Raw genomic sequence first — 56,598 nt, forward strand, 5'->3', positions numbered from 1 at the left:
GCTGAAGACTCAGCCTCTCCGGCGTTCGAGAACGGGGGGCCGGGGGGCGGAGCCCCCCGGGAACGATGGGGGTCCCCCTGCTCGAGCGAAGCCGAGAGCTTGGGGAGGGCAGGGGCGGAGGGGGGCGAAGAAGGCCCCTCAGAAGCCCGCCGGCTCCGTATACACCCCCCACTCGTCCCGGAGGGCGTCACAGATCTCGCCGAGCGTGGCCTCGGCCCGTACCGCGTCCAGCATGGGCACGATCATGTTGGACCCGTCCCGCGCGGCCGCCAGCATGGCGTCGAGGGCACCCCGCACCGCTCCCTCGTCCCGCGCGGCCTTGCGGCCACCGAGCACCCGTACCTGCTCACGCTCCACCTCATGACTGACCCGGAGAATCTCCAGATCCCCGGTCACGGACCCGTGGTGCACATTGACCCCCACGACCCGCTTGTCGCCCTTCTCGAGCGCCCGCTGGTACTGGAACGCCGACTCCGCGATCTCGCCGGTGAACCACCCGTCCTCGATCCCCCGCAGGATGCCGGAGGTGACCGGCCCGATCGGGTGCCGCCCGTCGGGATGCGCCCGCAGCCCCCGCTCCTTGATCTGCTCGAAGATCTTCTCCGCGTCGGCCTCGATCCGGTCGGTCAGCTGCTCGACGTACCAGGATCCGCCCAGCGGGTCGGCGACGTTGGCGACGCCGGTCTCCTCCATGAGTACCTGTTGCGTCCGCAACGCGATCTCCGCCGCCTGCTCACTCGGCAACGCCAGCGTCTCGTCCAGCGCGTTCGTGTGCAGCGAGTTCGTCCCGCCCAGCACCGCCGCCAGCGCCTCCACCGCCGTACGGACGACGTTGTTGTAGGGCTGCTGGGCGGTCAGCGAGACGCCCGCGGTCTGCGTGTGGAAGCGCAGCCACTGCGCCTTCTCGGACGACGCGCCGTACACGTCCCGCATCCAGCGCGCCCAGATCCGCCGCGCCGCGCGGAACTTGGCGATCTCCTCGAAGAAGTCGACGTGCGCGTCGAAGAAGAAGCTCAGGCCGGGCGCGAAGACATCCACGTCCAGCCCGCGCGACAGACCGAGCTCCACATACCCGAAGCCGTCCGCCAGTGTGTACGCCAGCTCCTGCGCCGCCGTGGCCCCCGCCTCGCGGATGTGATAGCCGGAGACGGACAGCGGCTTGTACGCGGGGATCTTCGCGGCGCAGTGCTCCATCAGGTCGCCGATGAGGCGCAGGTGCGGCTCGGGCTGGAAGAGCCACTCCTTCTGCGCGATGTACTCCTTGAAGATGTCGGTCTGGAGCGTGCCGTTCAGCACGGCGGGATCGACGCCCTGCCGCTCGGCCGCGACCAGGTACATGCAGAAGACCGGCACGGCCGGCCCGCTGATGGTCATCGACGTCGTGACCTCACCCAGCGGGATGTCCTTGAAGAGGACCTCCATGTCGGCCGCCGAGTCGATGGCGACCCCGCAGTGCCCGACCTCGCCCAGTGAGCGGGGGTCGTCGGAGTCGCGCCCCATGAGGGTCGGCATGTCGAAGGCCACGGACAGACCCCCGCCGCCGTTGGCGAGGATCATCTTGTAGCGCTCGTTGGTCTGCTCGGCGTTGCCGAACCCGGCGAACTGCCGGATGGTCCACGTACGCCCTCGGTAGCCGGTCGGATAGAGGCCGCGGGTGAAGGGGTACTCGCCCGGCCAGCCGATCCGCTCGAAGCCCTCGTATTCGTCACCGGGCCGCGGCCCGTACACGGGCTCCACGGGGTCGCCGGAGAGCGTCGTGAAATCGGCCTCGCGCTTGCGCGAAGCGTCGTACCGGGCCTGCCAGCGTCGGCGGCCCTCCTCGATGGCGTCAGCGTCCATACCATCGAATTTACTAGGACGTCCTAGTAAATGTCGATGGCTGACCGCCGTACGTTGTCCGTACGGCGGTAGCGGTTACGCCTTGGCGACCGCGGGAGCGTCGTCCGCGACCCTGGACTCCAGCTCGCGGGAGACCTTGCGCTCCACGAAGAAGGCGGCCGTGGGGATCGTCCCGGCGAGCAGCACCCACAGCTGCTTGCCGACCGGCCACTTCGCCTTGGAGCCCAGGTCGAAGGCGAAGACCAGGTAGACGACGTACAGCCAGCCGTGTGCGATACCGACGACGCGCGTGAAGTCCGCGGCGCCGTTCATGTCGAACACGTACTTGGCGATCACACCGAGGGTCAGCAGGACCAGCAGTACACCCGTGACGTAGGCCATCACGCGGTACCTGGTCAGCACGCTCTTCTTCATGGCTACGAGCGTAACGACCCCTTTCGCACGATCTTCGCGCGCCCCCGGTTGTCGCCGAAGCCCGGCTCTCGCGTCGTCGAAGCCTGGCTCTACTCCTCGTCGAAGCCGGCTCTACTCCTCGTCGAGCCCGGCTCTACTCGTCGTCGAAGTCGTGCGCCGCGATCCGCAGGGGCCGCAGCATCGCGAAGATCTCCGCGCACTCCTCGGCGTCGTACGCCCCGAGTCCGAAGTCCATCGCCATCAGGTCGCGGGTGGCCGCGTCGCAGACCTCGCGGCCCTTCTCGGTGATGGAGGCGAGCGTGCCGCGCCCGTCGTTGGGGTTGGGCCGCTTGTCGACGAGCCCGGACCTCACCAGGCGGTCCACGGTGTTGGTGACCGACGTCGGGTGCACCATGAGCCGCTCGCCGATCTTGGACATCGGCAGCTCGCCCGCCTTGGAGAAGGTGAGCAGCACCAGTGCCTCGTACCGCGCGAAGGTCAGTCCGTACGGCCTGACGACCGCGTCCACCTCGGCGAGCAGGATCTGATGCGCGCGCATGATCGAGGTGATCGCGGCCATGGACGGCACCGATCCCCAGCGCTGCTGCCAGTGTTCGTCGGCGCGGGCGATGGGATCGAAGGCAAGGCTGAGCGGCTTCGGCACGCCAAAGACCTTACCGGCCGGTCACATCGTGGTCAGCCCCGTCTCGCCTTTCGGTCCGGGGCCCCGGTCCGGGGGGCGAGCGATGGTGTTTTCGCCCCCGCCCGGACCCCGTTCGCGCAGTTCACGAAAAACCCCGGCCCAGGGGACCGGGGTCTTCCGACGTTCTTTCCGCGGGCCGGACGAGGCCTACGCGGACAGGTGGCGCTCCACCGTGTCCACCTTGGAGGTCAGACCGTCCGTCACACCGGGGCGAATGTCGGCCTTCAGGACGACGGACACACGGGGCGCGCGCTCCTCGACGACGGCGACGGCGCGCTTGACGACCGCCATCACCTCGTCCCACTCGCCCTCGATCGAGGTGAACATGGCGTCGGTGCGGTTCGGCAGTCCCGACTCGCGGACCACGCGGACGGCGTCGGCGACGTACTCCCCCACGTCCTCGCCGACGCCGAGTGGCGTCACTGAGAAGGCGACGATCATGCGTTCACGATCCCTTCCTTGCGGGCGCGGGACGCGATGACCGCGTTCTCGGCCTCGCGCTTGAGCTTGCGCTCGGCGAAGAAGCCGCCGGTGGGCAGCACGGAGAGGACGAAGTAGAAGAGCCCGGTCTTCGCGCTCCACCTGGTGCGGTTCCAGGCGTCCGCCCAGAAGATCACGTACAGGATGAAGAGGACACCGTGGATGGAGCCCATGACGGGCACCGCGTTGAAGTCCGTGGTCCGCTTCAGCACCGAGCAGACAAGCAGCAGCAGGAAGGAGACGGCCTCGGGGGCCGAGACCAGGCGGAGGCGGCGGAGGGCGGTGGCGGTCTTTATGTCCACGGGTCACCTTCGGTGGGAGATTCGCTGTCGGCGGGAGCACGCTTTGTGAACGCAAGCACAAGCGATGTCCCATTGTGGCACTCACGGCCGGACCGCCCCGGCGCGGGGTCTCGGGGTGTCGGAAGGCAGGTGCCCGGGTTCGTCGGGGTCGGCGCCCCGGGGTGTCGTCAGGGTCGGGATCAGGGTTCGGATCCACCCGTAGGCCCTGTTGGGAGCCCCGCCCGGCGGCTACCTTCACCACGTGGCGATGTTTCGACTCCAGGGCAGCAAGGTGCTGGCCGTCGACATGACCGGGGACGCCGTGAAGGCGAAGAACGGCTCGATGGTCGCGTACGACGGTCAGATGGCCTTCAAGAAGCTGAGCGGTGGCGGTGAGGGCATACGGGGGATGGTGACCCGGCGCCTCACCGGTGAGCAGATGACGGTGATGGAGGTGAAGGGGCACGGGACCTGCTGGTTCGCGGACCGGGCCTCCGAGATCAACCTCGTCGATCTTCGGGGGGACAAGCTGTATGTGGAGTCGAGCAACCTGCTCGCGACGGACGCCGGACTGCGCACCGGCACGTCCTTCACGGGCCTGAGAGGCGCCTCGCAGGGCAACGGACTGTTCACGACCACCGTCGAGGGACACGGACAGGCCGCGATCATGTCCGACGGTCCGGCGGTGGTGCTGCGGGTGAGCTCGCAGTACCCGCTGACCGTGGACCCCGGCGCGTACATCGCGCACCAGGGCAATGTGCGGCAGTCCTTCCAGTCCGGTGTGACGTTCCGCACACTGCTCGGCGAGGGTGGCGGCGAGGCCTTCCAGATCCGCTTCGAGGGCGACGGACTGGTCTACGTACAGCCCAGTGAGCGCAACACGATCGCGGGAGATGTGTGACATGCCCTTTCGCGAAGTGAACTCGAAGATGGTCGAGGCCACGGTGCTGCCGGGCCAACGGATGTTCAGCCAGCGCGGCGCGATGCTCGCCTACAAGGGCGAGGTGTCCTTCACGCCCAACATCCAGGGCGGCCAGGGCGGTGTGATGTCGATGATCGGCCGCCGCCTGGCGAACGAGGCCACTCCCCTGATGTCCGTGGAGGGCTCCGGCACCGTGCTCTTCGGGCACGGCGGCCACCACGTCCACGTGATCAACCTGACCGGCGACACCTTGTACGTCGAGGCGGACCGGCTGCTCGCCTTCGACGGCACGCTCCAGCAGGGCACGATGTTCCTCGGCTCCCAGGGCGGAGTCATGGGCATGGTGCGGGGCCAGGTGACCGGTCAGGGGCTCTTCACGACCACCCTCAAGGGACACGGCGCGGTCGCCGTCATGGCGCACGGGGGCGTCTTCGAGCTCCCGATCACCCCCCAGCGCCCGGTCCACGTCGACCCTCAGGCGTACGTCGCGCACCACGGCGACGTACGCAACAAGCTGTCCACGGCGCTGGGCTGGCGCGACATGGTGGGGCGCGGCTCCGGTGAGGCGTTCCAGCTGGAGCTGAGCGGCAGTGGCGCGGTGTACGTCCAGGCCTCGGAGGAGAAGCTGTGAGCGCGTACGGAACTCCGGGCGGTCCGGTCGTCCACGACCCGATGACACTGCCGGTCGACGGCAACGTGAACAACTACACCTTCTGCGTGGAGCTCAAGGGGAGCCAGTGGTTCCTGCAGAAGGGCAAGATGATCGCCTACTACGGGTCGATGGAGTTCAACGGCATCGGACACGGCCGGCTCGACCGCCTCGTCCGTACGTCGTTCCATTCGCCTCTGCACGCGAGCGACTGGGTCGTGGCGGAGGGCTCGGGCAAGATGCTCCTCGCCGACCGGGCCTTCGACGTGAATTCGTATGACTTGGACGATGGCAATCTGACCATTCGCTCGGGCAACCTGCTCGCTTTTCAGCCAAGTCTTGCCCTCAAGCAGTCGATCGTGCCGGGCTTTCTGACCCTGATCGGAACCGGCAAGTTCGTGGCCGCGTCCAACGGGCCGGTGGTGTTCATGGAACCCCCGATCCGGGTGGACCCGCAGGCCCTTGTCGGCTGGGCCGACTGCCCCTCCCCGTGCCACCACTACGACCACGGGTACCTGACAGGCGTGATGGGCGGTCTACGTGCGATGACGGGCCTTGGCGGGGCCTCCGGAGAGGAGCATCAGTTCGAGTTCGTGGGGGCCGGCACGGTGCTGCTCCAGTCCACCGAAACCCTCATGGCCGAGCAGGCCACGGGGGCGGTCCCGCAGCAGGCCGGAGTACCCGGCGCGGGCGGGGTGCCCGGTCAGCACGGAGGGCAAGCCGGCGCACCGCGCCTTCCCGGACAGCTGGGGGACCTCCAGCGTCGCTTCGGGCTGTGAGCGGTAGTCTGCGGAGTGTGACATCGAACGCGTGCGCACCGTCACACCACCCTCACTAGTTCGCCTTTCAACATTTTAGGTAGACTTCATTCATGGAGACCGAGACGGCCACGCGCTGGCTGACCGATGCGGAGCAGTGCGCCTGGCGCACCCACCTGGAGGTCAACAGGCTGTTGACGTACCAGCTCGAAAGGGATCTTCAGCCGTTCGGGCTGACGATGAACGACTACGAGATCCTGGTGAATCTCTCCGAGTCGGAGGGTGTACGCATGCGGATGAGCGATCTCGCGTCCGCCACCCTCCAGTCGAAGAGCCGCCTCTCGCACCAGATCACCCGCATGGAGAACGCGGATCTGGTGCGCCGCGAGAACTGCGAGTCGGACCGCCGGGGCCTGTTCGCCGTCCTCACCGAGCACGGCATGGAGACGATGAAGAAGGTCGCGCCGCACCATGTGGCGTCGGTGCGACGGCACTTCATCGATCTGCTGTCGCCGGAGGCGCTGGAGGACCTGCACAAGTCGCTGCGGCCGATCGCTGAGCATCTGCGGGGTCAGCGGGGCAAGCCGTAAGGGCCCACTCCCGCGGCCCCGCCCGAATTCCCGGCGTTCACTCCCGGTCCCTGGGGGCTGCGTCCCCAGACCCCCGCCAAAAGACTGCGCAGTTCCCCGCGCCCCTGGACAGGGGCGCGGGGAACTGCGCGAGCGAGGTCTGGGGCGGAGCCTCGGGTCGGGACGGGAAGGGGCGGCGGGGGCGGAACAGACCGCAGGCCTGGCGCCCCGCCCCCTCAGCCCTCCGTCAAGCCCTCCACCAGGGAGTCGGCGGCCTGGTACGGGTCGAGTTCGCCGGCCACGATCCGCTCCGCGAGCGCGCTGAGGCGCCGGTCACCATGGAGGTCACCGATCCGCTGCCGCAGCGCGGTGACGGCGATCGTCTCGACCTCCTGGGACGCACGGGCGAGCCGCCGCTCGTTCAGCACCCCGTGCTCCTCCATCCACGCCCGGTGCTTCTCCAGCGCCTCGACGACCTCGTCGATGCCCTCGCCCCGGGCGGCGACCGTCTTGACGATGGGCGGCCGCCAGTCGCCGGGACCCCGGGATTCACCCAGCCCCAGCATGTGGTTCAGCTCGCGGGCCGTCGCGTCGGCCCCGTCCCGGTCGGCCTTGTTGACGACGTACACGTCCCCGATCTCCAGGATTCCGGCCTTCGCCGCCTGGATGCCGTCGCCCATGCCGGGGGCGAGGAGGACGACCGAGGTGTCGGCCTGGGACGCGATCTCGACCTCGGACTGTCCGACACCGACCGTCTCGACGAGGATCACGTCGCAGCCCGCCGCGTCCAGGACGCGGATCGCCTGGGGGGCCGCCCAGGCGAGTCCGCCGAGATGGCCGCGCGTGGCCATCGAGCGGATGTAGACGCCGGGGTCCGACGCGTGCTCGGACATGCGGACACGGTCGCCGAGCAGCGCACCGCCGGAGAACGGCGAGGAGGGATCGACGGCCAGCACCCCGACGCGCTTGCCCTGCCGCCGGTACGCCGTCACCAGCGCCGAGGTCGAGGTCGACTTGCCCACGCCCGGCGACCCCGTCAGGCCCACCACATACGCGTTGCCCGCCAGCGGCGCCAGCGCCGCCATGACCTCACGGAGCTGCGGTGCCGCCCCCTCCACCAGGGAGATCAGCCGGGCCACGGCCCGCGGCCGTCCTTCCCTGGCCTGGGCCACCAGCGAGGAGACGTCCTGCATCACAGCTCCGTTCACGAGAGGTCGTAGAAAATGGTGTGTCAGGCCTTGGCTACCCGCACGATCAGCGCGTCACCCTGGCCGCCGCCACCGCACAGCGCCGCCGCGCCCACACCGCCGCCGCGCCGCTTCAGCTCGAGGGCGAGGTGCAGGACGAGCCGGGCACCGGACATCCCGATCGGGTGACCGAGGGCGATGGCGCCGCCGTTGACGTTCACCTTTTCCGTGGACACGCCGAGGTCCTTCATTGACTGCACGGCGACCGCCGCGAAGGCCTCGTTGATCTCGATGAGGTCGAGGTCCGCGACGTCCAGACCCTCCTTCTTGAGCGCGTGGAGGATGGCGTTGGACGGCTGCGACTGCAGAGAATTGTCCGGCCCGGCCACGTTCCCGTGCGCGCCGATCTCGGCGATCCACTCCAGGCCCAGCTCCTGCGCCTTGGTCTTGCTCATCACGACCACGGCCGCCGCGCCGTCCGAGATCTGGGAGGCGGAACCGGCGGTGATCGTGCCGTCCTTCGTGAAGGCCGGGCGCAGCTTGCCCAGCGACTCGGCCGTGGTCTCGGCGCGGATGCCCTCGTCCTTGCTGAAGACGACGGGCTCGCCCTTGCGCTGCGGGATCTCGATCGGCGTGATCTCCGCCTCGAAGATGCCGTTCTTCTGGGCGGCGGCCGCCCGCTGGTGCGAGAGGGCCGCGATCTCGTCCTGCTCGGGTCGGGCGATGCCGAGGCGCGTGTTGTGCTTCTCCGTCGACTCGCCCATGGCGATGTTCTCGAAGGCGTCCGTCAGGCCGTCGTACGCCATGGCGTCGAGCATCTCGATCGCCCCGTACTTGTAGCCCTCACGGGACTTGGGGAGGAGGTGCGGCGCGTTCGTCATCGACTCCTGGCCGCCCGCGACCACGATGTCGAACTCACCGGCGCGGATCAGCTGGTCCGCGAGCGCGATGGCGTCGAGCCCCGACAGGCACACCTTGTTGATGGTGAGCGCCGGGACGCTCATCGGGATGCCCGCCTTGACCGCGGCCTGGCGTGCCGGGATCTGCCCTGCCCCGGCCTGGAGCACCTGGCCCATGATCACGTACTGCACCTGGTCGCCGCCGATCCCCGCACGGTCGAGGGCGGCCTTGATCGCGAATCCTCCGAGATCGGCTCCGGAGAAGGTCTTCAGCGAGCCGAGCAACCGTCCCATCGGGGTGCGGGCACCCGCGACGATCACGGAAGTCGGGCTGTTCGTTCCAGACATGAGGTGCGATCCCCTTCCAGCTTGGCAGCTGAGGAGTGAACGAGGGTTTACTTGAATGTACTGAGCGGTAGGCCACCCGTCATCCGGCGCGCAGTGTGATCGCGCGCACGTTGCGTAACCACCGAAGGAGCGCTGCACTGACTCCATGCTGACGCGAATCGACCACATCGGGATCGCCTGTTTCGACCTCGACAAGACCGTCGAGTTCTACCGTGCGACGTACGGCTTCGAAGTCTTCCACTCCGAGGTCAACGAGGAGCAGGGTGTACGGGAGGCCATGCTCAAGATCAACGAGACGTCCGACGGCGGCGCCTCGTACCTCCAACTGCTGGAGCCCACCCGCGACGACTCCACGGTGGCGAAGTGGCTCGCCAAGAACGGCGAGGGCGTCCACCACATCGCTTTCGGTACGGCGGATGTCGACGCCGACGCCGACGACATCAAGGACAAGGGCGTACGCGTGCTGTACGACGAGCCCCGGCGCGGGTCGATGGGCTCGCGGATCACCTTCCTGCACCCGAAGGATTGCCACGGAGTACTGACAGAACTGGTCACTTCGGCGCCTGTTGAGTCACCTGAGCACTGACCCTCGTACTGCATGTCCCGGGGGACATCTCGGGAGACGAACCCCTGGCCCCCAGCAGAAAAAGCAGTCGCCCAGGCCGAGCGGAAGACGGAGGCCGGTAGGGTTGGGGCGGCCGCTCAACTCTGTTGGGGGGCTGAGGGCCGGGGTCCAGGTTTCGGGGGACGAGCGTCGGGGCAGCAGCCCGTGCTGCGCCGTTGATCTGACACCATTCCCCGGGGGCCCCGTTCGGCGGATGGACGGAGCTCGTTTGGAGAGACTTGCGACCAGGGGACGGATGGGACCGCGCAGTGCGGGGCTACGAACGCCAGGAGCGAGAGCCGGCGGCTGACGTCGACCACCTCTCTCGGTTCGAGGCCGAGATGGAACGGCTGAAGACCGAGCGGGAGAAGGCCGTCCAGCACGCCGAGGACCTCGGCTATCAGGTCGAGGTGCTGCGCGCCAAGCTGCACGAGGCGCGGCGCAGTCTGGCGACCCGTCCTGCCTACGACGGCGGGGACATCGGGTACCAGGCCGAGCAGCTGCTCCGCAATGCCCAGATCCAGGCCGACCAGCTGCGGGCCGACGCCGAGCGCGAGCTGAGCCAGGCCCGCGCGCAGACGCAGCGGATCCTCCAGGAGCATGCCGAGCAGGCCGCGCGTCTCCAGGCGGAGCTGCACCAGGAGGCGGTCGCCCGCCGCCAGCAGCTCGACCAGGAGCTCGCCGAGCGCCGGCAGACCGTCGAGTCGCACGTCAACGAGAACGTGGCGTGGGCGGAGCAGCTGCGCGCCCGCACCGAGTCGCAGGCCCGCCGTCTCCTGGAGGAGTCGCGCGCCGAGGCCGACCAGGCCTTGTCCGCCGCCCGCGCGGAGGCCGAGCGGATCGCCGCCGAGGCCCGCCAGCGGCTCACGAACGACGCCGAGGCGGCCCGCGCGGAGGCGGAGCAGCTGCTGCGCCGGGCCCGCACGGACGCCGAGCGGCTGCTGAACGCCGCGTCCACCCAGGCCCAGGAGGCCACCGACCACGCCGAGCAGCTGCGCAGCTCCACGGCGACGGAGTCGGACACCGCCCGCCGCCTGGCCACCGAGCTGAGCCGGGCCGCCGAGCAGCGCATGACCGAGGCCGAGGCGGCGCTGCGCGAGGCGCGGGCCGAGGCGGACAAGGTCGTCGCCGAGGCGAAGGAGGCCGCCAGCAAGGCGCTCTCCAGCGCGGAGTCGGCCAACGAGCAGCGCACGCGTACGGCGAAGGAGCAGGTCGCCCGGCTGGTCAGCGAGGCCACCAAGGAGGCCGAGTCCACCAAGTCCGAGGCCGAGCAGGTCGTCGCGGAGGCCCAGGCCAAGGCCGAGAAGATCATCGCGGAGGCCGAGGAGAACGCCCGCAGCCTCACCGCCGAGGAGACCGCCTCCCAGCTCGCCAAGGCGGCCCGTACGGCCGAGGACGTACTCAACAAGGCGTCCGAGGAAGCGAAGCGGACCACCAAGGCCGCCTCCGAGGAGGCCGAGCGGATCCGCACCGAGGCGGAGACCGAGGCGGACCGGCTGCGCGCCGAGGCGCACGACATCGCCGAGCAGCTCAAGGGCACGGCGAAGGACGACACCAAGGAGTACCGCGCCAAGACGGTCGAACTGCAGGAGGAGGCGCGCCGGCTGCGCGGCGAGGCCGAGCAGCTGCGCGCCGACGCGGTCTCCGAGGGCGAGCGCATCCGCTCCGAGGCCCGGCGCGACGCCGTCCAGCAGATCGAGGAGGCGGCCAAGACCGCCGAGGAGCTGCTCGCCAAGGCGAAGGCCGACGCGGACGAGCTGCGCACGACGGCCACCACGGACAGCGAGAAGGTCCGCACCGAGGCCATCGAGCGCGCCACGACGCTGCGCCGGCAGGCCGAGGACACTCTGGAGCGCACCCGCGCCGAGGCCGAGCGGCATCGCGCGGAGGCCGTCGAGCAGTCCGAGACGATCAAGGCGGAGGCCGAGCGGGCCGCCGAGCAGCTGCGCGAGGAGACCGAGCGCGCCATAGCGGCTCGTCAGGCCGAGGCGGCCGAGGGGCTGACCCGCCTGCACACGGAGGCCGAGGAGCGTCTCGCCGCCGCCGAGCAGGCGCTGACGGACGCGCGCGCGGAGGCCGAGCGGATCCGCCGCGAGGCCGCCGAGGAGACGGACCGGCTGCGTTCGGAGGCCGCCGAGCGGATCCGTACGCTCCAGGCGCAGGCCGAGGCCGAGGCCGAGCGGCTGCGCAACGAGGCCGCGGCGGACGCGTCCGTCTCCCGCGCCGAGGGCGAGGCCATCGCCGTACGGCTGCGGTCGGAGGCGGCGGCGGAGGCCGAGCGGCTGAAGTCGGAGGCCCAGGACAGCGCCGACCGGGTACGGGCGGAGGCGCAGGCCGCTGCCGAGCGGCTGGCCACCGAGGGCGCCGAGACGCTGGCCGCCGCGCAGGAGGAGGCCGCCCGGCGCCGCCGCGAGGCCGAGGAACTCCTCGGCTCCGCGCGTCAGGAGGCCGACCAGGAGCGCGAGCGGGCCCGCGAGCAGAGCGAGGAGCTCCTCGCCTCCGCGCGCAACCGGGTCGAAGAGGCGCAGGCCGAGGCCGTACGGCTGGTCGAGGAGGCCGACCGGCGCGCGACCGAGATGGTCTCGAACGCCGAGCAGACCGCACAGCAGGTGCGCGACTCCGTGGCGGGCCTGCACGAGCAGGCGCAGGAGGAGATCGCGGGCCTGCGCAGCGCCGCCGAGCACGTGGCGGACCGTACCCGCACCGAGGCGCAGGAGGAGGCGGACCGGGTCCGCGCCGACGCGTACGCGGAGCGGGAGCGGGCGGCCGAGGACGCGGCACGCCTCCGGCGCGAGTCGGCCGAGGAGTCGGAGGCCGCCAAGTCGCTCGCGGAGCGCACGGTGTCGGAGGCGATCGCCGAGGCCGAGCGGCTGCGCTCGGACGCCGGCGCGCACGCGCAGCGGGTCCGCACCGAGGCGTCGGAGGTCATCGCGGGCGCCGAGCAGGACGCCTCGCGCACTCGTGCGGACGCCCGGGAGGACGCCAACCGGATCCGTTCGGACGCGGCCACGCAGGCGGACACGCTCATCACGGAGGCGACCGCCGAGGCCGAGCGGCTCGCGGCGGAGACGAACGCCGAGGCCGAGCGCGTACGGTCCGAATCCGTGGCCAAGGCCGAGCGGCTCATCTCGGACGCGTCCGGGGACGCGGAGCGCCTGCGGGCCGAGGCCTCCGAGACGGTGGGCTCCGCGCAGCAGCACGCCGAGCGGATCCGCGCCGAGGCGGAGCGGGTGAAGGCCGAGGCGGCGGCGGAGGCCGAGCGGCTCACGTCGTCGGCGCGCGAAGAGGCGGAGCGCACCCTGGATGAGGCGCGCCAGGAGGCCAACAAGCGGCGCTCCGAGGCGGCCGAGCAGGTCGACACGCTCATCTCGGAGACGGCCGCCGAGGCCGACAAGCTTCTCGCCGAGTCGCAGCAGAGCGCGCAGAAGACCACCGCGGACGCCGAGGCGCAGGCCGACACGATGGTGGGCGCGGCGCGGAACGAGGCCGAGCGGCTGGTCTCCGAGGCGACTGTGCAGGGCAACTCCCTGGTGGAGCGGGCCCGTACGGACGCCGACGAGCTGCTGGTCGGCGCGCGCCGGGACGCGACCGCCATCCGGGAGCGTGCGGAGGAGCTGCGCGACCGCATCACCACGGAGATCGAGGAGCTGCACGAGCGGGCCCGCCGCGAGTCGGCCGAGGCCATGAAGACGGCCGGCGAGCGCTGCGACGCACTCGTGAAGGCCGCCGAGGAGCAGCTCGCCGAGGCCGAGGCGAAGGCGAAGGACCTGGTCGCGGAGGCCAACTCCGAGGCGAGCAAGGTGCGTATCGCCGCCGTCAAGAAGGCCGAGGGTCTCCTCAAGGAGGCCGAGCAGAAGAAGACGTCGGTCATCGCCGAGGCCGAGAAGATCAGGTCCGAGGCGATCCAGGAGGCGAAGGCCGCGGTCGAGGAGGGCAAGCGCGACCTGGAGGTTCTGGTGCGCCGCCGCGAGGACATCAATGCGGAGATCTCCCGTGTCCAGGATGTCCTGGAGGCGTTGGAGTCCTTTGAGGCCCCGTCCAACGGCAAGGACGGTGGGATCAAGGCGGGCGCTGCCGCGGGCGCGACCCGTTCGGGTGGCAAGGCGTCAGAGGGCTAGCCAGAAGGACCGATTCCATGCTTTGCAGGGACCTTTGACACAGGCTCTGGCAAGCCCTCCGGCAGGTAGCCACCCAAAAGGAGTGTCATTCTCCAGATCAAACACGTATCCGCTCGATGACACACCGCTTTGACCCCTAGGATTCCCCTATCACCTCACCGGTCTCATTCGACAGGAACCCCATGAGCGACACTTCCCCCTACGGCTTCGAGCTTGTGCGGCGTGGGTACGACCGCGCTCAGGTGGACGAACGCATTTCGAAGCTCGTCTCCGACCGTGACAGCGCTCTGGCCCGTATCACTGCTCTCGAAAAGCGCATCGAGGAGCTCCACCTCGAGACGCAGAACGCTCAGGCCCAGGTCAGCGACGCCGAGCCGTCGTACGCCGGTCTCGGCGCGCGTGTCGAGAAGATCCTCCGCCTCGCCGAGGAGGAGGCGAAGGACCTGCGCGAGGAGGCCCGTCGCGCTTCCGAGCAGCACCGTGAGCTCGCGGAGTCGGCGGCCCAGCAGGTCCGCAACGACGCAGAATCGTTCGCTGCGGACCGCAAGTCCAAGGCGGAGGACGAGGGCGTCCGGATCGTCGAGAAGGCCAAGAGCGACGCCTCGCAGCTGCGCCAGGAAGCGCAGAAGGACGCGCAGTCCAAGCGCGAGGAGGCGGACGCCCTCTTCGAGGAGACCCGCGCCAAGGCCGCCCAGGCCGCCGCCGACTTCGAGACGAACCTCGCCAAGCGCCGCGAGCAGTCGGAGCGCGACCTCGCGTCCCGCCAGGCCAAGGCCGAGAAGCGGCTCGCGGAGATCGAGCACCGCGCGGAGCAGCTCCGCCTGGAGGCCGAGAAGCTGCGCACGGACGCCGAGCGCCGCGCCCGCCAGACGGTGGAGACGGCTCAGCGCCAGGCCGAGGACATCGTGGCCGACGCGAACGCCAAGGCCGACCGCATCCGTTCGGAATCCGAGCGCGAGCTCGCGGCCCTCACCAACCGCCGCGACTCGATCAACGCCCAGCTCACGAACGTCCGCGAGATGCTCGCGACGCTCACGGGCGCCGCGGTGGCCGCCGCCGGCACCCCTGCCGAGGACGAGCCGGTCTCCCGCGGCGTCCCGGCCCAGCAGTCCCGGTAACCACCCGGACGGCCGGCGACACCAAAGCCCGCACCCTCCACCAGGGGTGCGGGCTTGTGTTCGTGGGCGGGAAGAGCGGCCCTTGTTTACGGGGAGGGAGGCTGGGGGGGAGGCTCCACCCCGTCAGGAGCGCGGGGAACCGCGCGGTCGGCCACGGCGGCGCGGCGGTCGGCCACGGCGGCCAAGTAGCAGCAGCACCCCCTGTTCAAGTGGCACCGCCAATCCCCCCGTCTTAGCGTTGCCGCATGATCGAGCTCGAGGGGCTGACCAAGCGCTACGGCGAGAAGGTGGCGGTCAACAATCTGACCTTCGCCGTCAGACCCGGCATCGTGACAGGCTTCCTCGGTCCCAACGGCGCCGGCAAGTCCACGACGATGCGGATGATGCTCGGGCTCGACCGGCCCACCGCGGGCGACGTACGGATCGACGGACGGCACTACGACCACCTCCGGGATCCCCTGAAGTACATCGGCGCCCTGCTGGACGCGAAGGCGATGCACGGCGGGCGCAGCGCCTTCAACCACCTCCTGTGCCTCTCGCAGAGCAACGGCATCCCGAAGGCGCGGGTGCACGAGGTACTCGACACCGTCGGTCTGACCGCGGTCGCGAAGAAGAAGGCCAAGGGGTTCTCGCTCGGCATGGGCCAGCGGCTCGGCATCGCGGGCGCGCTGCTCGGCGACCCGCGGATCCTGATGTTCGACGAGCCGGTCAACGGCCTCGACCCCGAGGGCATCCACTGGATCCGCAACCTCATGAAGTCACTGGCGGCGCAGGGCCGTACGGTCTTCGTCTCCTCGCACCTGATGAGCGAGATGGCGCTGACCGCCGACCACCTCGTCGTCATCGGCCAGGGACGGCTCCTCGCCGACACCTCCATGGCTGACTTCATCCAGCACAACTCCCGGTCGTACGTCCGGATCCGCACCCCCCAGCGCGAGCGGCTCCTGGACGTGCTGCGCGGCGCGGGGATCACGGTCGTCGAGACGGGCGGCGGCACGCTCGAAGTGGACGGCGGCAAGCCGGAGCACATCGGTGAGCTGGCCGCGCAGCATCAGATCGTGCTGCACGAGCTCAGCCCCCAGCAGGCCTCTCTGGAGGAGGCGTTCATGCAGCTGACCGCGGAGTCGGTGGAGTACCACGCGCACGCCGACACCCCCCACCGGCAGGCTCCCGCCCAGGAGTGGGGCGGCGCCTGGAACAAGGGAGGCTGACCATGGCGGCCACCCAGGTCCTCAAGTCCGAGTGGACCAAGATCCGGTCGGTCTCGTCCACCGTGTGGACGCTCAGTCTCGCCGCGGTCGTCACGATCGCGCTCGGCATCCTGATCTCGCTGCTGTCGAAGAACGAGTTCGACAAGATGCCCGTGCGGGAGCGGCTCTCCTTCGACCCGACGTTCATCAGCTTCGCGGGCATGACCCTCGGCCAGCTCGCGATGATCGTGTTCGGGGTGCTCGTCGTGGGCAACGAGTACAGCACCGGCATGATCCGCACCTCGCTCGCCGCGGTCCCGCAGCGCGGCACGTTCCTCTTCAGCAAGGTCGCGGTCGCGGCGGCCCTCGCCCTGATCGTCGGAATGATCACCAGCTTCGTCGCCTTCTTCCTCGGCCAGGCGATGCTCGGCCCGCACAAGGCGTCGATCGGTGACGCCGGCGTGCTGCGCGCGGTGATCGGCGGCGGCCTCTACATGACCCTGATCGCCGTCTTCTCGATGGGCGTCGCGGCGATGCTGCGCAGCCCGATGCTCTCGCTCGGCATCCTGATGCCCTTCTTCTTCCTGATCTCCAACATCCTGGGTGCCGTCTCCGCGACCAAGAAGCTCGGCCGCTACCTCCCCGACCAGGCCGGCAGCAAGATCATGCGGGTCGTGACCCCGATCGGCGACGACACTCCGTACGGCCCCTGGGGCGGCCTCGCGATCATGGTCCTGTGGGTGGTCGCGGCCCTCATCGGGGGGTACGCGCTGCTGAAGAGGCGCGACGCGTAGGACGTGCAGCGGCGCGCCCGAGCCGTCCGGATTTCGCGCGCGAGGGATTCGGCCGAGCCTCGAGGCCTCCGGAGGCCGCGCACGAGGCATCCGGCCGGCGCCTCCGGGCGGCCGGATTTCGTCCATACGGCTTCCGGCTCTCGCCGCCGAGGCGGCCGGAATTCGCGTGCGGGGACTTCGCTTCCCGAACGGAAGGGTTCCGTTTCGGTGCTGACCAGGCAGGACGCGTACCTGACAAGGCACGGGTTTGACCTGCGTAGTTTTACTTTCTCTTGAGTGGAACCGTCAGCGCCCCGATATCCTCCTAACCCTTACGGGGGCGTGCGCCCCGACGTCCTGAACCTTTCGATGGGTGCGCAGCATGATCGAGGCAGTCGGCCTGACGAAGCGCTATGGCGCCAAGACGGCCGTGTACAACCTTTCCTTCCAGGTGCGGCCGGGCGCCGTCACCGGCTTCCTCGGGCCCAACGGCTCGGGCAAGTCGACCACGATGCGGATGATCCTCGGCCTGGACAACCCCACCTCGGGGCAGGTGACGATCGGCGGCTTCCCGTACCGCAAGCTCCCGAACGCCCCCCGCCAGGTCGGCGCCCTCCTCGACGCCAAGGCCGTGCACGGCGGCCGGCACGCCCGCAACCACCTCCTCTGCCTCGCCCAGCTGTCGGGCATCCCGGCCCGCCGGGTGGACGAGGTGCTCGGCGTCGTCGGGCTCCAGGACGTGGCCAAGAAGCGCTCCAAGGGCTTCTCGCTCGGCATGGGCCAGCGCCTCGGCATCGCCGCCGCGCTCCTCGGCGACCCGCAGGTGCTGCTCTTCGACGAGCCGGTCAACGGCCTCGACCCCGAGGGCATCCTCTGGGTGCGCAACCTGATGAAGTCCCTCGCGGCGGAGGGCCGTACGGTCTTCGTCTCCTCGCACCTGATGAGCGAGATGGCGCTGACCGCCGACCACCTCATCGTGATCGGCCGCGGCCAGCTGCTCGCCGACATGAGCATCAAGGACTTCATCTCGCACAACTCGGCCGACTTCGCCCGGGTCCGCACTCCGGACGGCGAGCCGCAGCAGCGCGAGAAGCTCACGGCCACGCTGACCGAGGCGGGCGGCCAGGTGCTGCCCGAGCAGGACGGCGCGCTGCGCGTGATGGGCCTCGCACTGCCCCGCATCAGCGACCTCGCGCACTCCGCCGACGTACGGCTGTGGGAGCTGTCGCCGCACCAGGCCTCGCTGGAGGAGGCGTACATGCGGATGACGCAGGGCGCCGTCGACTACCGCTCGACCATCGATCAGAAGGCCGGGCTGCAGCAGGAGCTGCCGCCGGGCGCCATGCCGGCGCAGCATCTGCCGGTGGCGGGCCAGGGACAGCCGGGCTGGTACGCACCGCCGCCGCCCCAGCAGGGCGGCCGGCCGTTCGCCATGCCCCAGACGGGCCCGTACGGTGCTCCGGGCGCGCCCGGTGCCTCCGGCGCCGCTCCGGACGCGGGTCAGCCGCCCCAGACGGGCCCGTACGGCGCCCCGGCCGCTCCGGGTGCCACGAACGTCAATCCGTACGCCCAGGCCGCGCCCCAGGCCCCGGCGCAGCCCGCCGCCCAGGCCCCCGCGCCCGCCGCCGCCCCCGACCTGACCAAGCCCGAGGACGCCCGATGAGCACGCCCCAGCCCCCGATGCCGCAGCAGGCCGCCGCTGCCCCCGACTGGCAGACGGCGCCCGGCACTTCGTACACCTCGCCGATCCCGGTCACCCCCACCCACCTCGGTCACGCGCTCAACTCCGAGTGGACGAAGATCAAGTCGGTGCGCTCCACCATGTGGACGCTCGGCACCTTCCTGCTCCTGGTGATCGGCATCGGCTTCCTGGTCGCCGCGCAGACCACGAACGCCGACTTCAGCGACGTCCCGTACACGATCCCGGCGTTCTTCGGGCTGATGCTGGGGCAGATCTGCCTGATCACGCTGGGCGTCCTGGTGGTCTCCTCCGAGTACGGCACGGGCATGATCCGCACGACGTTCACGGCCTCGCCGCAGCGCCACCGGGTGCTGGCCGCGAAGCTGATCATCTTCTTCGCGGTGGCGTTCGTCGTGTCGGCCTTCGCGATCGGTCTGGTCGGCCTGATGACCTCGGGGATGCACGGCGGCTCCTCGACCGTGTCGTGGGGCGGCACGGTGATCATGGGATCGCTGTACGTCTCGCTGCTCGGCGCGCTCGCGCTCGCGGTGGGCTCGATGCTGCGTCACTCGGCCGGCGCGATCACCACGATGCTCGGCGTCGTGCTGGTGCCCGCGATCATGCCCGCGTTCCTGATGATGTCCGAGAGCATGCGCACCATCGGCGAGAAGATGCAGGAGTACAACGCTCCCAACGCCCTCGCCAGGATCTTCCGCCTCGACAGCGAGAGCGGGCACGGCGGCGCGCAGCTCGGTCTGCTCGCCGGACTGACGGCGGCGGCGATCGTCGGCGCGTTCGTGCTGCTGGAGCGCCGGGACGTCTGACGTCTCCGCTCGCCGGGACGACCGACCCGGCTCGAAGGAACGGCTCTGGAAGAGGAACGGCCCTAGAAGCGGGGCGCGTTACGGGACCGCTGCACCCGCGAGGTGCGGCGGTCCTTCGCGTTCCAGCAGGACTTGTGCCAGTGCCGTCGGTCGTCGACGCCCGAGTGCTCCGGCCAGGCCACCACGTGCGGGACGCCGGAGGGGATCATCTGGTCGCAGCCGGGGCAGCGGTAGGTCTTGCCGTCCGCGCTCGCGCCCGCCACATGGCGCACGCTCCACTCCTCGCCCTGCCAGCTCTCGGTCGACTGCCAGCCGCCGTAACGGCCGGACCGCTCCTCGTCCGCGCTACTGCCGGACGCGCCGGCGGCCTTCGGACGATTGCGACGCGGGGACACAGGACACCTCACGGAGCTATACAGGGAGCAGGAGCCATCTCCAGCCTACGCGGCGCGCACAGGGGTACGCGTACTCCACCAACCCGTCCGGATCCCCCACCGCGCGGCCCATTCCGCAGACAATCCGCAAATCTCTCCGCCAAGCCGTGACTTCGGCACGTGTCATGCGGTTATGCCGGGTGGGGGAGCTCCGTGTCGGAGCCGAGGAAGCAGGAAGTGCGATGCACGTAGGAAGTTTTGTACTGGCGGCCCAGTTCCCGGGCCAGGGTCAGGGAGAGGCCCTGCACCGCGCCGTGCGGTCCGCCGAAGTCGCCGAGGAGGCCGGGCTCGACGCGGTATGGCTGGCCGAGCACCACTTCGTGCCGTACGGGACGTGCCCGTCCGCCGTCACACTCGCCGGGTACCTGCTCGGGCGCACCAGCCGGATCCGGGTCGGCACGGCGGTCAGCGTGCTGCCCACCGTGCACCCCGTGGCGCTCGGCGAGCAGGCCGCGCTGCTGCATCTGACGTCCGGCGGACGGTTCTCGCTGGGCGTCGGGCGCGGCGGCCCCTGGGTCGACCTGGAGGTCTTCGGTTCGGGCCTCGAGGCGTACAAGACGGGCTTCCCCGAATCACTCGATCTCCTGGTGCGCTGGCTGCGCGAGCCGTCCGTGCAGGGCACCTCGGAGCGGTTCAGCTTCCGTGAGGTTCCCGTCGTCCCCCGGCCGTCGGAGGCGCTGAGCGGCGCCCCGGGGCCCGAGGTCGTCGTCGCCTGCACCTCACCGTCGAGCGTGCGGCTCGCGGCCGAGCGCGGACTGCCGATGCTCCTCGGGATGCATGTCGGGGACGAGGAGAAGGCCGAAATGGTCGCGCTCTGGCGGCAGTACGCGCGCGCGGCCGGGCGTCCGGCGGACGAGATCTTCGCCGCGGCCCATGTGTCCGCCGGCGTCTGCCAGATCGCGGACCGCCGCACGGAGGCCGTCGAGACGCTCCTCAAGGCGATGCCAGGCTGGCTGAAGCAGGGGCTGGACGCCCATGTGACGGTCGACGGCCGCGCCCGCGCGATGCGGGACCCGCTGGCGTACACCGAACTGCTCTGCGGGCTGCACCCGGTGGGGACCCCCCGGCTGTGCGCCGACCGGCTGGCGGCGACCTCGGAGCGGACGGGCATCTCACGCTTCGCCCTGCTCGTCGAGGGTTCGGGAGACCTGGCGGCGACGGAGGAGAACGTACGACGCCTCGGAGGCGAGGTACTGCCCCACCTCAAGTGACGGACCGCGGGGAGCTTGCCGCCCCAGTACTAATGCACCTCCCGCGTACGGAGCGGCAAGCAGTGCGGCATCACCGCGTCAGCAGTCCCGGAACTCCGGGGACTGGTTCAGCAGCTGACTGCGGACCGAGGTGAAGCGTGCCAGCGTGTCGTCCACTGAGGCGTCCAGCGGGAACACCGCCACCCGGTGGCAGTTCTGGAAGGCCAGCCGCACTCCGAAGTGCCGCTGCAGCGCGCCGCGTATCGCGTCACTCGCGAGCGCACGCAGCAGCTGGCCACGTGCCTGCTCGTCCGGCGGAGGCGTCTGGTTGTCGGCGAAGTTGCCGCCGTCCACCTTCAGCTGGGCCACCAGGGAGCTGATCATCTCCCACGCGTAGGGCAGGGAGGTCCGGACGCAGTCGACGAAGTCAGCTTCGTCGACCTCGCCTCGCTCGGCCTGTTCGAGTAGGGCCGGTGAGACGTCGAGCGACATGGGTACTCCTCTCGCACCCCCAGACCTCGGGGGTTGCCGGACAGGGATAGGGAGTTCGCGATATCGAACACGCTGAGTACACGCATCGCGACCTCCCGTTTCTACGGTAAGCAACGGACGGTGACGGCACCAGGAGAATGCGCACATAGCGAACTCCCAGTAGGCACACAATCAGCCACGACCGAACAGGCGTCTTCCAGGGCGAATCGCGTGCACCACTGCCCGTCGAGTAGCGTTGCCGACCATGCGCCTCGTCATTGCCCGCTGTTCCGTGGACTACGCGGGCCGGCTCACCGCCCACCTCCCGTCGGCCCCCCGCCTCATCCTCGTGAAGGCGGACGGCAGCGTCTCGATCCACGCGGACGACCGCGCCTACAAGCCCCTCAACTGGATGTCTCCGCCCTGCACGCTGAAAGAGGGTTCGGGGGACGAGGAAGGCGTCTGGACCGTCATCAACAAGGCGGGCGAGAAACTCATCATCACGATGGAGGAAGTCCTCCACGATTCCTCGCACGAATTGGGCGTGGACCCGGGCCTGATCAAGGACGGCGTGGAAGCACACCTTCAAGAGCTCCTCGCGGACCGCATCGAGACTCTCGGCGAGGGCTACACGCTCATCCGCCGCGAGTACATGACGGCCATCGGCCCGGTCGACATCCTGTGCCGGGACGCCGAGGGCCGGACCGTCGCCATCGAGATCAAGCGGCGCGGTGAGATCGACGGCGTGGAGCAACTCACGCGCTATCTGGAGCTGTTGAACCGCGACCCGCACCTCGCGCCGGTCCGCGGCGTCTTCGCCGCCCAGGAGATCAAGCCGCAGGCCCGCGTCCTCGCCACCGACCGGGGCATCGGCTGCACGGTGCTGGACTACGACGCGCTGCGCGGCATCGAGGACGACAAACTGCGGCTGTTCTGACCCGTCACACCGACAGCTGAGGGCCGGGTCCGCCGATGCGGACCCGGCCCTCGCACGTGCTGCTTCAGATCACCGCGCCGCCGGGCGACGTGGCGGCGCCGGTGCTCGCCGAGGCGCTGGAGGCGCTGCTCTCCGGCGCGCCGGCGGTGGTGCTCGCCGGGGCGCTGGAGGCGGGGCCGCTGGCGGTGGTCGACGTGGACGGAGTCGTCGTCGGGGTGGGCGTCGGCGTGGGCGTCGGCGTCTCGGTGGGCGTCTGGGAAGGCGTATGGGTCGGCGTCTTCGAAGGCGTCTGCGAGGGCGTCTTGGACGGCGACTTCGACGGGGACTTGGACGGCGACTTCGACGGCGTACCCGAACTGTGCGTCCCGCTCGGGTTGTCCGACGGCTGCCGGGACGCGGTAACCGTCGGCGTCGGATCGTCGGACGTCCCGTACGTGCCGTCGGGCCCCGGATCGGTGGGCGTCGCCACGGCCCCCGTGTTGGCGTCGCCGCCCTTCTTGGCCTTGTCCGCGCCCAGACTGTCGTCGGAGCTGCCCTGGCTGGCCGAGGGGTTGACGCCGACCTTCTCGGACGGGGTGTCGCTGTTGTGGTCGGAGGTGGCGCCGAGGGTCACCACGGTGCCCAGGACGGCGACGAGGAGCGCGCCCGCGCCCGCGGCCACCAGGTTGCGCCGGGTGCCGCTCACGAGGCGGCCCGCGACGCCCGCGCTCTTCGACGCGGGGCGGCCCGGATCGGTCCGGTGGGTGACCAGGGTGGAGGGTTCGCCGGGCGGCTCGGCCGGCGCGAAGGCGGCCGGTACGCCGCCGGGGGGCGACGCCGACTCCTCGTACCGCGCGTCGGACACCTCCTCCCCTGCGGTGGACCCGAGGGCGGGCGTGGCACCCGAGCGGTCGGCGACCAGGGCGAGGGCGCGGCGGCCGGCGACCGTGCCGCGCTTGTCGGCGAGGGCGCCGCGCAGTCCGATGGAGGCCTCCAGCTCGGCGCGGGCCCGGTCCAGCTGGCCGCCGCAGAGCGCGAGGATGCCCAACTCATGGTGGAAGTAGGCTTGTTCGGCTACCTCGCCGGCGAGCCGGGAGGCCTCGGCGCCGGAGCGCAGGGCGCGCTCCCAGGCGCTCCAGTGCAGTCCCGCGGCGAACGCGGGCGCGGCGGTGCGGGCCAGCCGTACGGCGGCGCTCTCGTCCTGCTCGTCGAGCGGGGCGGTGGTGAGCGGCACCAGGACGGTGAGCGTGGCGAGCAGCGCGTCGGCCTCGGCGCAGACCCGCTCCGGGGTGACCGAGGGGTGCCCGGCCCACCAGGTGTAGTGCCGGGCCGCGGCGAGGGCCTGCTCCTCCAGCCCGTCCGCGTATCCGGCGGCCTCCAGCTGGGCCTGCACCCCGGCGGCGAGCCGGTAGCGGGAGCCGACCGGGGAGACCAGCGCGCAGCCCGCCAGTTCGGCGAGGGCGGCGTCGGCGTGGGTGTCGCCCACGAGCGCGGGCAGGTGCGCCTGGTGCGGCACCTCGCCGCCGATCGCGACCGCGAACCGCAGGGTGGTGCGCGCCGACTCGCTGAGCCGGGAGGCGAGCAGTGCGGCGGGTGCGGCCCCTTCGGCGAGCGACGGCAGCGGCAGGTCGTGGCCGTCGCCGGAGGCGAAGGGAGCGTCGACCGGCACGTCCTGGAAGACGCCGAACTCGTCGACGGCTTCCTCGCTGGCCCGCAGTTGGTCGCGCTGCCGCAGCAGCGCCCCGGCCTGCATGAAGCGCAGCGGAAGGCCTTCGGACTCGAACCAGAGGTCACCCGCCCAGTTCGCCTCGTCCTCGGTCAGGACGCGGCCGACGGACCGCTCCAGAAGTTCGAGGCCGCCGCTGCGGTCGAAGCCGCTGAGGAACACCTCTTCGAGGAGGGAGTCGGAGGACGGCGCGGCGACGTCGGGTGTCGCGCTGATGACGAAGGCGCATTCGGGGGTGGCGTCGAGCAGCTCGTCGAGCGCGCTGCCGCCGATCTCCACGTCGTCGAGGACGACGACCGCGCCGATCTCGTGGACGAGCCGGAGCAGTTCGTCCCGTTCCGGACGGTGCAGGGGCGCGTCGTAGACGGCGGCGAAGAGGTCGTGCAGGAGGTCGTTCGCCGTGCGCCGGTAGCCGGAGAGGCGGATGACGCCGTCGGGGGCGAGGTCCGCGCAGTCGTCGGCGACGGCGTCCAGCAGGCTGGTGCGGCCGGAGCCGGCGGGTCCGGTCAGGCGTACGGAGCGCCCGCGCGCGAGGAGGCGTACGAGCCGCTCACGCTCTTCCTGGCGCTCCAGGAGCGGCAGCCGGGGCTGCGCGGGGCCCGGCGGGACGGGTGGCTGGGCCGCGCGGGCCAGCTCGGCGCGCTCGGCGATGCTGAACTTCACCGGGCGCCGCGGTCGCTCGTGCGGCGGGCAGTTCTCTATCTCGCTGCCGTCGACGGGGTTGACGGTGAGCAGGAAGTCGCCCGAGACGAGCTGCACCGTGCGGGCGAGCGCGGGTGTGTGCTGGCCCAGGTCAGCGGTGATCGGGTCGCGTGGCGGGCGCGAGCGAGGCGCCTGGCCGTCGTCGTCATGGCCGTACTCTTCGGGTCCCCGGTTGTTCGGGTCCATGTTCCAAGCCCCCCAAAAGCGTCGTGTGCCGAACCCTTCCCGGCCTTGCTGCACACTGCGCTGTCGCTTCTGGTCCGGTGCCCGCTCGTAGGGTTTCGGGCGGCGGGCAGCCGAACCCTAAACCTTCGCACAGTATCTACGAACAGGCGGGGTACCGCGCCGTCCGAGACGTCACAGCTTCGTGAGGATTGTGCGCGAGGTGCGTTTCGTACGCCCCCCACGCGATCGCACCCGCGAGGTCACACCCGGGGCAGGGAGTCCACCCCGATGCCGCCCTCGATCGCCAGGATCCGGTGCAGCCGGGTGGCGACCAGCAGGCGCTGCATCTGTGGTGGTACGCCGCGCAGCACGAGCCGTCGGCCGCACCGCCCGGCCCGTCGGTGGGCCCCCATGATGACACCGAGGCCGGTGGCGTCCCAGGAGTCCAGCTCGGACAGGTCCAGCACCAGGTCGCCGACTCCGTCGTCGACGGCCGAGTGCAGGACCGTACGGGCGTCCGCCGCGCTGCGTACGTCGAGGCGGCCCCCGACGACCAGCTCGGCGTGGTCGCCCCTGATGTACATATGCGCTCCCCGAGAGTGCGTCTCGTACGCTGCGTCTGTCTGCGTTTCGGTGTGTGCACCGTCTGACTGCCCGAAGGGCAGAGTGGTTGCTGCTTGTAAGCGAACCGATACCGAATTCACCTCATGGAGTGATGCTCCAGAGGCGCGTGCGGTTTCAGTGCTTGTAGAAGCCCTGCCCGCTCTTGCGCCCGATGTCACCGGCGTCAACCATCCGGCGCATCAGCTCCGGCGGGGCGAACTTCTCGTCCTGGGTCTCGGTGTAGATGTTGCCGGTGGCGTGCAGCAGGATGTCCACGCCCGTCAGGTCGGCGGTGGCCAGGGGTCCCATGGCGTGGCCGAAGCCCAGCTTGCAGGCGAGATCGATGTCCTCGGCGCTGGCCACGCCCGACTCGTACAGCTTGGTCGCCTCGACGACGAGCGCCGAGATGAGACGGGTCGTCACGAATCCGGCGACGTCGCGGTTGACGACGATGCAGGTCTTGCCGACGGACTCGGCGAACTCCCGCGCGGTGGCGAGTGTCGCGTCGCTCGTCTTGTAGCCGCGGACCAGCTCGACGAGCTGCATCATCGGCACCGGCGAGAAGAAGTGCACGCCGACGACCCGCTCGGGGTGCTCGGTGACCGCCGCGATCTTGGTGATCGGGATGGCGGAGGTGTTGGAGGCGAGCACGGTGTCGTCACGGACGATTTTGTCGAGCGTCCGGAAGATCTCGTGCTTGACCTCCAGCTTCTCGAACACGGCCTCGACGACGATGTCGGCGTCGGCGGCCGCCTCCAGGTCGGTGGTGGCGGTGATGCGCGCGAGAGCCGCGTCGGCGTCGGCGGCTTCCAGCCTGCCCTTGCCCACGAACCTGTCGTACGAGGCCTTGATGCCGTCGAGGCCACGGGTCAGCGCCTCGTCGGTGACATCGCGCAGGACGACGTCCCAGCCCGCTTGCGCGGAGACCTGGGCGATACCGGACCCCATGAGTCCGGCTCCGATGACGGCGAGCTTCCGTGCCACTCCGACTCCCCTTAACACGCTGTTCAAGTTGCCTCTTCGGCGGACCTTAGCGCTCGGGCGTGCCTGTGTGACCGGTAAGTAACGCGCGTCACGTCTCATCTGACGGACATCACACCGGCACGGGTCATTCCACCGCCCGTACGGCGTAGTTGAGGACCTTCTCGCTCAAAAGGTCCTCCATCTCGTCGAGAAGCACGAGCACCTCACGTGACACTTCGCCCGGATCCCGACCGGCCATCATCTCTCGGCCGATGACGGACATGACGGTCTGGTGGACCCATCAGGCCGAGCTGCCGATGTCCCTCACCCCCGGCCGGCTGGACGTGCTGTCCCCCTTCATGCCGTTCCGCTGTCTGGTGGACGCGGTGCGGGACGCGTACGTGGGCTCGGACACCACACTCCCCCATGCTGTACGGCGTCCTGGTCGCCCTCGGCTTCGCGGCGCTCGCCGTGACGGTGGGCACACGGGTCTTCCGGAAGGCCGGAGCGTAACTACGCTGACCTCATGGTCAATCTGACGCGCATCTACACCAGGACCGGCGACCAGGGCACCACCGCCCTCGGCGACATGAGCCGGGTCGCCAAGACCGATCTGCGGATCTCCGCGTACGCGGACGCCAACGAGGCGAACGCGGTGATCGGCACGGCGATCGCCCTGGGCGGCCTGGACGAGGAGATCGTCGAAGTCCTGACCCGCGTCCAGAACGATCTGTTCGACGTGGGCGCGGACCTGTCGACGCCGGTCGTGGAGAAGCCCGAGTTCCCGCCCCTGCGGGTGGAGCAGTTCTACATCGACAAGCTGGAGGCGGACTGCGACCGCTTCAACGAGCGCCTGGAGAAGCTCCGCTCCTTCATCCTGCCCGGCGGCACCCCGGGCGCGGCCCTGCTGCACCAGGCGTGCACGGTCGTCCGGCGCGCGGAGCGCTCGACGTGGGCGGCCCTGGAGGTGCACGGAGAGGTCATGAACCCGCTCACCGCGACCTACCTCAACCGGCTATCGGACCTGCTGTTCATCCTTGCCCGTACGGCGAACGGCGAGGTCGGGGACGTGCTCTGGGTCCCGGGCGGGGAGCGCTGACGCCGGCCCCTTCTTGGGCCAGAGCAGATAGGTCAGCGCGATCACCCCGTGGATCGCGGCGGTCCGCAGCGCCACCCACTGGAAGGCCCGCAGCGACTCCGTGCCGCCGTCGCCGACGTACCGGATCGCGCCCTGGAGAAGGGCACAGGCGACGGCGGCCGCCAGGACCGTACGAAGCCACAGCCTTCCCTCGTGGCGGGCGCGCGCCATCCCGTAGCGGGGCGGCTTCGGCGGGCGCGGGCCACCGGCGAGACGGTGCGCCGCGTGGCCGTCGAGCCGGCGGATCGTGTAGTGCCCGTACGCCACCGTGAAGCCGATGTAGAGCGCCGCCAGGCCGTGCTCCCAGCTCGGCTTCGCGCCGTTCTTGAGGTCGACGGCGCCGACCACGAACAGGACCACCTCCAGCAACGGCTCGCAGAGCAGCAGCGCCACGCTCGTACGGCGCCACTTCAGCAGGTACCGGACGGCCAGCCCCGCGGCCAGCAGCACCCAGAAGCCGACCTCGCACGCGACGATCAACCCGACGATCACGGTTCGCCCCTCTCGGTCACCCTTCCAGGCTCGCGTCGGCACCCGCCCGACGCGTCGTCGCCAGTGACGAAGCGGGACTGCATCCTTCGATGTAGCGACGGACCGTCCCCGGGGATCAGGCGGGGCGCCCGCACGCCGTGTTGGATGGAGGCATGGCCGCCGTACGACTCCCCCGCCCGCACCGCGACGACGTGCGCATCGCCGCCGGGGGGCTGTTCGGCGGGCTCGTCCTGTGGGGCGTGGGTCTCTACAGCCGCACGCCTCGCGACCCGATGTCCCTCGTCGACCGGGGCTGGGCGGTCCTCGTTCCGCTGGCCGTCATGGCCGGCTGCGAGCTGATGCGCCGCACCCGGCCGCGCACCGCCCTGTTCATCGGCACGGCCGCCCTGGTCGCCGACCTGCTGACCCGCGGCAGCCTCGCCACCGTCGTGATGTTCACGGACCTGATGTACGCGGCCGTCCTGTACGGCTCGGCCGGTGCGGCCCGGCGGATCCCCCGGATCACGGGCCTGGTCACGGTGATCGCCACGGTGTGGCCGGTCGCCGCCTGGCGGAAGCCGGAGGGGCTGCTGATCGGGGCGTTCACCGGCCTGGTCACCTTCACGCCCGCCGCCACCGGCTGGATCGTCCGCAACCACCGCGACACCGCCGTCGCCGAGCGCCTGCGGGCCGAACAGACCGCCCTGCTCGCCGAGATCGACCGCACTCAGGCGGTCACCGCCGAACGGGCCCGCATGGCACGGGAGTTGCACGACATGGTCGCCAACCACCTCTCCGCGATCGCGATCCACTCCACGGCCGCGCTCTCGCTCGACGACCAGGACACCTCGCGGGACGCCCTCGCCGTCATCCGCGAGAACAGCGTCGAAGGGCTCGCCGAGATGCGCCGGCTCATCGGCATCCTGCGTGACGACAGCGGTGACAGGGAGCCCGCCGCGGCCCCCACCCTCGACGGGCTCGGCGCGCTGGTGGAGAGCGCCCGCACCAACGGGCTGGACGTCACGCTCGACGCCGCGCACGACGACGGCCTCCCCGCCCCGGTCGAGCTCGCCGCCTACCGCATCGTCCAGGAATCCCTGACGAACGCCCTCAAGCACGCCGGCAAGGGCCGGGTCACCGTCACCCTCGCCCAGTTCGACGGCTCGCTCTCGGTGCGGGTGGCCAGTCCGTACGGCGACCGGGACGGGCCCCGGGCGCCCGGCTCCGGCGCCGGCCTGGTCGGTATGCGGGAGCGGACCGCCCTCCTCGAGGGCACCTTCGACGCGGGTCCCGAGGACTCGCCCGACGGCACGATCTGGACCGTGCGCGCCACCCTCCCCGTCACCCAAGGAGATCCCGAATGATCCGCGTGCTCGTCGCCGAGGACCAGTCCGCCGTACGTGCCGGGCTCGTCCTCATCCTGCGCAGCGCGCCCGACATCGAGGTGGTCGGCGAGGCGGAGAACGGGGAGCGGGCGGTCGCGCTCGCCCGTGAACTACGGCCGGATCTGGTGCTGATGGATGTGCAGATGCCGCGCCTCGACGGGGTGTCGGCCACCCGCCAGGTCGTCGCCGAGCAGCTCGCCGACGTCCTCGTGCTCACCACCTTCGACCTCGACGAGTACGTCTTCGGGGCGCTGCGCGCGGGCGCCTCCGGCTTTCTGCTGAAGAACACCGACGCGAAGGACCTGCTGGCGGCGGTGCGGACGGTGGCGCGCGGGGAGGGGCTCATCGCACCGGCCGTCACCCGCCGGCTGATCGCCGAGTTCGCGGCGAAGCCGGTACGGGAGCCGACGGTCGATCCCTCCGTCCTGGACGCCCTCACCCGACGGGAGCGCGAAGTGCTGTCCTGTCTCGGGGAGGGGCTCTCGAACGCGGAGATCGCGGGCCGCCTCGACATGGCGGAGGCGACGGTGAAGACCCACGTCAGCCGACTGCTGGGGAAGCTGGAGCTGCGCAGCCGGGTCCAAGCAGCCGTGCTCGCCCAGGAGTTGGGCGTCTAGCGCCGCACACACCCACTGGTCCAGACCTATTGACCTGTGGTCCAGACCTTTCTATTCTCGCCGCACTGCGCTTAGCCATGCCCACGACACCACCCCCGAGGAGAGGCATCATGCGCTTCAGGCAGCGAACCAGACGCAAAGCCATCGCAGGGCTCACCACCCTGCTCCTCCCGCTCGCCGCGCTGGTCGGCCTCGCGAGTCCCGCCCACGCGGCCACCACCGCCACCGCCACGTACACCAAGACCCAGGACTGGGGTACCGGCTTCGAAGGCAAGTGGACCGTCAAGAACACCGGTACCACCAGCATCAGTTCCTGGACGATCGAGTGGGACTTCCCCTCCGGCACCTCGGTGACGTCGGCGTGGGACGCGGACGTGACGAACTCCGGCACTCACTGGACCGCCAAGAACAAGTCCTACAACGGCACGCTCGCCGCGGGCGCCTCCGTCTCCTTCGGCTTCAACGGCGCCGGATCCGGCTCGCCGACCAACTGCACGCTGAACGGCGGCAGTTGTGACGGCGGCACCACCGTCCCCGGTGACAACCCGCCCTCCGCGCCCGGCACCCCGACCGCCTCCTCGATCACCGACACCTCGGTGAAGCTCTCCTGGAGCGCCGCCACCGACGACAAGGGCGTCAAGAACTACGACGTGCTGCGCGGCGGCACCAAGGTCGCGACCGTCACCACCACGAGCTACACGGACACCGGTCTGACCGCCGGCACCGACTACTCGTACACCGTCCAGGCCCGTGACACCGCTGACCAGACCGGTCCGGTCAGCGGCGCGGTCGCGGTGCACACCACCGGCGGCGGCACCACTCCGCCGCCCACCGGCAACGCCGTCAAGCTCGGTTACTTCACCGAGTGGGGCATCTACGGCCGCAACTACAACGTCAAGAACCTGGTGACGTCCGGCACCGCGGCGAAGATCACGCACATCAACTACGCCTTCGGCAACGTCACCAACGGCCAGTGCGCGATCGGCGACTCCTACGCCGACTACGACAAGGCCTTCACCGCCGACCAGTCGGTCAGCGGCGTCGCCGACACCTGGGACCAGCCCCTGCGCGGCAACTTCAACCAGCTGCGCGAGCTGAAGGCGAAGTACCCGAACATCAAGATCCTCTGGTCCTTCGGCGGCTGGACCTGGTCCGGCGGCTTCGCCCAGGCCGCGGCCAACCCGACCGCCTTCGCCCAGTCCTGCTACAACCTGGTCGAGGACCCCCGCTGGGCCGATGTCTTCGACGGCATCGACATCGACTGGGAGTACCCGAACGCCTGCGGCCTGTCCTGCGACACCAGCGGCGCCGCGGCGTACAAGAACCTGATGCAGGCCCTGCGCGCCAAGTTCGGCACGGGCAACCTGGTCACCGCGGCCACCACGGCCGACGGCACCTCCGGCGGCAAGATCGACGCCGCCGACTACGCGGGCGCGGCCCAGTACGTCGACTGGTACAACGTGATGACGTACGACTTCTTCGGCGCCTTCGACGCGGACGGCCCGACCGCCCCGCACTCCCCGCTCACCTCGTACAGCGGCATCCCGACGCCCGGCTTCACCACCGCCGACGCGATCGCGAAGTTCAAGGCGAAGGGCGTACCCGCGAGCAAGCTGCTGATCGGCATCGGCTTCTACGGCCGCGGCTGGACCGGCGTCACCCAGGACGCGCCGGGCGGCACGGCGACCGGGCCCGCGGCAGGCACGTACGAGCAGGGGATCGAGGACTACAAGGTCCTCAAGACGTCCTGCCCGGCCACCGGCACGATCGCCGGCACGGCGTACGCGCACTGCGGCAGCAACTGGTGGTCCTACGACACCCCGGCCACCATCGGTACGAAGATGACGTGGGCCAAGAGCCAGGGCCTGGGCGGCGCGTTCTTCTGGGAGTTCAGCGGTGACACCAGCAACGGTGAGCTGGTGAGCGCCATCAACAGCGGTCTTTCATAAGCGAGTCGAGCCAGTCAAGCTCGTCGAGCTAGTCGAGCTGGTCGAGCGAATCAGACGAAAGCACGTCAGGCGACATTGACGCGCTGACCGGGCGGGGCTGCCTCCAGCCACGCGAGGAATCCGGTCAGCGCGTCTTCGCTCATCGCCAGCTCCAGGCGCGTCCCGCGGTGCAGACAGACGAGGATGTTCGCGTCGGAGAGGAGCGCCAGCTCCTCCTCGCCCTCGGGGGCGCGCCGGCCGGCCACCTCGATCGCCGAGCGCTCCAGGACGCGGCGCGGGCGGGGGGCGTAGGAGAAGACGCGGTACCACTCGATGCGGTCGCCGTTGTAGCGGGCCACCCCGTAGCTCCAGCCCTTGCCGCTGGGGTCGCCCTTCTCGGGAACGTCCCAGCGCAGGCTGCAGTCGAACGTTCCGCCGGAGCGCTGGATCAGCCGGCGGCGGAGGCCGAAGACGAACAGCCCCACCACCACGAGCGCCACTACCAACCCGCACACAGTCAGAGCGAGGACCATCGACACCGACCTCCTCGTCTCCTAGGTAAAGCAGGTAATGAAACGGAAAAAAGCACCCGCATCGCCTCAGCCGCGACCCGGTCTGGATATCTCCAGTCCCGGCCGCGGCTGAGTCACGTCATTCCGTGCGCGCTGGGTTCAGCGCGCCGACACCGCCCGCAGGCGGACGTCCGCGCGGCGCTCGGCGGAGGCATCGCCTTCCGCCTTCGCGCGCTCGAGCTCCCGCTCCACGCGCTGGACATCGATCTCGTCCGACAGCTCGGCGATCTCGGCCAGCAGCGACAGCTTGTTGTCGGCGAACGAGATGAAACCGCCGTGCACCGCGGCGACGACCGTTCCACCATCACTCGTACGGATGGTCACCGGGCCCGACTCCAGCACACCGAGCAGCGGCTGGTGACCGGGCATGACGCCGATGTCGCCGGACGCGGTACGCGCGACGACCAGGGTGGCCTCGCCGGACCAGACACTACGGTCCGCGGCGACGAGCTCGACGTGCAGCTCAGCAGCCAAGGTGGGCTCCTCGGGTCACCACCCGGCGTTGCTGCCGGGTGTTGGGTCAAAGTCTAGTAGGCGTGGATGAGGGGGCGGGACGCACCCGCCCCCTCATGTCACGAGCATGGGGCTCGCGTCAGGAGACGCCGAGCTCCTTGGCGTTGGCCTTGAGGTCCTCAATGCCACCGCACATGAAGAACGCCTGCTCCGGGAAGTGGTCGTACTCGCCGTCGATGATCGCGTTGAAGGCCGCGATCGACTCGTCCAGCGGGACGTCCGACCCGTCGACGCCGGTGAACTGCTTGGCGACGTGGGTGTTCTGGGACAGGAAGCGCTCCACGCGACGGGCACGGTGGACGGTGAGCTTGTCCTCTTCGCCCAGCTCGTCGATACCGAGGATCGCGATGATGTCCTGGAGATCCTTGTACTTCTGCAGCACCGACTTCACCCGCATGGCGGCGGAGTAGTGGTCCGCGGCGATGTAGCGCGGGTCCAGGATGCGGGACGTGGAGTCCAGCGGGTCCACGGCCGGGTAGATGCCCTTCTCGGAGATCGGACGGGAGAGAACCGTCGTCGCGTCGAGGTGGGCGAACGTGGTGGCCGGGGCCGGGTCGGTCAGGTCGTCCGCGGGGACGTAGATCGCCTGCATCGAGGTGATCGAGTGACCACGGGTCGAGGTGATGCGCTCCTGGAGGAGACCCATCTCGTCGGCCAGGTTCGGCTGGTAGCCCACCGCGGAGGGCATACGGCCGAGCAGGGTCGAGACCTCGGAACCGGCCTGCGTGAAGCGGAAGATGTTGTCGATGAAGAACAGCACGTCCTGCTTCTGCACATCGCGGAAGTACTCCGCCATGGTCAGACCGGCGAGGGCCACGCGCAGACGGGTGCCCGGGGGCTCGTCCATCTGACCGAAGACCAGGGCGGTCTTGTCGATGACGCCCGAGTCCGACATCTCCTCGATGAGGTCGTTGCCCTCACGGGTGCGCTCGCCGACGCCGGCGAACACGGAGACACCGTCGTGGTTGTTGGCGACGCGGTAGATCATCTCCTGGATGAGCACCGTCTTGCCGACACCGGCACCGCCGAACAGACCGATCTTTCCACCCTTGACGTACGGGGTGAGAAGGTCGATGACCTTGACGCCGGTCTCGAACATCTCGGTCTTCGACTCGAGCTCGTCGAAGCGCGGGGCCTTGCGGTGGATGGACCAGCGCTCGCCCTCGTACTTCTCGTCGGAGTTCAGCACCTCACCGAGGGTGTTGAACACCTTGCCCTTGGTGAAGTCTCCGACCGGGACGGTGATGCCGTCGCCGGTGTCGGTGACCGGGGCCTGGCGGACCAGACCGTCGGTGGGCTGCATGGAGATGGTGCGGACCAGGCCGTCACCCAGGTGCTGGGCGACCTCCAGGGTCAGCGTCTTCTTCTCGCCGTCCTTGGCCGGGTCGGCCACCTCGACGTGAAGGGCATTGTAGATCTCCGGCATCGCGTCGACGGGGAACTCCACGTCGACGACCGGGCCGATGACCCGGGCGACGCGGCCCGTGGCAACGGCCGTCTCAACAGTGGTCGTCATTACTTGTCACTCCCCGCGGTCGCGTCGGCCAGGGCGCTGGCGCCACCGACGATCTCGCTGATTTCCTGGGTGATTTCGGCCTGGCGGGCCGCGTTGGCAAGTCGGGAGAGCGTGTTGATCAGCTCGCCCGCGTTGTCGGTCGCCGACTTCATCGCGCGGCGCGTGGCGGCGTGCTTGGAGGCGGCCGACTGGAGCAGCGCGTTGTAGATACGGCTCTCGACGTAGCGCGGCAGCAGGGCGTCGAGGACGTCCTCCGCCGACGGCTCGAACTCGAACAGCGGGAGGATCTCGCCCTTGGGCGCCTCCTCCGCTACCTCTTCGAGGCGAAGCGGAAGCAGTCGGCTGTCGATCGCCGTCTGCGTCATCATCGAGACGAACTCGGTGTAGACGATGTGGAGTTCGTCCACGCCGCCGTCCGCCGTCTCCTTCTCGATCGCCTCGATCAGCGGACCCGCGACCTTCTTCGCGTCCGCGTAGGTGGGCTGGTCGGTGAAGCCCGTCCACAGCTCCGTGATCTTGCGCTCACGGAAGTTGTAGTGGGCGACACCGCGGCGGCCGACGATGTACGTGTCGACCTCCTTGCCCTCCGCCTCCAGACGCGCCGTCAGCTGCTCGGCGGCCTTGATGGCGTTGGAGTTGAAGGCGCCGGCCAGTCCGCGGTCGCTCGTGAGGAGCAGCACCGCGGAACGGGTCGCCGTCTCCGCCTCCGTGGTCAGCGGGTGCTTGGTGTTCGAACCGGTACCGACCGCCGTGACCGCGCGCGTGAGCTCGGTCGCGTACGGCGTGGAGGCCGTCACCTTGCGCTGCGCCTTGACGACGCGCGAGGCGGCGATCATCTCCATCGCCTTGGTGATCTTCTTGGTCGCGGTGACGGATCGGATGCGACGCTTGTAGACCCGGAGCTGGGCTCCCATGAGTCAGGTCCCTTCCTTACGTCACTTGGCCGCGGCCGGAACGTCTTCGCCGAGCAGCTTGCCGTCCGAGGTCTCGAACTGCTTCTTGAAGTCCGCGATGGCGTCGGCGATGGCCGTGAGCGTGTCGTCCGACATCTTGGCGCCCTCCTTGATGGAGGTCATGAGGCCCTGCTCCTTGCGGTGCAGGTACTCCAGGAGCTCCTTCTCGAAGCGGCGGATGTCGACGACCGGAACGTCGTCCATACGACCGGTGGTACCGGCCCACACGGAGACGACCTGGTCCTCGGTCGGCATCGGCTGGTACTGAGCCTGCTTGAGCAGCTCGACCATCCGCTGACCGCGCTCCAGCTGGGCCTTCGACGCGGCGTCCAGGTCGGAACCGAAGGCGGCGAACGCCTCCAGCTCACGGAACTGGGCGAGGTCCACGCGGAGACGGCCGGACACCTGGCGCATCGCCTTGTGCTGGGCGGAGCCACCGACGCGGGAGACCGAGATACCGACGTTCAGGGCCGGACGCTGGCCGGCGTTGAACAGGTCGGACTCCAGGAAGCACTGGCCGTCGGTGATGGAGATGACGTTGGTCGGGATGAACGCCGACACGTCGTTCGCCTTGGTCTCGACGATCGGCAGACCGGTCATCGAACCGGCGCCCATGTCGTCGGAGAGCTTCGCGCAGCGCTCCAGCAGACGGGAGTGCAGGTAGAAGACGTCACCCGGGTAGGCCTCGCGCCCCGGCGGGCGGCGCAGCAGCAGGGACACGGCGCGGTAGGCGTCGGCCTGCTTCGAAAGGTCGTCGAAGATGATGAGGACGTGCTTGCCCTCGTACATCCACTGCTGGCCGATGGCCGAACCGGTGTACGGCGCCAGGTACTTGAAGCCGGCCGGGTCGGACGCCGGGGCGGCGACGATGGTCGTGTACTCCAGCGCGCCGGCCTCTTCCAGGGCACCGCGCACGGAGGCGATGGTGGAACCCTTCTGACCGATGGCGACGTAGATGCAGCGGACCTGCTTCTTCGGGTCGCCCGAGCGCCAGTTGTCGCGCTGGTTGATGATCGTGTCGACGGCCAGAGCGGTCTTGCCGGTCTGACGGTCGCCGATGATCAGCTGACGCTGGCCACGGCCGATCGGGGTCATCGCGTCGACGGCCTTGTAGCCGGTCTCCATCGGCTCGTGCACCGACTTGCGGTCCATGACCGTGGGGGCCTGCAGCTCGAGGGCGCGGCGGCCGGACGTCTCGATCTCGCCGAGGCCGTCGATCGGGGTGCCGAGCGGGTCGACGACGCGGCCGAGGTAACCCTCGCCCACCGCGACGGACAGGACCTCGCCGGTACGGGTGACCGGCTGGCCCTCCTCGATACCGCTGAATTCACCGAGGACGACCGCACCGATCTCGCGCTCTTCCAGGTTCAGCGCGAGACCGAGGGTGCCGTCCTCGAACTTCAGCAGCTCGTTCGCCATGGCCGAGGGCAGACCCTCGACCTTGGCGATACCGTCGCCGGCGACGGTGACCGTACCGACCTCCTCGCGCGAGGCCGCGTCCGGCTTGTACGACTGGACAAAGTTCTCCAGCGCGTCCCGGATCTCCTCCGGCCGGATCGTGAGCTCCGCCATCTGGGTTCCCTGCTCTCCTTGTTGGGCCCGAAGTTTCAACTTGGGGGTCTGGGGGCGACCCCCAGGAATCCTCTGCACGACCCAACCGGGCCGTAAGTACGTACTGCTTATGAAGTTGCTGCTAGCTCGCCATGCGGCGGGCTGCGTCCTCGAGACGGTCCGCGATGGAGCCGTTGATGACCTCGTCGCCGACCTGCACCCGGATCCCGCCGAGGACCTCGGGGTCCACGTCGAGGTTGAGGTGCATCTGACGGCCGTAGAGCTTCGCCAGAGCGGCACCGAGGCGCTGCTTCTGTCCGTCGCTCAGCGGGACCGCCGAGGTGACGACGGCGACCATGCGGTTACGGCGCTCGGCGGCGAGCTTGGACAGGGACTCGAGTCCCGCTTCCAGGCTACGTCCACGCGGCGCGGTCACAAGGCGCGTCACCAGACGCTCGGTGGCCACGTTGGCCCGGCCGCCGAGCAGGCTGCGCAGCAGCTCGGTCTTGGCGGCCTTCGAGGCGGCGCGGTCGGTCAGCGCGGCACGCAGCTCGGTGTTCGAAGAGACGATCCGGCCGAACCGGAACAGCTCGTCCTCCACGTCGTCGAGCACGTTCGCCTGCTGGGCGGCCGTGAGGTCGGCGGTGTTCGCCAGCTCCTCCAGCGCGTCCACCAGGTCGCGGGGCTGCGACCAGCGGGAGCGGACCAGGCCGGCCACCAGGTCGGCGGTCGTACCACTGACCTGACCGCCGAGCAGGCGCTGGGCCAGCTCGGCCTTGGCCTCGCCGGGCTGCGCCGGGTCGGTGAGGACCCGACGCAGCGACACCTCGCGGTCGAGCAGCGCGGTGACGGCGGCCAGCTCGTCGGCGAGCTGCGCCGCGTCCACGGACGTCGAGTCCGTCAGCGCGTCGAGACGCTCACGTGCGGCTGCCAGGGCCTCGCGGCTCGCTCCGTTCATCGCGCGGCCTCGGCCTTCTCCTCAAGATCAGAGAGGAAACGGTCGATGACGCGGCTCTGCCGGGCGTGGTCCTCGAGGGACTCGCCGACGAGCTTGCCGGCCAGGTCGGTGGCCAGGTGGCCGACGTCCTGGCGCAGCGCCTGAGCGGCGGCCTTGCGGTCGGCCTCGATCTGCGTGTGGCCGGCGGCGATGATCTCCTCACGCTGCCGCTGGCCTTCCGCGCGCATCTCGGCGATGAGCGTGGCGCCCTGCTCCTGCGCCTCCTGGCGGAGCCGCGCGGCCTCGTGACGGGCCTCGGCGAGCTGAGCCTTGTACTGCTCAAGAACGCTCTGGGCCTCGGTCTGAGCGGCCTCGGCCTTTTCGATACCGCCCTCGATGGCCTCGCGGCGCTGCTCCAGAACCTTGTTGATGTTCGGGAGGAGCTTCTTGGCGAGGAAGCCGAAGACGATGACGAAGGCGATCAGGCCGATGACAAGCTCGGGGATCGGCGGGATGAGGGGGTTTTCCTTCCCCTCGGCCGCCAGAATGAGCAGCTGGCTCATGTCAGTGCCTTTCGTCTAGTGGGCTGTCGCTGATCGGTCGATCAGGTGCCGTAGACGAACGGCATGACCAGGCCGATGAGGGCAAGCGCCTCACAGAAGGCGAAGCCGAGGATCTGGTTGGCGCGGATCAGACCGGCGGCCTCGGGCTGACGGGCCAGCGCCTGGGTGCCGTTACCGAAGATGATGCCGACGCCGACGCCGGGGCCGATGGCGGCGAGGCCGTAACCGATGGAGCCGAGCGAGCCGGAAACAGCGGCAGCAAGGGTCTGGGACATGCCAGTTCTTCCTTTTCTTTACGGACCGGTGGGGGTTGGTCACCGGACGACTGCGGGGTGGGTGAGGCGGGTGCTCAGTGGTGCTCGGCGAGCGCGCCCTGGATGAAGGTGCAGGTCAGCAGCACGAAGACGTACGCCTGCAGGGCCTGGATGAACAGCTCGAAGGCCGTCATGACGATCACCATGATGAACGAGACACCCGCGTAGGCGATCCCGATGCCGTTGAGCAGGTACCAGCTGGCGATCGTGAACAGCAGCAGCAGAGTGTGGCCCGCGAACATGTTCGCGAAGAGTCGCACCGCGTGCGTGAAGGGCCGGACGATCAGGTTCGAGAGGAACTCGATGAACATGGCCAGCGGGAGAACCGGGCCGAGCGTCTTGTCGTAGCCGGTGAAGTTCTTGAACGCACCGACGAAGCCATGCCGCTTGAAGGTCAGCGAGACCCAGGTGATGTAGACGATCACCGCGAGGACGATCGGGTACGCGATGATCGACGTCACCGGGAACTGGGCGATCGGAATGATCGACCAGAGGTTCATCATCCAGATGAAGAAGAACAGCGAGACGACCAGCGGGACGTACTTCTCGCCTTCCTTCTTGCCGATCGTCTCGTAGACGACGCCGCGACGGATGAAGTCGTAGCCGGACTCGGCCACCATCTGCAGCTTGCCCGGGACGACCTTCGGCTTGCGGAAGGCGGCCCAGAAGAAGCCGACAACGATGATCGAGCCGAGCAGCGCCAGGAGCATCGTCTTGTTGAAGTACAAGTTGCTGTCCCCGTTGCCCCAGAGGGGCTCGAACAGGAACGAGTGCAGGCCGGGAGCCGGGAAGCCACAGCCGTCGAAGATGTGGCAATCGGTCTCGAAGGCGAGCACCTGCGTCGGGTCAGCACTCACCGCGGGCTCCTTCAGCGTGGCGCATAGGTACGGCAACCTCGTTGTGTCGGCGCGGCGCACAGCCGCGGTTCGGCACTGGACTGGTGTTACGGATGTGGGGGCGGCTGTGGGGCATCAAGCCTCGCGATTGAGCAGGCGTCAGCTCAGATGCCCGCGCCCGCGATGCCGCAGTTGGCACCGGACGATAGCAGGATCTCTTACAGGCGCTTATCCCGGCCCTACCTCTCACGACGAGTGCCCCGTCTTTTCGGGCTTGTCGCCCTTCGAGGACTCGGGTTCGACGTAGAGGATCTTGGCCTTCATATGGGCACGCGCCTGTGCGCCGATCCACGCGAGCGTGGTGGCGACCAGGGTGATCGCGAAGGCTTTGGGATTGAACAGCGAGGTGTTCTTGAACGCGGCGACGAAGATGAACAGCAGCAGAATCTGTGCCGTGTAGAGCATCAAGCCCATCGCCTGGAACAGGTGCGGAAGCGATTTGGCGGTGCGCTGCAGAACGTAGAGCCCGATGCCCATGAAGAGGATCACGACCAGCGTCGCGACGATCGCCCCGACCGCTCCCTTGCCACCGGCGACCGCACCACTGACGACGGCGGCAATCGCGCCGACGGCAGCTGTGGGCACAGCGGCCTGGAGAAGGATCCGGACGTCATTGGACGGCATGGCGGCAACTCCGCTTGCTCAGGGGGGCAGGGTGTCGTCATGGACGAGCGTAGTCCCGGGCCGAGAGTGGACCTCACGCCAAGGGACCATCGCACTAGGGTCCTTCGGCTCTATCCCGGGTTCTCGTGAACCGTATCACAAACTATTTGATGCGGTCTTTACCTAGAAGGTGTGCTTGCTGTCACACATGAGAGTGACGCTGCGCGTCTGTGCGCCCGGTATGCCAAGTTGTCTGGTATTAGGGCGCTTTGCACTCCCACGACTTGGCAACGCGTTAGTCAGATTCTTACCTTGCGTCAGCGCGACGACCCGGCTTTGCGCCGATCCAGGAAACGCGAACGAGCGCCAAGTGCCGTCGCTCCGTTGACTCCTGAGACTCCGGCCACCACCGGGGCGCGGTGCTCGCGGGCCTCCTCCGGCTCCTCGGCCGTCGCCGTGCCGTGCGTGACGGCCGGCTCGGTCGGGCCGGCGTGAACGGCGGCCCGACGGCGGCGGTAGCGCGGCGGCACGAGGTGCTCGGCCCAGCGCGGGGCCCGCGGCGTGAAGCGCGGCAGCAGGAGCAGGACCAGACCGACCGCGCTGAGCGCCGCGATGCCGAGCACGATCCACATGGACGCCGCGTTGACCGAGAACGCGAGGGCGCCGAAGGCGATCAGTGCACACCAGAAGTACATGATCAGTACGGCGCGGCTGTGCGAGTGGCCGACCTCCAGCAGACGGTGGTGCAGGTGTCCGCGGTCGGCGGCGAAGGGGGACTGTCCGCGCCAGGTGCGCCGCACGATGGCGAGCACCAGGTCGGCGGTCGGCACCGCGATGATCGTCAGCGGGAGCAGCAGCGGGATGTAGACGGGCACCATCTGGTGCACGGTGTTGCGCTCAGAACCGGAGAACAGGTTCATGGCGTCGGGGTCGACCTGCCCGGTGATGGAGATCGCACCGGCGGCGAGCACCAGGCCGATGAGCATCGAGCCGGAGTCGCCCATGAAGATCCGCGCGGGATGCATGTTGTGCGGCAGGAAGCCCAGGCACATGCCCATCAGGATCGCCGCGAAGAGGGTGGCCGGGGCGGCGGCCTCGATGCCGTAGCTGTACCAGATGCGGTACGCGTACAGGAACGACGCGGCGGACGCGATGCACACCATGCCGGCGGCGAGACCGTCGAGGCCGTCGACGAAGTTCACGGCGTTGATGGTGATGACGACCAGCGCCACCGTGAGCAGGGTGCCCTGCCACTGGGTGAGCGCGACCAGGCCGACACCCGGAATGGGCAGCCACAGGATCGTCAGACCCTGCATGACCATCACGCCCGCGGCGATCATCTGGCCGCCCAGCTTGATCAGCGCGTCGATCTCGAACTTGTCGTCCAGGACGCCGATGAGCCAGATCAGCGCCGCTCCGGAGAGCAGAGCGCGCGGCTCGTTCGAGTTCGAGAAGACCGCGTTGAGGTTCTTCAGGTGGTCGGCGACCAGCAGGCCCGCGCACAGCCCGAAGAACATCGCGATGCCGCCGAGCCGCGGAGTGGGTTCCCGGTGCACGTCGCGCGCACGGATTTCCGGCATGGCTCCGGCCACGATCGCGAACTTGCGTACCGGCCCTGTCAGCAGATACGTCACCGCGGCCGTGATGCAGAGCGTCAGCAGGTATTCACGCACGGGCTTCCCCACAGGTCTCGCTGGCCATCTCAGCCCCACACCCTAGCGATGCGCGCATATGGTTGGGGACTTCCGGGTAGCGACGATGGTTGCACGAGTGGCTGTGCACCCGCGTACGCATACCCCTCGTCAGCCCGGATACGGCGGAAATCTGCCGGTCAGCTCCCGCACTTCTTCACGCGCGGTCTTGCCGTCGATGTCCTCTCGCAGCACCCCCGCGAACAGGACGGCGATCCGCGCCATCTCCGCCTCGCCCATCCCCTGCGTGGTCAGCGCCGCCGTACCGAGCCGCAGGCCGCGGGCGTCCCCGTGCGGCAGCGCACAGGTGTCGAGCACCATTCCGGCCGCGGCGAGCCGACCGCGCGCGGTGCGCCCGTCGACACCGAGCGGAGCCGGGTCGGCGGTCAGCAGGTGGGTGTCGGTACCGCCCGTGGTGATGTGCAGTCCCTCGGCGCCCAGGCCCGCGGCCAGCACCCGGGCGTTGGCGACCACCTGGTGGGCGTACGCCGTGAAGGCCGGTGTTGCCGCCTCGCCGAAGGCGACGGCCTTGGCGGCGATGGTGTGCATCTGAGCGCCGCCCTGGGTGAAGGGGAAGACGGCCCGGTCGACCCGCTCGGCCAGCTCGCCGCCGCACAGGATCATGCCGCCGCGCGGCCCGCGCAGCACCTTGTGCGTCGTCGCGCAGACGACATCGGCGTACGGCACCGGATTGGGCGCCGCTCCCCCGGCGACGAGCCCGATGGGGTGGGCGGCGTCCGCGATGAGGTAGGCGCCCACCCTGTCGGCGATCTCCCGGAAGGCCGCGTAGTCGATGTGCCGGGGGTAGGAGATGGAGCCGCAGACGATGGCTTTCGGCCGGTGCGTACGAGCCAGGGCGTGCACCTGCTCGTAGTCGATGAGTCCGGATTCCGCGTCCACGCCGTAGCCGACGAAGTCGAACCAGCGCCCGGAGAAGTTCGCGGGCGACCCGTGCGTGAGGTGACCGCCGAAGGGCAGGCCCATCGCCAGCACGGTGTCACCTGGCCGCAGCAGGGCGGCGTACGCGGCGAGGACGGCCGAAGACCCGGAGTGCGACTGCACGTTGGCGTGCTCGGCGCCGAACAGGGCCTTCGCCCGGTCCACGGCGAGCCGCTCGGCGACGTCGACGATCTCGCATCCGCCGTGATGCCGGGCGCCCGGGTACCCCTCGGCGTACTTGTTCGCCAGCGGCGACCCCAGCGCGGCCAGCACGGCCGGCGAGGTGAAGTTCTCGGCGGCGATCAACTGCAGCGTCGTCGACTGCCGGTCCAGCTCTCCGAGGAGGATCTCGGCGAGCTCCGGGTCCTGACGCCCGAGCACGTCGAAATCGGGCCCGAGTGAGGCGGGCCGTACGGCTTCCTGAGCATGCGTGACCGACATGGTGAGCTCCGGGCCTGAACGGGGGTGCGCTACGTCCAATGTAGGCCCGAGGCCAAAGGGACGCCCGGTATTGGCGCCTCCCGGGGGGCCGAGCCACCGCGGCGGAGCGTGAGGGAGGGCGGGCAGAGGGCACAGCCACCAGCGCCGGGCGCCCTGCGCACGGACGGCCGCCGGCTACGTACGCGCAGGGACACCCGTCAGCGCGGTCACCACGGGATCCAACGCCTCGTTGATCTCGTCCCCGATGGACCGGAAGAACGGCAGCGGCGCCCCGTAAGGATCGAACACCTCGTCCGCCTCCGCGGTGGGCGCCAGCAGCCACCCCCGCAACGCCGCAGCGGCCCGTACGAGGGCGCGGGCCCGCTCGACGACCCCGTCGTCCAGCGGCGGCAGCGTAGCCGGGTCTATCGCCCGTACGAGCCGCGTGAACTCCTTCAGAGTGAACGTGCGCAGCCCCGCCGAGTGCCCCATGGAGATGACCTGGGCGCGGTGGTCCCGGGTCGCCGTCAGGACCAGGTCCGCGCGGATGACGTGGTCGTCGAGCAGCTCACGGCCCACGAAGCCGGAGGGATCCGCCCCGAAGTCGGTGAGGACCGTCGCGGCATTGGCCTCCATGGGCGCGCCCTCGTGCCCCCAGGTGCCCGCGCTCTCCACGATCAGACCGCCCCACAGGGGGTCCCCGAGCCGGTCCGCCAGGGCATGCCGGGTCAGCCGCTCGGTGATCGGCGAGCGGCACACGTTGCCGGTGCTGACGTGGAGGATGCGGAAGGACCCCCTGGGCGACCCGTTGGCCCCCGTGATCCCCGTGCCTATGCCACGCCCCGCGTCAGGGGCTGTCAATTCGCCACCTCGAGGTCGGGTACGACCTTCCGCAGCTCCTCCGCCGACAGCGCTCCCGCGCGCAGCAGCACGGGCACCTTGCCGGTGACGTCGACGATCGAGGACGGCACGTTGCCCGGGGTCGGGCCGCCGTCGAGGTAGACGGAGATGGAGTCGCCGAGCATCTGCTGCGCGGCGTCACAGTCCTCGGGAGCCGGGTGTCCCGTGAGGTTCGCGGAGGACACGGCCATCGGGCCGACCTCGGTGAGCAGTTCGATGGCGACCGGGTGCAGCGGCATGCGCACGGCGACGGTGCCACGGGTGTCCCCCAGGTCCCACTGGAGGGACGGCTGGTGCTTGGCGACGAGGGTGAGCGCGCCCGGCCAGAAGGCGTCGACCAGCTCCCAGGCCATCTCGGAGAAGTCCGTGACGAGGCCGTGCAGGGTGTTCGGGGAGCCGATGAGGACGGGGGTGGGCATGTTGCGGCCCCGGCCCTTGGCTTCCAGGAGGTCGGCGACGGCCTCCGAGGAGAACGCGTCGGCGCCGAGGCCGTACACGGTGTCGGTCGGGAGGACCACCAGCTCGCCACGGCGGACGGCGGACGCGGCTTCACGCAGACCGGTGATGCGGTCGGTCGCGTCGTTGGTGTCGTATCGCCGTGCCATTTAGCGGGCCTCCTCGTACACGTACTGCTGGCTGGGGAACGCGATGCGCGTACTCATGGCATCGCCTTGCGGGCGGTCGCGAACCGCGGCCGGTTGTTGAGGTCCGGGTGGTCTGCGGCGTCGGCCCAGCCCCGCTCCTCGGTGAAGATCCACGGCACCTGCCCGCCCTGGGTGTCGGCGTGCTCGATGACCACGACGCCGCCGGGGCGCAGCAGCCGGTGCGCGGTGCGCTCGATGCCGCGGATGAGGTCGAGTCCGTCCTCGCCCGAAAACAGGGCGAGTTCGGGATCGTAGTCCCGGGCCTCCGGTGCCACGTACTCCCATTCCGTGAGCGGGATGTACGGCGGGTTGGAGATCACCAGGTCCACCTGGCCGTCGAGGTCCGGGAAGGCCTCCAGGGCGTCTCCCTGGCGCAGGTCGACCCTGGACCCCTCGACGTTCTTGCGCGTCCACTGGAGGGCGTCCTCGGACAGCTCCACGGCGTGTACGCGGGAGCGCGGGACCTCCTGCGCGAGGGCGAGCGCGATGGCGCCCGAGCCGGTGCACAGGTCGACGATCAGCGGCTCGACGACGTCCATCGCGCGGACGGCGTCTATGGCCCAGCCGACGACGGACTCGGTCTCCGGGCGCGGCACGAACACCCCTGGGCCCACCTGGAGTTCGAGGTAGCGGAAGTAGGCGCGGCCGGTGATGTGCTGGAGCGGCTCGCGGGCCTCGCGGCGCGCGGTCACCTCCCAGTAACGGGCGTCGAAGTCCACGTCCTTGACGGTGTGCAGCTCGCCCCGCTTCACGCCGTGCACGAAGGCGGCGAGCTCCTCCGCGTCGTTGCGCGGCGAGGGCACGCCGGCGTCGGCCAGCCGCTGGGTGGCCTGGGCCACTTCCGCGAGCAGCAGGTTCACGCTGGTCCTCCGGGGCTGAGCTGTTGTCTTGTACGAGGCTTAGGCAGCGGCGAGCTTGGCGGCCGAGTCCGCGTCGACGCACGCCTGGATCACCGCGTCCAGGTCGCCGTCCAGCACCTGGTCCAAGTTGTACGCCTTGAAGCCGACGCGGTGGTCCGAGATGCGATTCTCCGGGAAGTTGTACGTACGGATCTTCTCGGAGCGGTCGACGGTACGGACCTGGCTGCGACGGGCGTCGGCGGCTTCCCGCTCCGCTTCCTCCTGCGCCGCCGCGAGGAGCCTGGAGCGCAGGATACGCATCGCCTGCTCCTTGTTCTGCAGCTGGCTCTTCTCGTTCTGGCAGGAAGCGACGACTCCGGTGGGAATGTGCGTGATGCGCACCGCGGAGTCGGTGGTGTTGACGGACTGGCCGCCGGGCCCGGAGGAGCGGTAGACGTCGATGCGCAGATCGTTCGCGTGGATCTCGACGTCGACCTCCTCGGCCTCGGGGGTCACGAGGACGCCGGCCGCGGAGGTGTGGATGCGGCCCTGCGACTCGGTCGAGGGAACGCGCTGGACGCGGTGCACGCCGCCCTCGTACTTCATGCGCGCCCAGACACCCTGGCCGGGCTCGGTGGCACCCTGGCCGCCCTTGGTCTTCACGGCGACCTGGACGTCCTTGTAGCCGCCGAGCTCGGACTCGGTGGAGTCGATGATCTCGGTCTTCCAGCCGACGCGCTCGGCGTAGCGCAGGTACATGCGCAGCAGGTCGCCGGCGAACAGGGCCGACTCGTCGCCGCCCGCGCCCGCCTTGATCTCGAGGATCACGTCCTTGTCGTCGCTGGGGTCGCGCGGGACCAGCAGCAGGCGGAGCTTCTCGGTGAGCTCCTCGCGCTGCTTCTCCAGGTCCTTGACCTCGGCGGCGAAGTCGGGGTCGGCGGCGGCGAACTCCTTCGCCGTCTCGATGTCGTCCCCGGTCTGCTTCCAGGAGCGGTACGTCGCGACGATCGGGGTCAGCTCGGCGTAGCGCTTGTTGAGCTTGCGCGCGTTGGCCTGGTCGGCGTGGACCGACGGGTCAGCGAGCTTCTTCTCCAGATCGGCGTGCTCGCCGATGAGTTCCTCGACCGCCTCGAACATCTCCGGCTCCAATGGGCTGTCCCCAGCTCCATCATGGGCTCGGGACGTAGGTACGGCATGGGGGTCCCCCCTGCTCGATCCAAGTCGAGAGCCTGGGGGAGGGGGCTGCACCGCAAAGCGCCGGTCCCAGCGCCCCCGAGCTGGGGACGCCGGAGACCGGCGCTGTGGGCTCGCTACTTCTTGGCAGCGGCAGCCTTGCCGAAGCGGGCCTCGAAGCGGGCCACACGGCCACCGGTGTCGAGGATCTTCTGCTTGCCCGTGTAGAACGGGTGGCACTCGGAGCAGACCTCGGCGCGGATGGCGCCGCTGTTGATCGTGCTACGGGTGGTGAACGACGCGCCACAGGTGCAGCTGACCTGCGTCTCGACGTACTCGGGGTGGATGTCGCGCTTCAAGGTGTCTCCTAGTTTCGGGAGGGCGCCGGGTCGCCGCCGCGGATTGCGGGAGCGTGAACCGGAGCCGACGTACCAGTCTGCCAGGACTGGGCGCATCCCCCAAAACCGGGGTGCGCCGTGATCTATTCCCCGGGCGTTCTCGCGCGGCTCAGCCGGAGCTGACGACGCCCTTCGCGGTGCCCGTGGCCGTGCCCTTGGTGGCCGCCTTCGGGATCGGCTGGTCGTTCTTCAGGGCCTTCCAGACCAGCTCGGACTTGGCCTTGTCGACGAGGACGCGGTTGGCGTTCGCGGCGTCGTACTGCACCGGCATCGTCACCATGGTCATGTTCGACGAGCTGATGCCCTTGAGGCCGTTGGCGAAGGACGCGAGCGAGGTGACCGAGCCGAGGTCGGAGTCGGTGGTCACGGTCTTGGTCGCGGTGTTGGCGAGGCCGTACAGCTTCGTCGGGTCGGACAGGACGCCGATGTGCTTGACCTGGTTGACCAGGGCCTTGATGAAGGCCTGCTGGAGCTGGATGCGGCCGAGGTCGGAGCCGTCGCCGACGCCGTGCCGGGTGCGGACCAGGCCGAGCGACTGTTCGCCGTTCAGCGTGTGAGTGCCGGCCGTCAGGTTCAGGTGGCTGTCGGGGTCCTTGATGCTCTTGGTGGTGGTGACCGTGACCCCGCCGAGGTCGTCGATGAGCTTCTGGAAGCCGCTGAAGTCGACCTCGATGTAGTGGTCCATGCGGACACCGGTCAGGGACTCGACGGTCTTCACCGCGCAGGCGGCGCCACCGGTGGAGTACGCGGAGTTGAACATCACCTCGGAGGCCGCGTCGTGCGTGACGCCCTTGGCGTCGGTGCAGGAGGGCCGCTGGACGAGGGTGTCGCGGGGTACGGAGACCACGCTGGCCTTCTTGTGGCCCTGGTACACGTGCACGATCATCGCCGTGTCGGAGCGGGCGCTGCCGTCGTCGGTGCCGCCGCCCAGCTTCTTGTTGCCGCCGGCGCGGGTGTCGGAGCCCAGCACCAGGATGTTCTCGGAGCCGTTGTCGACCTTCGTCGGCCGGTCGGTGCCGAGCGCCTGGTTGATGTCGACGCTCTTGATGTTGCCGTTGAGCTTGAAGTACAGATATCCGGCGCCGGTGCCGCCCAGCACCACGATGCCCGCGGCGGTCCAGGCCGTGATGAGGAGTGCCTTGCTGCGCGTGCTGCGCGTCTTGCGGCGGCGGCCCTTCGCGCGGCGGCGCGCGGCGCTGGTCCCGGTCTCCCCCGGTATGCCGGGTTCCGGCGTGCTCTCGGCAGACATGTGCTCCTCAGTCCCTCTGCGGTCGGTTACCCCCTGCTTTCAGGGCCAAGCCCGTCCGGTCGTGACGACGCGTACCGCTCATGGTCACTCCGCCCGGTCAGACGGGGAAACTCGGGAAAGGGTTGCACAACGCAGCGTGCCCACCGCGTGGAGCGGCGGGCACGCTGCGTCATCGGCGAGTCCGGGGAAACCTCGCTCACCTGCGATTTCAGCCGAAAATGTCGTACTGCTTGAAATCGGTACCGACCTTGATCGGTGTGGCGAAGATCTCGCTGGTCGACTTTCCGGTGCCCGGGTACAGGTAGAGCGTGCCGCCGGGCGTACGGGCCAGGAAGTCGGCCTTGCCGTCGCCGGTCACGTCGCCGGTGGCGTCGAAGGCGTTGTAACCGCCCCAGGTGCGCACCTTGACGCGGCTGGAGAACGCCCCGGTGCCGGACTTGCCGGTGCCCTTGTACAGGTAGACGTACGAGCCGGTCGTGCTGCGGGCGATCAGGTCGGCCTTGCCGTCGCCGGTGAAGTCGCCGTGGCCGCGCAGCGAGTTGTACTGGTTCCAGCCGGAGCCGACCTTCACACGCGCCGAGAAGGTGCCGTCGCCCTTGCCCGGGTAGATCCACAGGACGCCGCCGGAGTCGACCGAGAGGACGTCGGGGATGTAGTCGCCGGTGACGTCACCCGGGGTGACGATGCGGGTGCGGGTCTTCCAGTTGTCGGCGATCTGCTTGGTGGACCACTTCTGGGTGGACCGCACGTAGTGCGCCCAGTACACGTCGCCTGTGGAGCTCACGCGGTAGACCAGGTCCTCGATGCCGTCCCGGTCGAGGTCGGTCTGCAGGACGACGTTGACGCCGCTCCAGTCGTCCCAGGACGCGCGGGCACCGAACGAGGTGCCCTTGGAGTCCTTCTCGTAGCCGGTCTTGGTGGAGGCGTTGCGCACCCACAGGTCGGCCTTGGAGTCGGTGTAGCTGAGGTTGGCGTCGTCCACGCGCGCGTAGGCGGCACCGACGTACGTGCTGACCTTCGTGAAGACGCTGTAGGCGCCCTTCGCGACGCAGTCCTGCACACCCCAGGAGACGACACCCACGATGCGGCCGCCGACGACCAGCGGGCCGCCGGAGTCGCCGTTGCACGCCGTGGTGGTGCCGGTGTCGCTGCCGGTCGCCGGCTTGCCCGCGCAGACCATGTGGCCCTTGACGAACTCACTGCCGTAGGCGCCGGTGCAGGTGCTGTCCGAGTTGATGGGCAGCGTGGCCGTCTTCAGCGTCTGGGAGATGTCCTGCGTGGTGGAGCTGGTGCGGCCCCAGCCGTAGAGCTTGGCGCTGGTGCCCGCCGCGTACGAGGCGGTGTCGCCGGACGTCGTCATACGGATCGGCGTGGCCTTGGCGGGGCTGTCCAGCGTGATGACGGCGATGTCGTTGTCGATCGTCGTCGAGTTGTACGACGGGTGGTTCCACTGCCGCAGCGGCAGCGAGACGGTGCCGCCGTGCAGGTCCGTGTTGCCGGAGCTGTCGCTGGTCGGAAGCTGGGAGGTGCCGGTCAGGACGGCGCCGTAGTGGTACCAGTCGTAGCCCTTGACGCAGTGCGCGGCGGTGAGGATCTTCGTCGGCGAGACGACCGAGCCGCCGCAGAAGAAGCCGAGGTCGTCGCTCGTGTCGGTGGTGCCCTTGTCGTCGTAGTACCAGAGCTGGGCCATCCACGGCGCTGACGTGATGGTCGTCTCGCTGCCGCCGATGATCTTCGGGTCGACGGTGCCGGTGTTCGTGCTCGCGCTCAGGGACGACTTCTTGGTGGTCTGCCCCGCGGTGTCGTCACCGGCGAGCGCGCCCGCGACCCGCTTCTCCAGCTGGGCCTGGGTGGGCGCGGAGATGGCGGGCTTGACGGTCGGCGCCGGCAGCGCGGTGGTGGTCGCGGCGTTCGCGGACGACATCAGCAGTGCCCCGGCGACGGCGGCAGCCAGACCGGCGGCCGCGATCGGGACGGCGATCCGTATACGGCGTCTGTGACGACCGCCCCCGGACATGGGTGTACCCACTCAAGTCCCCCCTCAGAGTCATGAGTTCAGATCCGCGCGCACAGCGTCGCGCCCCCAGGTGCGGGCGGAGCGGGTGCGGGCAGAAGTTCGAGGGCGCGATCGTACACCTGTCCCATACCGCACAGAGGGCCGCCCCCGTCACTTGCGTGACGGGGGCGGCCCTCGGCGCTGCATGCCCTGCTGACGTCAGTCGTTGCCGTTGCCCGGCGACGGCGTCGTCTTCTGGATCTGGAGCAGGAACTCGGCGTTCGACTTCGTCTGCTTCATCTTGTCGAGCAGCAGCTCGATCGCCTGCTGCTGGTCGAGCGCGTGCAGCACGCGGCGCAGCTTCCAGGTGATGGCGAGCTCGTCGCTGCCGAGCAGGATCTCTTCCTTACGCGTACCGGACGCGTCGACGTCCACCGCCGGGAAGATGCGCTTGTCGGCGAGCTTCCGGTCGAGCTTGAGCTCCGCGTTGCCGGTGCCCTTGAACTCCTCGAAGATCACCTCGTCCATGCGGGACCCGGTGTCGACGAGCGCGGTCGCGAGGATGGTCAGCGAGCCGCCGTCCTCGATGTTGCGCGCGGCACCGAAGAAGCGCTTCGGCGGGTAGAGGGCCGTCGAGTCGACACCACCGGACAGGATGCGGCCGGAGGCCGGGGCGGCGAGGTTGTACGCACGGCCCAGGCGCGTGATCGAGTCGAGCAGCACGACGACGTCGTGGCCCAGCTCCACCAGACGCTTGGCACGCTCGATGGCGAGCTCGGCGACCGTGGTGTGGTCCTCGGCCGGGCGGTCGAAGGTCGAGGAGATGACCTCGCCCTTGACCGACCGCTGCATGTCGGTGACCTCTTCCGGACGCTCGTCGACCAGGACGACCATCAGGTGGCACTCGGGGTTGTTGTGCGTGATCGCGTTGGCGATCGCCTGCATGATCATGGTCTTGCCGGTCTTCGGCGGGGCCACGATCAGACCACGCTGGCCCTTGCCGATCGGCGCGACGAGGTCGATGATGCGCGTCGTCAGCACACCCGGGTCCGTCTCCAGACGGAGGCGGTCCTGCGGGTACAGGGGCGTCAGCTTGTTGAACTCCGGGCGGCCGCGGCCGTGTTCGGGCGCCATGCCGTTGACGGAGTCCAGGCGGACCAGCGCGTTGAACTTCTCGCGGCGCTCGCCTTCCTTGGGCTGGCGGACCGCGCCCGTGACGTGGTCACCCTTGCGCAGGCCGTTCTTGCGGACCTGGGCGAGCGAGACGTACACGTCGTTGGGACCCGGCAGGTAGCCCGACGTACGGATGAAGGCGTAGTTGTCGAGGATGTCCAGGATGCCCGCGACCGGGATCAGGACGTCGTCGTCGGCGAGCTGCGGCTCACCCGCGGCGAACTCGTCGCGGCCACGACGGCCACGGCGGTCCCGGTAGCGCCCGCGACGGCCGCGACGGCCGCCCTCGAAGTCGTCGTCGTCCTGCGGCCCGTTGTCGCGCGGCTGGCGGTCCTGGCGGTCCTGACGGCCGCCGCCCTGCTGCTGCTGACGGTCCTGGCGTTCCTGGCGGTCCTGACGCTGCTGGCCGCCACCCTGGCCGCCCTGCTGCTCGTCGCCCTTGTTGCCACGACGGTCGCGGTCACGGCCACCGCGGTCACGGTCGCGGTCCCGGCGGTCACGACGGCCCTGACGGCCGTCGGCGCCCTCGGCGTCGCCCTTGGGCTCGCCCTGCGTCTGGACCGGCGTCTCGGCCTTCGGCTCGCTCTTCGCCTCGGCGACGACCGTCTCCGGGCTGCCGGCGTCGGCGGTGGCGCGACGACGGCGGCGCTCGGCGGGGGCGTCATCGCTGGCGGGCTGGCCCGGAATCTCGATCTGCTGCTGGGCCACGGCCTTCTCGGCGGCCTTCTCGGCCTTCTTCTCGGCCGGAGCGGCGGCGTCGTCGCCCGTACGAGCCTTCGAGGTGGCCCGGCGCTTCGGCTTGGTCTCGGTGGCGGCCTCGGCGGTCTTCGCCGGGCTCCCCCCGCCCGCCTGCGCCTCCTTGATGACCTCGATCAGCTGGCTCTTGCGCATGCGCGCGGTGCCCCTGATGCCGAGGCCGGATGCGACCTGCTGCAGCTCGGCCAGCACCATGCCCTCGAGGCCGGTACCGCGGCGCCGCCGGGAGCCGGCACCGGTGGCAGGCGCGGAGGCGTCCGTGGCGGGCGCGGCAGCGGTCTCCTCGACACGTGCGCCCATCAGATCGGTGGTGTCGCTCACGAAGGGTCCTTCCCTGGAGCGGACGTCGGCCTGTCTGGCTCGGCGACCGGTTGTGCTGTCCGGCTTTGGTCCTTGCTGTATGGACCGTGCCGGGGCGGTGGTCCGCCAAAGAGGCGGAAGACATATCTGGTGATGACGATTCCGGAGCCGTGGCACTGAATTGCGGTGTCATCGGCACGGTCACGCCGGTTCCGGAGCGTGCTCAGCACTGCTCAGCGCATAGCACCCAATGCAACGCACAAAGCAGTTTGGGAGGCTCCCGGAAGAATGGTTGTCCCGGACGGGGACACGAAGCACCTCGCCATGGTGGGGTCGGGTGCAGACTTGAGGTTAACACTACCGGATCCAACAAACATTCCCCCTCTCCAAATCCGGCAACCGTGCGCCGTCAATTGACCCCGAGGGGTGCGAGCGGAAGCACGCTCGTCCCCTGGGCGTCGAGCTCCAGCCGGTTGGCGGCCCAGCCCTGACCTGCGAGATCGGCGACCTTGTCGGCCGATGCCCGGTCCGCCAGAGCGAGGACTGTGGGGCCCGCGCCGGAGATCACCGCGGGGATGCCGTCAGCCCGCAGGCGCTCCACGAGGGCCGCGCTCTCGGGCATGGCCGGGGCGCGGTACTCCTGGTGCAGCCGGTCCTCGGTGGCGGGCAGCAGCAGCTCGGGGCGCCGGGTCAGGGCCTCGACGAGCAGTGCGGCGCGGCCCGCGTTGGCCGCGGCGTCGACATGCGGCACGGTGCGCGGCAGCAGACCACGCGCGGTCTCGGTGAGCACCGGCTTTCCCGGTACGAAAACCACCGGAACGATGGAATCGGCGGGCTCCATCCTGATCGCCCGCGCGGCGCCGGCCTCCATCCAGGACAGCGTGAAACCACCGAGCAGACAGGCCGCGACATTGTCGGGGTGTCCCTCGATCTCGGTGGCGAGCTCCAGGAGCGCGGTGTCGTCGAGCTTGCTCTCCCCGCCTATGGTCACGGCCCGCGCGGCGACGATGCCGGCGCAGATGGCGGCCGAGGAGGAGCCGAGTCCCCGCCCGTGCGGGATGCGGTTGGCGCAGACGATCTCGAGGCCGCGCGGCTGTCCGCCCAGCAGGTCGAAGGCGGTGCGCAGGGAACGTACGAGGAGATGACTCTCGTCACGCGGCAGCGTCTCGCTGCCCTCACCCGCGATGTCGATGTGCAGCCCGGAGTCGGCCACCCGGACGACCACGTCGTCGTACAGCCCCAGTGACAGGCCCAGGGCGTCGAAGCCCGGGCCGAGGTTGGCACTGGTGGCGGGGACGCGCACCCTGACGGCGGCGGCGCGGAACGCTGGACCGGCCATCGCTCGATGACTCTCCTTGAGCTGCGTGATGTACGAGGTTCGATGAGCTGAGATGAGCTGGGACGAATTGATATGACTTGAGATGAACTGCGAAGACCAAGACTGCGACGACTTGCGTGGAGTTGCGAGGAGTTGCGAGGAGTTGCGATGTGTACGGAAGACCCGGAGGCCGCAATGACGGCGCGGCACCGCGGCATATGCGGCGGGCGGGTTCGGTACAGCCTATCGAAGGAAGGTTCTGTGGCGACATAGGGCGCACAGGAGGCGCACGATGCGTGTCGTAAGCCCCCCGTGCACCCCCTGGCAGGTTGCCGTAGGGGTGGCCCGAGGCGTTGAACGGTTTTCCGTCGACTTCTGGCGGTTCACGCCGTCGGTTCCGACCGATTCTCACCCGCCTGGGGCCTGGTCCGGGCGTGCTCCAGCCAGGTCCGGCCACATCCGGCCGTCTCTGGCGGCTTTACGCCAGGCGGCTTTCCGCCAAAGTCGGCCGCAGGGTCCGGCCGCCGGATCGGTCGCGCGTGAGACGGCCGGAGCCGCGCGTGGTGGTCCGGCGCTGTGCCGCTCCGAAGGTCGGCGTTACGCCGGTCCGGGGTCCGGCGCTGGGCCGCTCCGAAAGTCGGCGTTGCGCCGGTCCGAGGTCCGGCGCTGGGCCGCTCCGAAAGTCGGCGTTACGCCAGCCCCAGTCGCTCCGCCGCCGTCGCCGCGTCCACCGGGACCGTGACCGGCTGCGGGGCGCCCGCGACGGCCCAGTCCGGGTCCTTGAGGCCGTTGCCGGTGACCGTGCAGACGATCGTCTGGCCCGGGTCGACCTTGCCCTGCTCGGCGGCCTTCAGCAGACCGGCGACGGACGCGGCGGACGCGGGCTCGACGAAGACGCCCTCCTGCGCGGCCAACAGCCGGTAGGCGCGCAGGATTTCACGGTCCGTCACCTCGTCGATGAAGCCGCCCGATTCGTCCCGCGCGGCCAGTGCGAACTTCCACGAAGCCGGGTTGCCGATCCGGATCGCGGTGGCGATCGTCGAGGGGTCCTTGACGATCTCGCCGCGCACGATGGGGGCGCTGCCGGACGCCTGGAAACCCCACATGCGGGGGGTACGTCCGGCGATGCCGTCGGCGGCGTACTCGGTGTAGCCCTTCCAGTACGCCGTGATGTTGCCCGCGTTGCCGACCGGCAGGACATGGATGTCGGGCGCGTCGCCGAGCATGTCGACGATCTCGAACGCGGCGGTCTTCTGCCCCTCGATCCGCACCGGGTTGACCGAATTGACCAGCGCCACCGGGTAGTTGTCGGAGAGCGCGCGCGCCAAAGTCAGACAGTCGTCGAAGTTGCCGTCGACCTGGAGGATCTTCGCGCCGTGGATCAGGGCCTGGCCCATCTTGCCGAGCGCGATCTTGCCCTGCGGGACGAGGACGGCGGAGACCATCCCGGCCCGTACGGCGTACGCGGCGGCGGAGGCCGACGTGTTGCCGGTGGAGGCGCAGATGACGGCCTTCGCGCCCTCCTCCTTGGCCCGGGTGATGGCCATGGTCATGCCGCGGTCCTTGAAGGACCCGGTCGGGTTGGCGCCCTCCACCTTGAGGTGGACCTCGCAGCCCGTGCGCTCGGAGAGCACCTGCGCGGGCACGAGCGGCGTACCGCCCTCGCGGAGCGTCACGACCTCCGTGCTGTCGGACACCGGAAGCCGGTCCCGGTACTCCTCGATGATTCCGCGCCACTGGTGGGTCATTGCTGGTTACTCTCCTTCAACCCGCATGATGCTGGCGACACCCCGCACGGTGTCGAGGCTGCGCAGCGCCTCGACGGTCCCGTTCAGGGACGCGTCGGACGCTCGGTGGGTGACGACGACGAGGGAGGCCTCGCCGTCCTTGCCCTGCTGGCGAACCGTATCGATGGACACGCCGTGCTCGGCGAAGACCGTGGCCACCTGGGCGAGAACGCCCGGTTTGTCGGCCACGTCGAGGCTGATGTGGTAGCGCGTGACGACCTCGCCCATGGACGAGACGGGCAGCTGGGTGTACGCGGAGTCGCCCGGCCCGGTCGCACCGCTGAGCTTGTTGCGGCAGACGGCGACCAGGTCTCCGAGGACGGCGGAGGCGGTGGGCGCACCACCGGCGCCCGGCCCGTAGAACATGAGCTGCCCGGCGGCATCCGACTCCACGAACACGGCGTTGTACGCGCCGCGCACGGAGGCGAGGGGGTGGCTCAGCGGAATCATGGCGGGATGCACGCGCGCCGTCACGGACCCCCCGTCGGCGGCCCGCTCGCAGATGGCGAGCAGCTTGATGGTGCAGCCCATCTCCTTCGCCGAGGCGAAGTC

The 56,598-nt window shown here is 69.7% G+C and carries 53 protein-coding genes and 2 pseudogenes (1 of these 55 only partly in view); 18 read left to right on the plus strand and 37 right to left on the minus strand.

Annotation, left to right across the window (positions count from 1 at the left end):
* Positions 1-138: 138 nt before the first annotated feature.
* The 5 genes from ACFVXA_RS04950 to ACFVXA_RS04970 form a co-directional block, all read right to left on the minus strand.
* A complete protein-coding gene (locus tag ACFVXA_RS04950; RefSeq protein WP_383912137.1) occupies positions 139-1,839 on the minus strand; it encodes a methylmalonyl-CoA mutase in 1,701 nt (566 codons plus the stop codon).
* A 75-nt stretch (positions 1,840-1,914) separates the two neighbouring features.
* Positions 1,915-2,253, minus strand: a complete 339-nt coding sequence (locus ACFVXA_RS04955) for a DUF3817 domain-containing protein (protein WP_362034384.1) — start codon at positions 2,251-2,253, stop codon at positions 1,915-1,917.
* Positions 2,254-2,386: 133 nt separating this feature from the next.
* Positions 2,387-2,896, minus strand: a complete 510-nt coding sequence (locus ACFVXA_RS04960) for a MarR family transcriptional regulator (RefSeq protein ID WP_362034381.1) — start codon at positions 2,894-2,896, stop codon at positions 2,387-2,389.
* Between the two features lie 186 nt (positions 2,897-3,082).
* Positions 3,083-3,376 (minus strand): MTH1187 family thiamine-binding protein, encoded by a 294-nt coding sequence (locus tag ACFVXA_RS04965; RefSeq protein ID WP_362034378.1) that lies wholly within the window; start codon positions 3,374-3,376, stop codon positions 3,083-3,085.
* Entirely contained in the window at positions 3,373-3,717 is a 345-nt protein-coding gene (locus tag ACFVXA_RS04970) for a DUF3817 domain-containing protein (RefSeq protein WP_362034374.1), read from the minus strand. The genes ACFVXA_RS04965 and ACFVXA_RS04970 overlap by 4 nt, the downstream gene beginning before the upstream one ends.
* A 247-nt stretch (positions 3,718-3,964) precedes the next feature.
* Here ACFVXA_RS04970 and ACFVXA_RS04975 point away from each other — a divergent pair, with 247 nt between their 5' ends.
* The 4 genes from ACFVXA_RS04975 to ACFVXA_RS04990 all read left to right on the plus strand — a co-directional run bounded on the left by ACFVXA_RS04975 (position 3,965) and on the right by ACFVXA_RS04990 (position 6,615).
* Complete coding sequence (locus ACFVXA_RS04975) at positions 3,965-4,597, plus strand: AIM24 family protein (RefSeq protein ID WP_383748488.1); 633 nt, start codon at positions 3,965-3,967, stop codon at positions 4,595-4,597.
* Between the two features lies 1 nt (position 4,598).
* Positions 4,599-5,249, plus strand: coding sequence for an AIM24 family protein (locus ACFVXA_RS04980; protein WP_362034371.1), 651 nt, complete (start codon positions 4,599-4,601; stop codon positions 5,247-5,249).
* Entirely contained in the window at positions 5,246-6,046 is an 801-nt protein-coding gene (locus ACFVXA_RS04985; RefSeq protein WP_389759026.1) for an AIM24 family protein, read from the plus strand. The genes ACFVXA_RS04980 and ACFVXA_RS04985 overlap by 4 nt, the downstream gene beginning before the upstream one ends.
* A gap of 92 nt (positions 6,047-6,138) precedes the next feature.
* Positions 6,139-6,615 (plus strand): MarR family transcriptional regulator, encoded by a 477-nt coding sequence (locus ACFVXA_RS04990; protein WP_362034365.1) that lies wholly within the window; start codon positions 6,139-6,141, stop codon positions 6,613-6,615.
* Positions 6,616-6,830: 215 nt separating this feature from the next.
* Here the strand turns inward: ACFVXA_RS04990 and meaB are convergent, their stop codons facing one another.
* Both meaB and ACFVXA_RS05000 read right to left on the minus strand, forming a co-directional pair.
* A complete protein-coding gene (gene meaB / locus ACFVXA_RS04995) occupies positions 6,831-7,787 on the minus strand; it encodes a methylmalonyl Co-A mutase-associated GTPase MeaB (RefSeq protein WP_362024113.1) in 957 nt (318 codons plus the stop codon).
* Between the two features lie 38 nt (positions 7,788-7,825).
* Positions 7,826-9,028 (minus strand): acetyl-CoA C-acetyltransferase, encoded by a 1,203-nt coding sequence (locus tag ACFVXA_RS05000; protein ID WP_362024116.1) that lies wholly within the window; start codon positions 9,026-9,028, stop codon positions 7,826-7,828.
* A gap of 145 nt (positions 9,029-9,173) precedes the next feature.
* Here ACFVXA_RS05000 and mce point away from each other — a divergent pair, with 145 nt between their 5' ends.
* The 7 genes from mce (at position 9,174) to ACFVXA_RS05035 (ending at position 19,336) form a co-directional block, all read left to right on the plus strand.
* Positions 9,174-9,614 (plus strand): methylmalonyl-CoA epimerase, encoded by a 441-nt coding sequence (gene mce / locus ACFVXA_RS05005; RefSeq protein ID WP_362024119.1) that lies wholly within the window; start codon positions 9,174-9,176, stop codon positions 9,612-9,614.
* A 287-nt stretch (positions 9,615-9,901) separates the two neighbouring features.
* Entirely contained in the window at positions 9,902-13,750 is a 3,849-nt protein-coding gene (gene scy, locus ACFVXA_RS05010; protein WP_390023854.1) for a polarized growth protein Scy, read from the plus strand.
* 182 nt (positions 13,751-13,932) lie between these two features.
* On the plus strand, positions 13,933-14,868 hold the full coding sequence (locus ACFVXA_RS05015; RefSeq protein ID WP_362024125.1) for a cellulose-binding protein: 936 nt from the start codon (positions 13,933-13,935) through the stop codon (positions 14,866-14,868).
* Positions 14,869-15,113: 245 nt separating this feature from the next.
* The gene (locus ACFVXA_RS05020; RefSeq protein WP_390023856.1) at positions 15,114-16,079 is read left to right on the plus strand and encodes an ABC transporter ATP-binding protein; all 966 of its coding nucleotides are present in this window, start codon (positions 15,114-15,116) and stop codon (positions 16,077-16,079) included.
* Positions 16,080-16,081: 2 nt separating this feature from the next.
* Positions 16,082-16,852 carry an ABC transporter permease gene (locus tag ACFVXA_RS05025; RefSeq protein ID WP_390023858.1) on the plus strand — a complete coding sequence of 257 codons (771 nt, stop codon included), beginning with the start codon at positions 16,082-16,084 and terminating at the stop codon, positions 16,850-16,852.
* A 361-nt stretch (positions 16,853-17,213) separates the two neighbouring features.
* Positions 17,214-18,494 (plus strand): ABC transporter ATP-binding protein, encoded by a 1,281-nt coding sequence (locus ACFVXA_RS05030; RefSeq protein WP_390023860.1) that lies wholly within the window; start codon positions 17,214-17,216, stop codon positions 18,492-18,494.
* Positions 18,491-19,336 (plus strand): ABC transporter permease, encoded by an 846-nt coding sequence (locus tag ACFVXA_RS05035; protein WP_362024138.1) that lies wholly within the window; start codon positions 18,491-18,493, stop codon positions 19,334-19,336. The genes ACFVXA_RS05030 and ACFVXA_RS05035 overlap by 4 nt, the downstream gene beginning before the upstream one ends.
* A 62-nt stretch (positions 19,337-19,398) precedes the next feature.
* Here the strand turns inward: ACFVXA_RS05035 and ACFVXA_RS05040 are convergent, their stop codons facing one another.
* Positions 19,399-19,731: an ATP/GTP-binding protein gene (locus ACFVXA_RS05040; RefSeq protein ID WP_362024141.1), complete on the minus strand. Its 333-nt coding sequence runs from the start codon at positions 19,729-19,731 to the stop codon at positions 19,399-19,401.
* Between the two features lie 221 nt (positions 19,732-19,952).
* Between ACFVXA_RS05040 and ACFVXA_RS05045 the strand changes: the two genes are divergently transcribed.
* Complete coding sequence (locus ACFVXA_RS05045) at positions 19,953-20,981, plus strand: LLM class flavin-dependent oxidoreductase (protein ID WP_390023862.1); 1,029 nt, start codon at positions 19,953-19,955, stop codon at positions 20,979-20,981.
* Positions 20,982-21,059: 78 nt separating this feature from the next.
* Here ACFVXA_RS05045 and ACFVXA_RS05050 read toward each other — a convergent pair whose 3' ends face one another.
* Positions 21,060-21,452, minus strand: coding sequence for an SCO5389 family protein (locus ACFVXA_RS05050; protein WP_362024148.1), 393 nt, complete (start codon positions 21,450-21,452; stop codon positions 21,060-21,062).
* Between the two features lie 244 nt (positions 21,453-21,696).
* Here ACFVXA_RS05050 and nucS point away from each other — a divergent pair, with 244 nt between their 5' ends.
* Positions 21,697-22,368, plus strand: a complete 672-nt coding sequence (gene nucS, locus ACFVXA_RS05055) for an endonuclease NucS (RefSeq protein ID WP_362024151.1) — start codon at positions 21,697-21,699, stop codon at positions 22,366-22,368.
* A gap of 64 nt (positions 22,369-22,432) precedes the next feature.
* Here nucS and ACFVXA_RS05060 read toward each other — a convergent pair whose 3' ends face one another.
* The 4 genes and pseudogenes from ACFVXA_RS05060 to ACFVXA_RS05075 form a co-directional block, all read right to left on the minus strand.
* On the minus strand, positions 22,433-24,961 hold the full coding sequence (locus ACFVXA_RS05060) for an ATP-binding protein (RefSeq protein WP_390023864.1): 2,529 nt from the start codon (positions 24,959-24,961) through the stop codon (positions 22,433-22,435).
* Between the two features lie 239 nt (positions 24,962-25,200).
* Positions 25,201-25,524, minus strand: a complete 324-nt coding sequence (locus tag ACFVXA_RS05065) for an STAS domain-containing protein (RefSeq protein ID WP_189189161.1) — start codon at positions 25,522-25,524, stop codon at positions 25,201-25,203.
* 154 nt (positions 25,525-25,678) lie between these two features.
* Positions 25,679-26,527 carry a 3-hydroxyacyl-CoA dehydrogenase family protein gene (locus ACFVXA_RS05070; RefSeq protein WP_390023866.1) on the minus strand — a complete coding sequence of 283 codons (849 nt, stop codon included), beginning with the start codon at positions 26,525-26,527 and terminating at the stop codon, positions 25,679-25,681.
* Between the two features lie 124 nt (positions 26,528-26,651).
* A pseudogene (locus tag ACFVXA_RS05075) lies at positions 26,652-26,807 on the minus strand (TetR/AcrR family transcriptional regulator); the annotation flags it as partial.
* A gap of 10 nt (positions 26,808-26,817) precedes the next feature.
* On the opposite strand from ACFVXA_RS05075, the pseudogene ACFVXA_RS05080 reads away from it, so the two are divergent.
* Positions 26,818-27,019 (plus strand): annotated as a pseudogene (locus tag ACFVXA_RS05080) (ABC transporter permease); the annotation flags it as partial.
* Positions 27,020-27,032: 13 nt separating this feature from the next.
* Positions 27,033-27,605 carry a cob(I)yrinic acid a,c-diamide adenosyltransferase gene (locus ACFVXA_RS05085; RefSeq protein ID WP_384025166.1) on the plus strand — a complete coding sequence of 191 codons (573 nt, stop codon included), beginning with the start codon at positions 27,033-27,035 and terminating at the stop codon, positions 27,603-27,605.
* Here the strand turns inward: ACFVXA_RS05085 and ACFVXA_RS05090 are convergent.
* Positions 27,522-28,136, minus strand: a complete 615-nt coding sequence (locus tag ACFVXA_RS05090) for a hypothetical protein (RefSeq protein ID WP_383746999.1) — start codon at positions 28,134-28,136, stop codon at positions 27,522-27,524. The genes ACFVXA_RS05085 and ACFVXA_RS05090 overlap by 84 nt on opposite strands.
* A gap of 152 nt (positions 28,137-28,288) precedes the next feature.
* Between ACFVXA_RS05090 and ACFVXA_RS05095 the strand changes: the two genes are divergently transcribed.
* The 3 genes from ACFVXA_RS05095 to ACFVXA_RS05105 all read left to right on the plus strand — a co-directional run bounded on the left by ACFVXA_RS05095 (position 28,289) and on the right by ACFVXA_RS05105 (position 32,066).
* The gene (locus tag ACFVXA_RS05095) at positions 28,289-29,479 is read left to right on the plus strand and encodes a sensor histidine kinase (protein ID WP_390023868.1); all 1,191 of its coding nucleotides are present in this window, start codon (positions 28,289-28,291) and stop codon (positions 29,477-29,479) included.
* A complete protein-coding gene (locus ACFVXA_RS05100; protein ID WP_383747003.1) occupies positions 29,476-30,117 on the plus strand; it encodes a response regulator in 642 nt (213 codons plus the stop codon). The genes ACFVXA_RS05095 and ACFVXA_RS05100 overlap by 4 nt, the downstream gene beginning before the upstream one ends.
* Positions 30,118-30,227: 110 nt before the next feature.
* The gene (locus tag ACFVXA_RS05105; protein WP_383747005.1) at positions 30,228-32,066 is read left to right on the plus strand and encodes a glycosyl hydrolase family 18 protein; all 1,839 of its coding nucleotides are present in this window, start codon (positions 30,228-30,230) and stop codon (positions 32,064-32,066) included.
* A 65-nt stretch (positions 32,067-32,131) separates the two neighbouring features.
* Here the strand turns inward: ACFVXA_RS05105 and ACFVXA_RS05110 are convergent, their stop codons facing one another.
* From ACFVXA_RS05110 to ACFVXA_RS05220, 23 genes are all read right to left on the minus strand, one after another.
* The gene (locus tag ACFVXA_RS05110) at positions 32,132-32,578 is read right to left on the minus strand and encodes a DUF2550 domain-containing protein (RefSeq protein ID WP_362024176.1); all 447 of its coding nucleotides are present in this window, start codon (positions 32,576-32,578) and stop codon (positions 32,132-32,134) included.
* Between the two features lie 138 nt (positions 32,579-32,716).
* A complete protein-coding gene (locus ACFVXA_RS05115) occupies positions 32,717-33,091 on the minus strand; it encodes a F0F1 ATP synthase subunit epsilon (RefSeq protein ID WP_054233220.1) in 375 nt (124 codons plus the stop codon).
* Between the two features lie 118 nt (positions 33,092-33,209).
* Complete coding sequence (atpD, locus tag ACFVXA_RS05120) at positions 33,210-34,646, minus strand: F0F1 ATP synthase subunit beta (protein WP_362024180.1); 1,437 nt, start codon at positions 34,644-34,646, stop codon at positions 33,210-33,212.
* Positions 34,646-35,560, minus strand: a complete 915-nt coding sequence (locus ACFVXA_RS05125; RefSeq protein WP_362024182.1) for a F0F1 ATP synthase subunit gamma — start codon at positions 35,558-35,560, stop codon at positions 34,646-34,648. The genes atpD and ACFVXA_RS05125 overlap by 1 nt, the downstream gene beginning before the upstream one ends.
* Before the next feature lie 21 nt (positions 35,561-35,581).
* A complete protein-coding gene (gene atpA, locus ACFVXA_RS05130) occupies positions 35,582-37,171 on the minus strand; it encodes a F0F1 ATP synthase subunit alpha (protein ID WP_362024185.1) in 1,590 nt (529 codons plus the stop codon).
* Positions 37,172-37,292: 121 nt separating this feature from the next.
* Positions 37,293-38,108 carry a F0F1 ATP synthase subunit delta gene (locus ACFVXA_RS05135; protein WP_362024188.1) on the minus strand — a complete coding sequence of 272 codons (816 nt, stop codon included), beginning with the start codon at positions 38,106-38,108 and terminating at the stop codon, positions 37,293-37,295.
* Positions 38,105-38,650: a F0F1 ATP synthase subunit B gene (locus tag ACFVXA_RS05140; RefSeq protein WP_362024191.1), complete on the minus strand. Its 546-nt coding sequence runs from the start codon at positions 38,648-38,650 to the stop codon at positions 38,105-38,107. The genes ACFVXA_RS05135 and ACFVXA_RS05140 overlap by 4 nt, the downstream gene beginning before the upstream one ends.
* Positions 38,651-38,691: 41 nt before the next feature.
* The gene (gene atpE / locus ACFVXA_RS05145) at positions 38,692-38,925 is read right to left on the minus strand and encodes an ATP synthase F0 subunit C (protein WP_276107404.1); all 234 of its coding nucleotides are present in this window, start codon (positions 38,923-38,925) and stop codon (positions 38,692-38,694) included.
* A 74-nt stretch (positions 38,926-38,999) separates the two neighbouring features.
* Positions 39,000-39,821 (minus strand): F0F1 ATP synthase subunit A, encoded by an 822-nt coding sequence (atpB, locus tag ACFVXA_RS05150; RefSeq protein WP_362024195.1) that lies wholly within the window; start codon positions 39,819-39,821, stop codon positions 39,000-39,002.
* Between the two features lie 225 nt (positions 39,822-40,046).
* A complete protein-coding gene (locus ACFVXA_RS05155) occupies positions 40,047-40,484 on the minus strand; it encodes a hypothetical protein (RefSeq protein ID WP_362024198.1) in 438 nt (145 codons plus the stop codon).
* Between the two features lie 296 nt (positions 40,485-40,780).
* On the minus strand, positions 40,781-42,136 hold the full coding sequence (locus tag ACFVXA_RS05160) for an MraY family glycosyltransferase (protein ID WP_383747014.1): 1,356 nt from the start codon (positions 42,134-42,136) through the stop codon (positions 40,781-40,783).
* Positions 42,137-42,265: 129 nt separating this feature from the next.
* A complete protein-coding gene (glyA, locus tag ACFVXA_RS05165; protein ID WP_362024203.1) occupies positions 42,266-43,534 on the minus strand; it encodes a serine hydroxymethyltransferase in 1,269 nt (422 codons plus the stop codon).
* 174 nt (positions 43,535-43,708) lie between these two features.
* Complete coding sequence (locus tag ACFVXA_RS05170; RefSeq protein WP_362024206.1) at positions 43,709-44,374, minus strand: protein-tyrosine-phosphatase; 666 nt, start codon at positions 44,372-44,374, stop codon at positions 43,709-43,711.
* Positions 44,371-45,018: an L-threonylcarbamoyladenylate synthase gene (locus ACFVXA_RS05175; protein ID WP_362024209.1), complete on the minus strand. Its 648-nt coding sequence runs from the start codon at positions 45,016-45,018 to the stop codon at positions 44,371-44,373. Before ACFVXA_RS05175 ends, ACFVXA_RS05170 begins: the two co-directional genes overlap by 4 nt.
* A gap of 53 nt (positions 45,019-45,071) precedes the next feature.
* On the minus strand, positions 45,072-45,917 hold the full coding sequence (gene prmC / locus ACFVXA_RS05180) for a peptide chain release factor N(5)-glutamine methyltransferase (protein ID WP_362024212.1): 846 nt from the start codon (positions 45,915-45,917) through the stop codon (positions 45,072-45,074).
* Between the two features lie 39 nt (positions 45,918-45,956).
* Positions 45,957-47,033, minus strand: coding sequence for a peptide chain release factor 1 (gene prfA, locus ACFVXA_RS05185; protein WP_362024215.1), 1,077 nt, complete (start codon positions 47,031-47,033; stop codon positions 45,957-45,959).
* A gap of 173 nt (positions 47,034-47,206) precedes the next feature.
* Positions 47,207-47,428, minus strand: a complete 222-nt coding sequence (gene rpmE, locus ACFVXA_RS05190; RefSeq protein ID WP_362024218.1) for a 50S ribosomal protein L31 — start codon at positions 47,426-47,428, stop codon at positions 47,207-47,209.
* A gap of 148 nt (positions 47,429-47,576) precedes the next feature.
* A complete protein-coding gene (locus tag ACFVXA_RS05195; RefSeq protein ID WP_362024221.1) occupies positions 47,577-48,716 on the minus strand; it encodes an LCP family protein in 1,140 nt (379 codons plus the stop codon).
* A 208-nt stretch (positions 48,717-48,924) separates the two neighbouring features.
* On the minus strand, positions 48,925-50,733 hold the full coding sequence (locus ACFVXA_RS05200; RefSeq protein ID WP_362024429.1) for a trypsin-like serine protease: 1,809 nt from the start codon (positions 50,731-50,733) through the stop codon (positions 48,925-48,927).
* 198 nt (positions 50,734-50,931) lie between these two features.
* Complete coding sequence (gene rho, locus ACFVXA_RS05205) at positions 50,932-52,962, minus strand: transcription termination factor Rho (protein ID WP_362024224.1); 2,031 nt, start codon at positions 52,960-52,962, stop codon at positions 50,932-50,934.
* A gap of 388 nt (positions 52,963-53,350) precedes the next feature.
* The gene (thrB, locus tag ACFVXA_RS05210; protein WP_384399771.1) at positions 53,351-54,280 is read right to left on the minus strand and encodes a homoserine kinase; all 930 of its coding nucleotides are present in this window, start codon (positions 54,278-54,280) and stop codon (positions 53,351-53,353) included.
* A gap of 668 nt (positions 54,281-54,948) precedes the next feature.
* Positions 54,949-56,007, minus strand: coding sequence for a threonine synthase (thrC, locus tag ACFVXA_RS05215; RefSeq protein WP_389933561.1), 1,059 nt, complete (start codon positions 56,005-56,007; stop codon positions 54,949-54,951).
* A 6-nt stretch (positions 56,008-56,013) separates the two neighbouring features.
* Positions 56,014-56,598, minus strand: the 3' end of a protein-coding gene (locus ACFVXA_RS05220) for a homoserine dehydrogenase (protein WP_362024431.1). The gene runs 705 nt beyond the window's last position; the window shows 585 of its 1,290 coding nt (coding positions 706-1,290); its start codon lies off the right edge, out of view — the gene reads right to left on this strand; it ends in the stop codon at positions 56,014-56,016.

Source organism: Streptomyces sp. NPDC058246, assembly GCF_042881985.1.
Lineage (GTDB): Bacteria > Actinomycetota > Actinomycetes > Streptomycetales > Streptomycetaceae > Streptomyces.

Bases quoted from the DNA above. Each gene is read 5' to 3' on its own strand.
- ACFVXA_RS04950 (WP_383912137.1), bottom strand. From the start codon at position 1,839: ATGGACGCTGACGCCATCGAGGAGGGCCGCCGACGCTGGCAGGCCCGG.
- ACFVXA_RS04955 (WP_362034384.1), bottom strand. From the start codon at position 2,253: ATGAAGAAGAGCGTGCTGACCAGGTACCGCGTGATGGCCTACGTCACG.
- ACFVXA_RS04965 (WP_362034378.1), bottom strand. From the start codon at position 3,376: ATGATCGTCGCCTTCTCAGTGACGCCACTCGGCGTCGGCGAGGACGTG.
- ACFVXA_RS04975 (WP_383748488.1), top strand. From the start codon at position 3,965: ATGTTTCGACTCCAGGGCAGCAAGGTGCTGGCCGTCGACATGACCGGG.
- ACFVXA_RS04980 (WP_362034371.1), top strand. From the start codon at position 4,599: ATGCCCTTTCGCGAAGTGAACTCGAAGATGGTCGAGGCCACGGTGCTG.
- ACFVXA_RS04990 (WP_362034365.1), top strand. From the start codon at position 6,139: ATGGAGACCGAGACGGCCACGCGCTGGCTGACCGATGCGGAGCAGTGC.
- meaB (WP_362024113.1), bottom strand. From the start codon at position 7,787: ATGCAGGACGTCTCCTCGCTGGTGGCCCAGGCCAGGGAAGGACGGCCG.
- ACFVXA_RS05000 (WP_362024116.1), bottom strand. From the start codon at position 9,028: ATGTCTGGAACGAACAGCCCGACTTCCGTGATCGTCGCGGGTGCCCGC.
- mce (WP_362024119.1), top strand. From the start codon at position 9,174: ATGCTGACGCGAATCGACCACATCGGGATCGCCTGTTTCGACCTCGAC.
- ACFVXA_RS05015 (WP_362024125.1), top strand. From the start codon at position 13,933: ATGAGCGACACTTCCCCCTACGGCTTCGAGCTTGTGCGGCGTGGGTAC.
- ACFVXA_RS05020 (WP_390023856.1), top strand. From the start codon at position 15,114: ATGATCGAGCTCGAGGGGCTGACCAAGCGCTACGGCGAGAAGGTGGCG.
- ACFVXA_RS05025 (WP_390023858.1), top strand. From the start codon at position 16,082: ATGGCGGCCACCCAGGTCCTCAAGTCCGAGTGGACCAAGATCCGGTCG.
- ACFVXA_RS05030 (WP_390023860.1), top strand. From the start codon at position 17,214: ATGATCGAGGCAGTCGGCCTGACGAAGCGCTATGGCGCCAAGACGGCC.
- ACFVXA_RS05035 (WP_362024138.1), top strand. From the start codon at position 18,491: ATGAGCACGCCCCAGCCCCCGATGCCGCAGCAGGCCGCCGCTGCCCCC.
- ACFVXA_RS05045 (WP_390023862.1), top strand. From the start codon at position 19,953: ATGCACGTAGGAAGTTTTGTACTGGCGGCCCAGTTCCCGGGCCAGGGT.
- ACFVXA_RS05050 (WP_362024148.1), bottom strand. From the start codon at position 21,452: ATGTCGCTCGACGTCTCACCGGCCCTACTCGAACAGGCCGAGCGAGGC.
- nucS (WP_362024151.1), top strand. From the start codon at position 21,697: ATGCGCCTCGTCATTGCCCGCTGTTCCGTGGACTACGCGGGCCGGCTC.
- ACFVXA_RS05060 (WP_390023864.1), bottom strand. From the start codon at position 24,961: ATGGACCCGAACAACCGGGGACCCGAAGAGTACGGCCATGACGACGAC.
- ACFVXA_RS05065 (WP_189189161.1), bottom strand. From the start codon at position 25,524: ATGTACATCAGGGGCGACCACGCCGAGCTGGTCGTCGGGGGCCGCCTC.
- ACFVXA_RS05085 (WP_384025166.1), top strand. From the start codon at position 27,033: ATGGTCAATCTGACGCGCATCTACACCAGGACCGGCGACCAGGGCACC.
- ACFVXA_RS05095 (WP_390023868.1), top strand. From the start codon at position 28,289: ATGGCCGCCGTACGACTCCCCCGCCCGCACCGCGACGACGTGCGCATC.
- ACFVXA_RS05100 (WP_383747003.1), top strand. From the start codon at position 29,476: ATGATCCGCGTGCTCGTCGCCGAGGACCAGTCCGCCGTACGTGCCGGG.
- ACFVXA_RS05105 (WP_383747005.1), top strand. From the start codon at position 30,228: ATGCGCTTCAGGCAGCGAACCAGACGCAAAGCCATCGCAGGGCTCACC.
- ACFVXA_RS05110 (WP_362024176.1), bottom strand. From the start codon at position 32,578: ATGGTCCTCGCTCTGACTGTGTGCGGGTTGGTAGTGGCGCTCGTGGTG.
- atpD (WP_362024180.1), bottom strand. From the start codon at position 34,646: ATGACGACCACTGTTGAGACGGCCGTTGCCACGGGCCGCGTCGCCCGG.
- ACFVXA_RS05125 (WP_362024182.1), bottom strand. From the start codon at position 35,560: ATGGGAGCCCAGCTCCGGGTCTACAAGCGTCGCATCCGATCCGTCACC.
- atpA (WP_362024185.1), bottom strand. From the start codon at position 37,171: ATGGCGGAGCTCACGATCCGGCCGGAGGAGATCCGGGACGCGCTGGAG.
- ACFVXA_RS05135 (WP_362024188.1), bottom strand. From the start codon at position 38,108: ATGAACGGAGCGAGCCGCGAGGCCCTGGCAGCCGCACGTGAGCGTCTC.
- ACFVXA_RS05140 (WP_362024191.1), bottom strand. From the start codon at position 38,650: ATGAGCCAGCTGCTCATTCTGGCGGCCGAGGGGAAGGAAAACCCCCTC.
- atpE (WP_276107404.1), bottom strand. From the start codon at position 38,925: ATGTCCCAGACCCTTGCTGCCGCTGTTTCCGGCTCGCTCGGCTCCATC.
- ACFVXA_RS05155 (WP_362024198.1), bottom strand. From the start codon at position 40,484: ATGCCGTCCAATGACGTCCGGATCCTTCTCCAGGCCGCTGTGCCCACA.
- glyA (WP_362024203.1), bottom strand. From the start codon at position 43,534: ATGTCGGTCACGCATGCTCAGGAAGCCGTACGGCCCGCCTCACTCGGG.
- ACFVXA_RS05175 (WP_362024209.1), bottom strand. From the start codon at position 45,018: ATGGCACGGCGATACGACACCAACGACGCGACCGACCGCATCACCGGT.
- prfA (WP_362024215.1), bottom strand. From the start codon at position 47,033: ATGTTCGAGGCGGTCGAGGAACTCATCGGCGAGCACGCCGATCTGGAG.
- ACFVXA_RS05195 (WP_362024221.1), bottom strand. From the start codon at position 48,716: ATGTCTGCCGAGAGCACGCCGGAACCCGGCATACCGGGGGAGACCGGG.
- ACFVXA_RS05200 (WP_362024429.1), bottom strand. From the start codon at position 50,733: ATGTCCGGGGGCGGTCGTCACAGACGCCGTATACGGATCGCCGTCCCG.
- thrB (WP_384399771.1), bottom strand. From the start codon at position 54,280: ATGGCCGGTCCAGCGTTCCGCGCCGCCGCCGTCAGGGTGCGCGTCCCC.
- thrC (WP_389933561.1), bottom strand. From the start codon at position 56,007: ATGACCCACCAGTGGCGCGGAATCATCGAGGAGTACCGGGACCGGCTT.